A 55,087-nucleotide genomic window follows, 5' to 3' on the forward strand; every position below is an offset into this window, starting at 1 on the left:
CACGTCCAGGGCGTTCCTCAGCGGCGTGCCGCTGACCACCGCGCCGACCGCCGCCACGGCCACGCCCACGCCGACCGGCCGCGTCACGGCCTCGAACCCGTGGGTACGCGGCGAGGCCCAGGTGTCGAGCACCGTCAAGCGCGGCTCCTACCTGGTCGACGTCAAGTGCGACGGCACCAACGACACCGGCAAGGCCACCCTGCAGGTCGCCAGAGCGACCGCGGACACCTCGGACACCTCGGACGACGACACCAAGCCCACCAAGGCGCCCCGAGCGGGCGGTGGCGGCACCTTCGGCAAGGACCTCGACGAGGGCTCGGGGATGCCGGTCGGCGGCGTGCTGGCCGGCGCGGCCGTGCTGGCGGCTGCCGGGCTGCTGATCAAACGCCGCATCAGGGGTTAGCCGATGGCCCGCCCTGGACGTGTGGTCCTCGCGGGAGCCGTCACCGGCCTGCTGCTGGTCGCGTTCGGCAAGTCGTACCAGACCGGCACCAAGACCACCGCCTCCGTCGTGCCCCAGAGCATCGACATCCCGTCGATCGAGGTCGAGGCGCCGCTGATGAAGCTCGGCCTGAGCAAGGACGGCGAGGTCGAGCTGCCGCCGTACGAGAAGCCCAAGATGGCCGGCTGGTACACCGGCAGCGCGGTGCCCGGCGACAAGGGCGCCTCGGTCATCATCGGCCATGTCGACACCAAGACGGCCCCGGCGGTGTTCTACAAGCTCAAGCAGGTACGCAAGGGCGAGATCGTCAAGGTCGAGCGGAGTGACGGCAAGGTCGTCCAGTACAAGGTCGACTCGATCGAGCAGGTGTCGAAGGATCACTTCCCGGCCGATCGCGTCTACGGCGGAGACGGCCTCAAGCTGGTGACCTGTGGCGGCAAGTTCGACTACGCCAAGGGCGAATACCTCGACAACATCATCGTCTACGCTTCTCGAGCGTGAGCGAAGAGACCAACCCGCCCGCCTCGGGGGCGCGGGTGCCCTGGCCGGAGGTGCACCCGGCCGCCCGCGCGGCCGTCGAGGAGTTCCTCGGCGCCTCCGTGATCGAGGCCGTGACGCAGCAGGGCGGGTTCTCGCCCGCGGCGGCGGTCCGGCTCCGCGCCGCGAACGGCCGGCGCGCCTTCGTCAAAGCCGTCGGCCCGGAGCCGAACCCCGACAGCGTCCGCCTCTACCAGGCCGAGGCCAAGATCGCCGCCGCCCTGCCCGAGTCCGTGCCCGCGCCGCGGCTGCTGACCGACTTCGAGATCGAGGGCTGGGTGGTGCTGGTCTTCGAGGACGTCGAGGGCCGCCACCCCGAGCTGCCCTGGCGCCGCGCCGAGCTCGACCGGGTGATGGAGGCCGTACGGCGCATGTCCGCCGCGCTCACGCCCACGCCGATCGAGGCGCCGCCGATCGCGGAGGTGTTCGGGCAGGCCTTCCGCGGCTGGCGCGAACTGCTCGACGAGGACACCACCGGCCTCGACCCGTGGGCGCTGCGCCACGTCGGCGCGCTGGCCGAGCTGGAGTCCGGCTGGGCCGAGGCCGCCGCCGGTGACACGCTGCTCCACGCCGACCTGCGGGCCGACAACCTGCTGCTCACCGAAGACCGCGTCTACGTCGTCGACTGGCCGTGGGCCTGCGTCGGCGCGAGCTGGTTCGACTCCCTGGGCATGCTGCCCTCGGTCGCCATGCAGGGCGGCCCGCCGCCGCAGGAGCTGTTCCCCGACCCCGATCCCGCCGCCACCGCGGTGATCGCCGCTTTCACGGGTTACCTGGTACGGCAGGGCCGCCGGCCGCCGCCACCAGGGCTGCCCACGGTCAGAGCGTTCCAGCGGGCGCAGGGCGTCGTGGCGCTCGACTGGCTGAAACAGCGCACCGGCTGGGTGTGACCCGCCAGGCAGGTAGGCTAAACAGTCGTGTTGGTCCTGGCCTTTGATACCGCGACGCCCGCCGTCACGGCCGCCCTCCATGACGGGCAGCGAGTGCTCGCCGAGTCGACGACGATCGACGCCCGGCGACACGGCGAGCTGCTCGTCCCCACCATCGAAACCGTGCTGCGCGAGGCGGGCACCGCCCTGTCCGAGGTAACCGCCGTCGTCGCGGGCAGCGGCCCCGGCCCCTACACGGGGCTGCGCGTCGGGCTGATGACCGCGCAGGGCCTCGCCACCACGTTGGGCGTCCCCGCGTACGGCATCTGCACCCTCGACGCCGTCGCCTACGGCAGCGGGTTCACCGAGCCGTTCCTGGTCGCCACCGACGCGCGGCGCAAGGAGGTGTTCTGGGCCCGCTACTCCGACGCGCGCACCAGGCTCGACGGCCCGTTCGTCGACCGGCCCGCCGACGTGCCGGTGGACGGCCTGCCCGTGGCCGGTGCCGGAGCCGGGCTCTACCCCGACCTCCTGGGGCGATCCGATGCTCCGCCATACCCCTATGCCGGGTTCATGGCCGCCCTGGCGGCCGAGCGCATCGCGGCGGGGGTGGCGCTCGGCCCGCCGCGCCCGATCTATCTGCGGCGGCCCGACGCGGTGGTGCCCGGCGCGCCCAAGAGGGTGACGGCATGAAGCCCCGGCAGATGGACGTGAAGCTCCGGCAGATGACCGAGGCCGACCTGCCGGCGGTCATGGGGATCGAGCGCAACACGTTTCCGATGGACGCGTGGAGCGAGGGCATGCTCCGCGGCGAGCTGGCCGACCAGCCGCGGACCAGGCACTACGTGGTGGCCGTCGTCGGCGAGGAGATCGTCGGCTACGCCGGCCTGGCCGCCGCGGCCGACCAGGCCGACGTTCAGACCATCGCGGTCGACTACCCGCATCAGGGCACCGGGATCGGTGGCGCGCTGCTGACGGAGCTGCTGGCCGAGGCCGGCCGGCGCGAGGCGCGGGAGGTCTTCCTCGAGGTGCGCGCCGACAACCCGCAGGCGCGGGGGGTCTACGAGCACTTCGAGTTCGAGGTGATCGGCCGGCGCCGCCGCTACTACGACGACGGCACCGACGCGATCATGATGAGAAGGAAGCTGGATGGCTGACGCACCCCTGGTCCTGGGCATCGAGACGTCCTGCGACGAGACCGGCATCGGCATCGTCAGGGGCCACACGCTGCTGGCCAACACGATCGCCTCCAGCATGGAAGAGCACGCCAGGTTCGGCGGCGTGGTGCCCGAGGTCGCCTCGCGGGCCCACCTGGAGGCGATGACGCCGACGGTGGAGGCCGCGCTGGCGCAGGCCGGGCTGAAGTTCTCCGACATCGACGCGATAGCCGTCACGGCGGGTCCGGGCCTGGCCGGAGCGCTGCTCGTCGGGGTCGCCGCGGCCAAGTCCTACTCGCTCGGCCTCGGCGTGCCCCTCTACGGCGTCAACCACCTGGCCGCCCACGTCGCCGTCGACCAGCTCGAACACGGCCCGCTGCCCAAACCGTGCATCGCCATGCTGGTGTCGGGCGGCCACTCGTCGCTGCTGCTCGTGCCCGACGTCGCCCAGGACGTGATCTCGCTCGGCTCCACCGTCGACGACGCGGCCGGGGAGGCGTTCGACAAGGTGGCGCGGGTGCTCGGCCTGCCGTTCCCCGGCGGCCCGCACATCGACAAGGCGGCCACCTCCGGCTCGGGCACGGCCATCACCTTCCCGCGAGGCAAGATCGACGACGGCACGCTCGACTTCTCCTTCTCCGGGCTGAAGACCGCCGTGGCGCGCTGGGTGGAGGCCCGCGAGGCGGCCGGCGAGTCCATCCACGTGCCCGACGTGGCGGCCTCCTTCCAGGAGGCCGTGGTCGACGTGCTGACCCGCAAGGCGCTCCAGGCGTGCCGGAAGTACGAGGTGCGCGACCTGCTGATCGGCGGGGGTGTCGCGGCCAACTCCCGGCTGCGCGCGCTGGCCCAGGAGCGGTGTGACGCGGCGGGTGTGCGGCTGCGGGTGCCGCGGCCTGGGTTGTGCACGGACAATGGCGCCATGGTCGCGGCGTTGGGGTCCGACCTGGTCGCGGCGGGGATCACCCCGTCGAGGCTGGACATTCCGGCCGACTCGTCGATGCCGATCACGACCGTGCACGTATGAGGCGTTGCACCGGTCCTCGGTGCGTGTGATGGAGTGTGGCCGGTTTTTGGGTGTGGTGGCGTGCGGCCGGTCTTCGGTGCGTGTGATGGAGTGTGGCCGGTCTTCGGCGTGTGACGGGCGCGTCGGGGGGCCGTTCCCCCATGCGGGGGAGGTGGTTCCCTCCGGCGGGCGATGAGCCTGCCCTGACGCGGCTGCGATCTTCGGAACAGATCGGGCAAGCCATGCCCGTAGGCCCGAAGGACCGCGGATGACCATCCTCACCGAAGTACCGCCGACCACCGGGCGGCTACGCGCCGCCTGGACGGCCGCCCACGCCCCTGTGCCCGGAGTGCCGCGCTGGGCGCGGATCGCCGCCTACGCCATCCCGTTCACCGTGCTGCCGGCCAGCGTCTGGCGGATCGCGGCGGTCACCTTGCACCTGCCGATCGGTCACGGCGAGCAGGGCGCCGGGGACATCCCGCCATGGCTGCCGATGGAGCTGTACGTGGTGCTGCTGTCGATCTTCTCCGAGCTGGTGGCCTTTACCGCCGTCGGGCTGATCGCCGCATGGGGAGAGGTGTTCCCGCGCTGGATTCCGGGCCTGCGCGGGAAGCGGGTTCCGGTGCTGGTCGCCATCGTCCCCGCCGGGCTCGGCGCGGTCGCCCTCACCTGGCTGTGGACACTGGCGGCGGTCGCCACCTCTGCCCGACGCGACATTTACGGGCGGCCGCTGGCCGCGGACTTCCCCCTGGAGTTCCACGACTGGCAGGGCCTGCTGGCCGTCGCCGCCTACGCGCCGCTGCTGCTGTGGGGCCCGCTGCTGGCAGCGCTCACCGTCGCGTACTGGCGGCGCCGCCGCGCCCGGCCAACCGCGCCTGTGGCAGCTCACAGGCCGTCGCGGTGGGAAAGGTAGACGGCCGCTGAGAACGTCACCACGGGCCTGCTGGTCGTGCTGGAGACGTTGTCGCCGCTGGAACGGGCGGCGTTCGTGCTGCGGGAGGCGGTAGCGGGGTGTATGGGCTGGTCAACCCGGACAAGCTTGCGCATTTGTCCTGAGGTTCTGGCGCGACGGGGTGTCGGCCTGCCCCGGCGACGGCTGAGAATGCGCGTCGTAACGGCGGGAACCACGTGAGCGTTCACGACCGGCCAGGAAGGTCGCGCGCCCAGGTCGGCGCGTGCGGGTGACCTTGGCTTTGCCGTACAGGAAGGTCGGTCTTTTCTTGTGCGGCGGGTCTTGTGCGGCGCAGGTCAGTCCTTCCGCGTGGGGCGGAGGAGGGCTTCGGCGAGGGCGAGCATGGTCTCCTCCAAGGCGCCCAGGCGCTTGGTGAGGTCGCTGGTGGCGGGCTCGACGATGTCGGTGACCGTCTGGGTGAGCTCGGAGCGGTCGGGGCGCGCCGCGACCAGCTCCGTGAGCGCGGACGCGGCGGCGGTCAGGCGCTCGCCCTGGTCGGTGGTCTGGGAGTCGAGGAGTTCGCTCACCCGCTCGCCGATGCTGAGCGTCGCGGGTAGCTGGCCGATGCGCTGGTTGACGGCCTCGATGCGGTCGTCGACGGCTTCGAGGTGCTCGTTGGCCTGTTCGGCGCGTACGGCGAGGCCGGTCAGGTTGGTCTCCACGCTGTTGAGCTGGGTGCCGAGGCCGTTGATCGAGGTGTCGACGCCGGTCAGCCGGGTGTTCAGGCCGGTTACGGAGAGGTCGACGTCGGTGAGCCTCTCGCCCAGGCCCGTCACGGTGGCGTTGACGCTGGTGAGCTGGTTGTCCAGGCCGTCGAAGCGGGTCGTCAGGCGCTCCTCCACCTCGCCCAGGCGTTCGTCGAGTGACTCCAGGCCGTTGTCGAGCTGGTTGAAGCGGCCCTCGTTGCGGGTGGCGGACTCGGTGAGGTGCCGGTCGGCGACGGCCAGGCGTTCGTCGAGCCGGATGAAGTGGCCGTCTACGCGGCCGTCGAGCGCGTCGAACCGGTCGTCGTGGCGGGACAGGTGGCTGTTCACCGTGGTCAGGTGACTGTTCACGGAGTTCAGGTGCTGGTCGAAGCCGCCGAGTCGGCCGTCGAGCCCGCTGTGGGTGTCGAGCAGCTTGCCGTCGATGCCGTCGAGGCGGGTGTCTATGCCGGCCAGGTGTCCGTCGGCGGTCTCGATGCGGCCGTCGATGCCGAGGAGTTTGCCGTCGAGCTGGCCGATCCGACCGTCGACGCCGTCGAGGCGACCGGCCAGGCGCTGCTCGGTCTCGTCGAGGCGGCCGGACAAGCCCTGCTCGGACTCGCCCAGACGGGCGGTGAGACCTTGCTCGGTCCTGTCGAGACGCGCGGTCAGGGCCTGCTCGGTCTTGTCGAGGCGGCCGGTGAGCCGCTGGTCCAGGTCGGCCAGCTGCTGTTCGGTCTCGTCGAAGCGTCCGGTGAGGCGTTGTTCGGTGCCGTCCACCTGGGCGCCGAGCCGGTCCGTCGCCGCGGTGAGCTTGCCGCCAAGTTGGTTGGCGGCGGCGGTGAACTTGCTGTCGAGCTGGTCGGTGGCGGCGGTGAGCTGCGCGGCGGTGGCGGTGATCTTGCCATCGAGCTGTGCGGCGGTGGCGGCGAGCTTGCCGTCGAAGCCGTCGGGCAGCTCCAGCACCGCGCCTTCGATGCGGTCGGTACGGGCGGTCAGCTCGGCGAGTGACTTGTCGATGCGGGTGAAACGGTTGGCGGCGGCCTCCATGCCCGTGGTGAGCTGGCCCAGCCTCGTGCCCAGCTCACCCATCCGCTTGTTGATGCCGTCGGTGCAGTCGAGGACCGACTGCAGCTTCTTGAGCACCTCGTCCACGTTGTCGCCGACGCTGCCGACCTCGGCCCAGAGCCCCGGCAACTCCGACACCGGCGCCACCCGCTGATGAACCGACTCCACATGCGCGTCAACGCTGCCCACCTGCTCGCCAACGGCGTCAACGTGGTCGCGTACCGCCTCCACATGCTGGGCGAGACCCTCGGCCCACATCGGCGGTTTGGCGGCGATTTCGTCAAGCCGCCCGCTCACCGTCTCGAGCGTGCCGCTCAGCCCTCCAAGCTCCCGTTCGCGAACCTCGCGGAGCAGCCACTCCATACCTTCGAGGCGCTGGCGGATCTCGTCGAGGACGGCGCCCTGGGTGCGCTGCTCGTACACGTGATCCTGGGAAGCACGCGCGAGCAGGTCCCGCATCCTTTCGGAGATGGCGGAATCGCCGCCTGCCTGTAGAAGGGTGGTGTGGTTGGAGTGGTCCACCGAAAGGCTCCTTCGCTCGCCGACGGTCTGCCGCGCAGCGGTGGGATAGGTCCGGTTTGCAGATGGAAGAAAGAGAGCGCGGCTAACCGCCAAAGGGGGAGGACTCCCGCGTGCCCACCTTAGCCTTTCGATCAAGGTAAGTCAGGGGCGAAGGGAAAGATAGGTATTGGCCCGGGAACGCCCGGATTTGTCATTTACGCAGGTGGAGCCGCATGGCAAATCAGGACAGAAGGCTTATCCATGATGCGGGTAAGGATGATTACCACTGATTTATCGCCAGAAAGTCGAAGGTCGTTTCTGAGTCGCTCGATGTCGACTGCCGAGGCCCGCTTCTTGATAACGACATTTCCGATTTGCCGCTCGCGAAGGGTGGCGCGGAGGCGCTTCAGCGAGAACGGCAGCACTTCTTCCACCGAGTAACGCGCGGCCCACGGGGTGTCGAACGCCTCATCGCTCGTGATGTAGGCGATCATCGGGTCGGGGAGGCGGCCATTGACCATCTCGGCGACCTCCCCGACGAGGTGTGCACGGATCGCGGCCCCGTCGGGCTCATACACATAGCGCCCGACGGGGCCGATCGGCGCCTCGGTCCCGCGGGCGACGAGCGTTTCCCCACCGGGCAGCAACGTCGCCCGCCGCACCGCACCACCGGGCGCTGCCATCGGTGGCTCCGCGCCGCCGGGCAGCGTCACCCGTCGCACCGCACCGCCCGGCCGCTCAACAGCGTCGATTGTGCCTGCGGCGTCGATCGTGTCCCCCGCGCCCAGCAAGCCTGTGGCGCCGGTCGTGGTCGTGGGGTCAGTGACGTCTGCGGTGCTGGTCGTAGTGGTGGCGTTGGTGGAGCCTGTCCAGAGGGCTGCTTCTTTTACCTCGCCCTTGTACGACACCCACTCGGCTTCGGCGCCGGCCGGGATGAACTCGTACGGGATGCCCGGAGCCACCTTCAGGCAGGCCCGCGGGGCCCTGGCGACCAGGTCGAGCACGACCGGCCACGGCGGTGAGTAAGCCATGGGGTCGAACGTCCTGCCCCGGCTCGTACGACGCGCGGGATCGGCGAACAGCCAGTCGTAGTCCTCCGGCGAGACCGTCGCGGCGTCGCCCACCCGGACGGTGACTCGATCCCCAAGCCCGAGCGCCTCGGCGTTCGCCCGGGCGACTGCGACGGTCAGCGGATCGAGGTCCAAGGCGTCCACGACGCATCCGGCGCGCGCCAGCGCGATGAAGTCGCCGCCGATGCCGCAGCAGACGTCCACCACCCGCGGTCCCCCGGCCGCGCCCCGCCCTCCACCGGTCATGACCCGTGTTTCCGCGACCGCGCCAGGCACGCCACTGGTCGCAACTCGCGTTTCAGCGGCCACCACTTGCGTTCCTGGGATCACACCCTGCGCTCCATCGCCCGCAACCCGCGTTTCCCCGGCAGCGCCATGCGTTGCATCGGCCGCGACCCGCGTTTCCCTGGCCAGGCTCTGCGCTCCACCGGATGCGGCCTGCGTTTCGTCTGCGGTTGCGATCAGGCGGCGGGCGCGGTGGGTGCCGACCTCGGCGCGGGTGGCCTGCTCCAGGCCGTGCGGAGTGAAGTACATGCTGGCCGCGTCGGCGCCGAACTTGGCTCTGGCGCGGTCGCGTAGCGCAGCCTGGGTGAGCGCGGCCGAAGTGAGCGCCGCGTCGTACGTCTTGCGCAGTCTCGTCGCTGCGACTACCGGGTCGGCTCCTACCAGCTCGACGGCCTCAGCGAGAGCGCGCTGCCCGCGCGGGGTTAGCAACTCGGTGAAGGCGTCGAGATCCACGTAACACCACGCTAGCGCCTCCCCGTCACACTCCAGGCCCCGGCCCGTCCGCGATCCCGTAGACGCGAAGGCGGTGGTGGAGGGACGGGGCGGCCTCACGCGTCTGTCCGTCCGGGTATGGCGGGTGGCCTCACGCGTCCGCTCGTCTGCGGATGGCGCGAATCATCGTGTCCGCCGGGCAGATATGGCGTGTCCGTTGTGCGTGTGCGGCGCGAAGTCGGCTGTCCGCTGTGCGCGTAAAGCGCGTGCTCACACATCCGCCGTACCCCACGGGTGCGTGTCACCCCATTTACTCCCAACCTTGGGCAAGCTCTTGGGCCTGATCGCTCTGAGCAGACGCGTTCGTGTTGACTGTCAAGCCCCTCTTGCATATGTTTCCTGTTGGCACTCTCCCCTTGAGAGTGCCAACGTGCGACGAGGCAGGTCTGACACCCGCGACGGCAGGCCCCGCTGGTCGCCTCTTCTAGATCATTCAAATCTGAAGGGGAGGTCCGATCGTGACGACCGCCACCAAGGTTCCCGTTAAGCCGCTCGGCGACCGCATTGTGGTTCAGCCGCTTGAGGCAGAGCAGACGACCGCTTCCGGCCTGGTCATCCCTGACACCGCCAAGGAGAAGCCGCAAGAGGGCAAGGTCCTCGCGGTGGGCCCGGGCAACTGGGATGAGGACGGCGACAAGCGTATTCCGCTTGACGTCGCCGAGGGCGACATCGTCCTCTACAGCAAGTACGGCGGCACCGAGGTCAAGTACGGCGGCGAGGAGTACCTCGTGCTCTCCGCCCGCGACGTTCTCGCGATCATCGAGAAGTAAGCCGGATGCGTCGGGCCCCGGGCGCGCGCTTCTCGTTTGAGCGCGTGCGGCCGGGGCTTTCGACGCTAGGAGAGGACTTTCAGCATGGCGAAGATCCTAGCGTTCGACGAGGACGCACGCCGCGCGCTTGAGCGCGGCGTGAACGCCCTCGCGGACGCCGTGAAGGTTACCCTCGGCCCCCGTGGCCGCAACGTCGTCATCGACAAGAAGTTCGGTGCTCCGACGATCACGAACGACGGCGTGACCATCGCTCGTGAGATCGAGCTGGAGGAGCGCTACGAGAACCTCGGCGCCCAGCTCGCCAAGGAAGTCGCCACCAAGACCAACGACGTCGCTGGTGACGGCACCACCACCGCGACCGTCCTGGCCCAGGCGATGGTCCGCGAGGGTCTGCGCAACGTGGCGGCCGGCGCCTCGCCGCTGTCGCTCAAGCGCGGCATCGACAAGGCCGCCAAGGCTGTCAGCGACAAGCTGCTCGCCAGCGCGCGCCCGGTCGAGGACAAGAAGGAGATCGCGAACGTCGCGACCATCTCCGCTCAGGACGCCAAGATCGGCGACCTGATCGCCGAGGCGTTCGACAAGGTCGGCAAGGACGGTGTTCTCACCGTCGAAGAGTCCAACGCCATGGGCATGGAGCTCGAGTTCACCGAGGGCCTCCAGTTCGACAAGGGCTACCTGTCGGCGTACATGGTGACCGACCCCGAGCGCATGGAGTCCGTCCTCGAGGACGCCTACATTCTGCTCACCCAGGGCAAGATCAGCTCGATCTCGGACTTCCTGCCGCTGCTCGAGCAGATCGCCCAGACCAAGAAGCCGCTGCTCGTGGTCGCCGAGGACGTCGAGGGCGAAGCCCTGGCCGTTCTGGTCACCAACAAGATCCGTGGCACGTTCACCTCCGTGGCCGTCAAGGCTCCGGGCTTCGGCGACCGCCGCAAGGCGATGCTGCAGGACATCGCCATCCTCACGGGTGGCCAGGTCGTGAGCGAGGAAGTCGGTCTCAAGCTCGAGAACGTCGGCCTTGAGGTGCTCGGTACCGCTCGCCGCATCGTCGTCACCAAGGACGCCACGACCATCGTCGACGGCGCCGGCGACGCGAAGGCGATCGAGGACCGGGTCAAGGAGATCAAGCTCGCCATCGAGCAGTCCGACTCCGACTGGGACCGCGAGAAGCTGCAGGAGCGCCTCGCCAAGCTGGCCGGCGGCGTGTGCGTGCTGCGCGTCGGCGCTGCCACCGAGGTGGAGCTCAAGGAGAAGAAGCACCGTCTCGAGGACGCGATCTCCGCTACGCGGGCCGCGATCGAGGAGGGCATCGTCTCCGGCGGTGGCTCCGCGCTGATCCACGTCTCCAAGGACCTCGACGACCTCGGTCTGACGGGCGACGAGGCGACGGGTGTCAACATCGTCCGCCGCTCGCTGGTCGAGCCGACGCGCTGGATCGCCGAGAACGCCGGTCTCGAGGGCTACGTGGTCACCCACAAGGTCTCGGAGCTGCCCGCGGGCCACGGCCTCAACGCCGCCACGGGCGAGTACGGCGACCTGCTCAGCCAGGGCGTCATCGACCCGGTCAAGGTCACCCGCTCGGCCGTGCAGAACGCCGCGTCCATCGCCGGCATGCTCCTCACCACCGAGGCGCTCGTCGTCGACAAGCCGGAAGAGGATTCGTCCGCTTCCGGCCAGGGTCACGGTCACGGCCACGGTCACTGATCCGTTTCTCCCTTACACGGTCTGCGCCTGTTTTCTGGGTGCGGGCCGTGTTTTGGTTTTTTGGGTTTTTACGGCCGGCATGGGCCGGCCCCAACCGCCGTCCGGGGCCGGGCTCTGTCCAGGGGCACGCTCCTCCGGTGGAGGTGGCTGAGCGCCGTGACGCGCGCATGGTGGGCCGCGGCCACCCCCTTCTTGCCCGATTACCGCACCTGGCGTGGCCGCTGGCTCCTCGGGCGCTGAGGCCCCGCGCGTGGGGTACTCCGGGCCACTCTCACACGGGGTCGCCGACGTTGGCCTAACCCCCAACGCCGGGTATGGCATATGACATACGCTCAATCCCGGCAGGCTGCTGGAGACGTGGGCGAACGATGATGAAGTGGGAAAAGTCCTTTATTCGGGTAAACCTGATGTGTGCCTTAAACGTCTAGCTGCCTGGCAATTTCTGTACATTTGGGGTTATGGGATGAAATATTCTTCCGCAATAAAGGCTTAGTGTCGTCGTTTGATTACTGCCCGTTATCGTCTCGTCAATGTGACCAATCCGTAGCCGTTCGCGATGACGACAGGCCCGATCAGTGCGGGCATCATGCCTATCGTGAGCGAGGGAAGCGTCGCCGACGCCAAAATTGGGGTAAGGCTCGCGTCGAGACTTCCGGCACGGACGGATGACTCCGACCTAAGGGAACTGACGAGCCTCGCCGTGCAGGGAGATCGCACTGCGATCGAATCCCTGCTGGGCGAGTTGCGTCCGATGGTGGTGCGCTATTGTCGCGCCAGGCTGGGCAGGGTTTCAGGGCAATATCACATTGCCGATGACGTAGCCCAGGAGGTGTGCATCGCGGTCCTGTCCGCGCTGCCGCGATACCGAGACATGGGGCGGCCTTTCGCCTCCTTCGTCTTCGGTATCGCCTCGCACAAGGTGGCCGATGCGTTGCGGAGTTCGGTCCGCTCGGCCGTACCGACTCAGGATCTACCGGATGGGCCCGACGATGGACCGGGGCCCGAGGAGACGGTAGTCCGTTACATCGAGGTGGAGTACGCCCGCAGGCTGCTCGCCAAGCTGCCCGACAACCAGCGCGAGTTGCTGCTGTTGCGGGTGGTGTCGGGGTTGTCGGCGGAGGAGACCGGTAATGTACTCGGTATGTCACCAGGTGCGGTCCGCGTCGCCCAGCATCGAGCGCTGGCGAGGCTGCGGCAGATGGCCGAACTGGAGTCGGCTTGACGCCGGAGGAGCAGACTGACGCGCTCCTCGACGTGCTAGCCCGCGGCGAGCTGCCTGATTCGCGCGATCCGGCCGCACGGCTGCTCGCCGTGCTGCTGGACGACGTGGATCAGCGGCGCTCCTCGGTGTCGATGACACCGTCGACATAGCCTCTGGCGTACTCCCAGGTCACGTAGTCGGCCGGGTCGGGAAGAAAGGCTGGCTCGTGCATCTGGGGCTGGCCCTTGTCGATCATCTGGCGCAGATTGCCGCGCAGCAGCTCCCAGTCGAAGAAGTGCTGCTCGCCGCATTCCGGGCAGTCGAGCACGAGTCCCAGCACTCCTTGCTGCTCTAACAAGGAGCGAAAGACCTCGACGTCGGCCAGGTCGGTAATGGCCTCGTCGCGCTCACTCGCGGTCAGCGGTTCGGCGTCGTCGAGCTCGCCCATCGCTGAGGAAGGGTCGTTCGGGTCGTCCGCGAACGGGTCGCGGGGGACGTCTTCCAGCACCTTCCCACCATATGACCGATGCGGCCGGCGCGGTGGCTATTAGCTCAGCCAGCCACGCCGCGCGGCCTCCACACCTGCGTGAAAGCGCGATTGCGCGCCGAGCTGAACCATGGCGTCGGCGAACCTGGCCCGTACCGTGCGCACCGAGACGCCGAGCTGGCGGGCGATGGAGTCGTCGCACATGCCCTGCGCCGCGAGCCGCAGCACCTGCACCACGCCCTCGCCCCGGCGACCCCAGGGCAGGGGTACGGCCCGGCCCCACAGCTCCTCGAAGAGCGATCGGAGCATGCCGACGACGATCGGCGTTCGTACCAAGTAGAAGTTGTAAGCGTGGTCCGGCAGGTTGCCGCCCCATAAAGCAGGCAGGCCGGCGGCGTCGGAACCGGCGGTCATGAACCAGCTCGGCACCCGGTCCAGCGTGCGGACCGTTCCGCCGGTCGCCAGCAGCCTGGTCAGCTGGTCGCGTACGCCGGGCAGGGTCAGCGTGGAGACCGGGATGATGGCCCGTACGTTCAGGAGTTTCCGCTGCTGTGCATCGATCCAAGGGTCGGCAAATTTTCGTACAAAGTCTGCCATGGTGCGCTCGTCGGGGATCGCGGTGAGCAGCCGCATCGGCGGGGACTGGGACTGCACCGCCATGCCCACCACGCTCTCGTAGAGCACGTCGGCCCCGCTCACCATCTCGACCCGGAACGCGCCGTTCTGGTAGTCGTGCCCCACGTCGTAGTCGCGGATCAGCCCCCGGATCGAGCCCAGCGCTGAGTCGATGCGCCTGCTCTCCTCGGCCAGCCGGTCGAGGCGCTCGGCGATCAGCCGGCCGAGTGCGGCGGCGGGGTGCCTGGCCAGGTACTCGCCTGACTGCTCGTCGATCACGCCAAGCCTGACCAGGTCGTCGAGCTGCCTGCTCACCTTGTCCACGGGACCGTCCATGGCCTCGGCCAGTTCGGTACGCGTGGTCCTGTGCAGGCGCAGCACCGCCGTGTACAGCGCGGTCTGAGCCGGGTCGAGGCCCAGCGTCTCGAGGGGGTCGGACACCTTAAGTGGATCAGACACGGTGTGGGACTCGGTGCGCATATAAGGGGCTCCGTAGGGAGGACACGGGCGTGTCGTGAGAATAACTCGGCGATACGTCCTTGTCCGCTCCTTGCGTTGGACTCCCTGGTCACATGTGCAACTTCGTGCAATTGCACGTTTTCACATTGCGGTGTGCCGATGAGTAACGCAGGCTTAACCCAGCGTCGGCATCCACTTGAGTTGGCAGCGCTGGGCCATCAGGACGCGGAGGGGGGTTCGGTGGCGCTTTACGCGCTTCCGCCCGGATGTCGGTGGCCGGAGGATGGGGCGGATCACCGACCGCCCCATCCCTCGGCACTTTTGGATGCCGGGGGTACGACGGGCCGTGGGGGCCATCGTGCTCCCGGCCTCAAGACGTTTTGCACGTAGGCCCTAGACTTGCCTGCATCAGCATCGGCAGGAGGGGCCGCAGCATGTCCAAGTTCACCGAGACAGGTCTGACCTTCGACGACGTGTTGCTCGTCCCGAGCTACTCAGATCTGCAACCCGGTGACGCGGATACCGGGTCACGTCTCTCCCGCGGGATCAGTCTGTCGATCCCGCTGGTCTCCGCCGCGATGGACACCGTCACCGAGGCCCGCATGGCCGTCGCGATGGCCCGCCAGGGCGGCATCGGCATCCTGCACCGCAACCTGGCGGCAGAAGAGCAGGCCCAGCAGGTGGACCTGGTCAAACGGTCCGAGGCCGGGATGGTCACCAACCCGGTGACCTGCACTCCCGACCACACCCTGGCCGACGTGGAGCGGCTGTGCGCGACGTACCGGATCTCCGGGGTGCCCGTCACGGACGTCTCCGGCGTACTCGTCGGCATCGTGACCAACCGCGACATGCGCTTCGAGACCGACCAGTCGCGCCCCGTGCGCGAGGTCATGACCCAGATGCCGCTGGTCACCGCCCCGGTGGGGGTGTCGCGGGACGACGCGTTCGCGCTGCTCCGGCGTAACAAGATCGAGAAGCTGCCTCTGGTCGATCCCGACGGCAAGCTGCGCGGCCTGATCACGGTCAAGGACTTCACCAAGAGCGAGCAGTACCCACTGGCCACCAAGGACGCCGACGGCCGCCTGGTCGTCGGTGCCGCGGTGGGCGTCGGCGGCGACGCGGAGCTGCGGGCCAAGGCGCTGATCGAGGCGGGCGTCGACGTGATCGTGGTCGACGTCGCGCACGGCCACTCCAAGGGCCTCGCCGAGATGATCGCCAAGGTCAAGGCCAACAGCAAAGTCGACGTCATCGGCGGCAACATCGCGACGAGGGCGGGCGCCCAGATGCTCGTCGACGCGGGCGTCGACGCGGTCAAGGTCGGTGTGGGCCCCGGCTCCATCTGCACCACCCGCGTCGTGGCCGGGGTGGGCGCGCCGCAGGTCACCGCCATCTACCAGGCGTCGCTGGCGTGCGGGCCGGCTGGTGTGCCGGTCATCGGCGACGGCGGTCTGCAGTACTCCGGCGACATCGTCAAGGCCATCGCCGCCGGCGCCGACACGGTCATGCTCGGCTCGCTGCTCGCCGGCTGCGAGGAGTCGCCCGGTGAGCTGATCTTCATCAACGGCAAGCAGTTCAAGTCGTACCGCGGCATGGGCTCGCTCGGCGCGGTCCGCAACCGCGAGCGGGGCGGCATGTCCTTCAGCAAGGACCGCTACGCCCAGGCCGACATCGGCGGCGACGACAAGTACATCCCTGAAGGCATCGAAGGCCAGGTCCCCTTCCGGGGCCCGGTCGCGGCCGTGGCCCACCAGCTGATCGGCGGACTGCGCCAGGGCATGTGGTACGCGGGCTGCCGCACGATCAGCCAGATGCACACCGACTGTGAGCTCATGCCGATCACGGCGGCGGGTCTCACGGAGAGCCATCCCCACGACATTCAGATGACCGTGGAAGCCCCGAACTATCACAGAAGGTAAGAAATGACTCAGCAGGTGGAGATCGGCCGGGGCAAGACCGGTCGCCGGGCCTACGCGCTCGACGAGATCGGCCTCGTACCCTCCCGGCGCACGCGTGACCCGGAGGAGGTCTCGATCGCCTGGCAGATCGACGCCTACCGGTTCGAACTGCCCGTGGTCGTCGCTCCCATGGACAGCGTGGTCTCGCCCGCCACCGCGATCGAGATCGGCCGGCTCGGCGGTCTGGCGCCGCTCGACCTCGAAGGCCTCTGGACCCGCTACGACGACCCGTCGCCGCTGCTGGAGGAGTGCGCCTCGCTCGACTCCGAGGCCGCGACCAAGCGGCTGCAGGAGATCTACGCGGCGCCGATCAAGGAAGAGCTGATCGGGCGGCGGATCTCGGAGATCCGTGAGTCCGGCGTGACCACGGCCGTACGCCTGTCGCCGCAGCGTACGGTGCAGTATCACAAGGCCGTCATCGACGCGGGCGTCGACATCTTCGTCATCCGCGGCACCACGGTCTCGGCCGAGCACGTCTCGGGCCGCGCCGAGCCGCTGAACCTCAAGCAGTTCATCTACGAGCTCGACGTGCCGGTCATCGTGGGCGGCTGCGCCACCTACACGGCCGCCCTGCACCTCATGCGTACCGGCGCGGCGGGCGTCCTGGTGGGCTTCGGCGGCGGCGCCTCCCACACCACCCGCAACGTGCTGGGCGTGGCCGTGCCGATGGCCACGGCGATCTCCGACGTCGCGGCCGCCCGCCGCGACTACATGGACGAGTCTGGCGGACGCTACGTGCACGTGATCGCCGACGGCGGCATGGGCACCTCGGGCGACATCGCCAAGGCCATCGCCTGCGGGGCCGACGCGGTCATGGTCGGCTCCCCGCTCGCCCGCGCCACGGAGGCGCCCGGCCACGGCTTCCACTGGGGCTCGGAGGCGCACCACCCTGACCTGCCTCGCGGGCGGCGGATGGCTTTCGGCACGGTGGGCAGCTTGGAGCAGATCCTGCACGGGCCGTCCAGCGTGGCTGATGGGTCGATGAATCTGATGGGGGCGTTGAAGCGGGTGATGGCTTCGACGGGCTACTCGGACATCAAGGAGTTCCAGCGCGTCGAGGTGGTCGTCGCTCCTACACAGCGCTGACCGATTTGGCGCCCACCTGTTGATGGCCTTTTGCTGCCCGCCCCGGGCGGGGTGGGCGCTTTGCCGTCGTTGCCCGGAGGAAGCGCGGATCAAGGGGCGGCCGGTGGCCTGGCTTGGTGGGTCGAGGTCGAGCGGCCTCCCATTGGCGTGCCGCTCGACCCTGCTCAGTCCGACTCGTATTCGAGGGCGGGGTTGCGCTCGGGGGTTACCTGCAGACGGACCACACCGACGCGCACGGACGCGACTTTGTAGACGATCCAGTTGGCGCCGACCTGATCTGCCGCCAGCGGCTTGAGTTCGTAGCTGCCTTCACCGACGGAGACGAGGCTGAACTCGGCGGTCAAACCTCGCTTCCGCACCTCGGCCAGCACGTCATCGACGCTCCGGCCGCTCACCTTGGCCCCGGCCAGTTGCTCTCCGGCACGAGTGGCCGACTGCCATTCGTTCTCATAGGACTCGCCTGGCTTGGCCGGTCGTCCCAGATCGAAGCGTATTGCGCCCTTGAGCGCTACTGGGACGGTGACCGCCATGAAGCAGCCGCTGTCGGCCAAATCGCAGTCTGCTGGTTCCCTGCGGATGTGGAAGGGCCCAGCCCCTTGCATCATCACGATCTTGCCCACTGAAGCCGGCGAGACCGGGATCACCTTGATCTCGACATTGAGGCCAAGGGCCCGGAAAGCCTCGGAGAATCTCCGCTGATCCGCGTAGGGGTCCTTGATCCGGGCGACATACGTGTCCGCCTCTTCTCGGATCTCCACCGCGGAGTTGGCGTAGGAGATCGAAGTGCCGTCGCCGTATCCCAGCAGGCTCGGTCCGAGGACGGCGCCGAGGGCGAGGACGACGGAGGCGGCGAGTCCGAGCAGCGTGGGACGAGCCCGGTACCGGTCGCGCAGGCGTCGCGGGGGCCCCGCCGTCGTCGGCTGCCGCTCCTGGGCGATGATGTCCGTGAACAACGCCTGTGCGCGGGCGCCGCCGGCAAGTCCGACCGGTTCATCCGTCCCGATCCGGGCTAGCGGCCTCAGCAGCTCGTTGATCTCATCAATGGCCTTCATTGCGCTCTCCCAGCAGGAACAATGGCGGTGGCGGGCGTGGATCGGACATCGGCTTCGTCGAGCGCGAGGGAAAAGCGCTTGCGGGCCCGGTACAGCCGGATGCGTACGGCATTGCGGGAAAGCCCCAGCATCGTGGCGATCTCTTTGCGGTCCAGGCCCTCCCACGCGACCAGCGAGAGGAGCTCGCGGTCGTCGTCGGAGAGCGTTCCGAACACCTGGGCGATCGCGTTCAGCTCGACGTTGTGGTCAGCGGGGTCGCCATAGAGGTCGGCCATCTCCGCGTCGAGTTCCCGGTGACGTGCCTGGTGTCGAAGCGCGCTGCGGCGGTGGTCGGCCAGCACGTTGCGCGCGACTCCGTACACCCAGAGCCTCGCCTCCGCGCCTGGAGGTAATTCGTCCATCTTGCGCCAGACAACGGTGAAGGTCTCGGCGACCACGTCGGCCGCGTCCTGCGGGGAGTCGCAGCGGCGTCCGGCGTAGGCGATGATCTCGTCGTAGGTCGCCCTATAGACGGCTTCGAACCTGTCGGTGTCATCTGGCACGGGCGATTCCCATCGTGACGTCCTCCACTCGATGCGGGATGCGAACGCCCTCTTCATTGGTCGACGAGGCCTCACCATTTCGTCCCAAACCAAAAAATCTTGAGTGGCTCCTCGGACCACGTGTATCTTCGTGGTCAACCCGCCCCGGGGTCGACCGAGTCCATGGTCGGCGGACCCGGTGTCGATTCCACCGGGTTTCTCTCTTTGCGCACCCCGGCTGCGTGCTGGTGCGCCCGGGCGACCGTCTAATCCGCGGCATATTCCAGGTGATCCACCCGGCCGCGCCACGGGATCCCTTCGGCGCTCTCTTGCCCCAAGCAGCAACGCCCACTGCGACTCGGTCATGTCCCCACACCTCAGTGCGCGATCAGAAAGGCGACCAGACGAAGATGAAGCGCTACATCCTCACCGGCACCCCCGGTGCCGGCAAGACCACGATCCTGCGCCGACTGGCGACCCTTGGATACGCGACGGTCGAGGAGGCCGCCACGGCGGTCATCGCGGACGAGCAGGCGTGCGGCGACGCTGAGCCGTGGACCCGGCCGTCCTTCATCGACAAGATCGTGGCCTTGCAACGACGGCGACAAATGCAGTCGATCATCGCCGCGCCACTCGTGCAGTTCTTCGACCGCTCGCCTATTTGCACCCACGCTCTCAGCACCTATGCCGGACACCCGATCCCCGAGACCCTGTCCACCGAGATCGAAAGGATCACCCGAGAGCAGATCTACGACCGGCGCGTGTTCTTCGTCCGCAATCTCGGCTTCTGCGAACGGACCGAGGCCCGCCGGATCAGTTTCGAAGACTCGCTGGAGTTCGAACGCGTCCACGAGCAGACCTACCGCTCGTTCGGCTACCAGCTCATCGACATCCCCGCCGGACCACTACCCGAGCGAGTGGCCACGATCCGGACCGTGATCTCCCAGCACGCGGACTTCTGAAGCACGCCCTCTGGTTGCATACGGGTGGGCCACGGCAGGGACGTCGGTAAGTGTTCACCGATCGACGGCCAAGCGGCAGGGGAGCGGCGTCTCCCGCAGGCGGGTCTTACCATCCGCCGCGCCGCCACTGGCCGGGCGCCGGCGTCGGCTTCGCCGCTCTGTCCCGGCTGGCCGGGCTCGACTGAGCAGTGTCAGCCCTCGAGGAGGGCGTCCAGGCAGCGGCGGGCCTGGGCACGTAGGGCGTTGGCGAGCTCGGGCGGTCCGCTGGTCAGGGTGAAGTCGGCGTCGACCGACGTGATCATCCAGACCAGCGCCCATAGAGTCTCGGCCCCGACGTGCAGCAGGCAGCTGTGGTCGTCCACCGCCTCGACGACGCCCATCCCCGGCCACACCCGGTCGGCGATCGCCTCGGCCGGCTCGTGCAGGGTGACGACCGCCTGGTAGGGCCAGGCTCGCGAGGACAGCCGGTGTGCCAGGTATGTGACGGCGTCACCGTACGGTGGTTGCCTGGGTGTGAAGCGCGGGCCGGTGGGTGTGCGCGGGATGAGGCGGTCCGCCCGGAAGGTGCGCCAGTCGCGGCGATCGGTGTCCCAGGCGACGAGGTACCAGCGCCGTTCGAAGTTGACGAGACTGTGCGGCTCGACGGACCGTACGGTGTCGCCGCCGCGGTGACTGGTGTAGGCGAAACGCAGGCGTTCGCGGCGGCGGCAGGCGTCAGCGATCGCCATGAGGGTGTCCGGGCTGACCACGGGCCCGGCCGCGCCGACCCGGACCGTCGTCGTGTGCAGGGCGTTCACCCGATAGCGCAGCCGAGGCGGCAGCATGTGCTCGAGTTTGGTGAGCGCCCGCAGCGCGGTCTCCTCGATGTCGGCGACCGAGCCGCCCGCCGCCGTCCGCAGGCCGACTGCCACGGCCACCGCCTCGTCGTCGTCGAGCAGCAGCGGCGGCAGTGACGCTCCGATGCCGAGCCGGTACCCGGCGGCGCCCTGGACGGCGTCCACCGGATAACCCAGCTCGCGCAGCCGCTCCACGTCCCTGCGGACCGTACGGGCGCTGACGCCCAGCCGCTCGGCGAGCTCCCCGCCGGACCAGTCGAGATGGGTCTGCAACAGGGACAGCAGTTTGAGCAGCCGCGCGGAGGTCTCCAGCATGTTCACAAGTCTGCCGCAGCTTAGGACCGAACCTGTCCTAAGTGTTCCTATGGTCAGAGACATGACCCACGACATCAACCCCTTCCGCATCGACATTCCGCAGTCCCAGCTCGACGACCTCAAGGCGCGGTTGGCCGGCACCCGCTGGCCGGACGAGCTGCCGGGCGTCGGCTGGAGCCGCGGCGTGCCGGTGACGTACCTGAAGGAGCTCGCCGAATATTGGCGAACCGGCTACGACTGGCGGGCGCATGAGGCGGCGCTCAACGCCTATCCGCAGTTCCTCGCCACCCTCGACGGGCAGAATGTGCACTTCCTCCACGTACGCTCGCCCGAGCCGGATGCGACGCCGCTCATCCTGCTGCACGGCTGGCCGGGCGGCGTGGTGGACTTCCTCGACGTCATCGGCCCTCTGTCGGACCCACGCGCCCACGGTGGCGACGCGGCCGACGCGTTCCACCTGGTGATTCCGTCGCTGCCGGGGTTCGGGTTCTCCACACCGCTGGCCGGGCCGGGCATGAACTCCTCCAGGATGGCCGGGCTCCTCGTCCGGCTGATGGCCCGGCTCGGGTACGAGCGCTACGGCGTGCAGGGCTACGACACCGGCTCGTGGGTCGGCCCCGCGATGGGCAAGCAGGACCCGGACCATGTCATCGGCGTCCACCTCAATGCCATGATCACGTTCCCGATCGGGGCGGAGGGCGAGATGGGCGGGCTGTCGGAGATCGAGCAGCGGCGCTGGCAGCGCATGCAGGGCTTCAACGACGGTTACCTGCAGTGCAACTCCAAGCGGCCGCAGACGGTGACGTACGGGCTGCACGACTCGCCGGTCGGCCAACTCGCCTGGATCGTGGAGAAGTTCAAGGAACTCACCGAGCCGGAGGAAGGGCTGCCCGAGGACAGCATCGATCGCGACCACATCCTGACCGACGTCTCGATTTACTGGCTGACCGGCACGGCCGGGTCGGCGGCACAGTGCTATTACGAAGAGATCAGCGCCACCGAGCCGGACTGGGGTGACGGCGCGGACGTTTGGGCGCCGGAGCGTGGCACGGTGCCGACCGGGGTGCTGGTCTCCGCCCACGACGTGACCGTTCGTCCCTGGGCAGAGCGCGACCACAATGTCGTGCACTGGACCGAGCTGGGCAAGGGCGGCCATTTCCTCGCGATGGAGGCGCCGGACCTGCTGGTCGGCGACGTACGAGCGTTCTTCGCGAAGGTGCGCTGAGATACGCCCGCGTACCGGTGCGGCTCGGCGTGTTAAGTGCGCGGGCGCTCAACGTAGCGCGCCGCGCGCGATGGCGTGGGCGACACCTTGGACGACATCCTTGCTGATGCTCTCGGGCGGTGCGGTCACCAGGGTGAACAGCGCACCCCCATAGAGCGCGAGCAGGGCGGGAACCCTCTCGCGGGGGATGGGCAGGCCGAGCTCGGCGTGGTGACCGGCGGTGAACCGCGTCGAGCCGTCCTGCAGACCCGCAAGAGCCGAGGCCAGTGCCGGTCGTCGTGCCGCCTCCAGTTGGAGTTCGAAGATCGCCAGATAGCGGGTACGCAAGGTCGTCGCCGCCACGAGCAGCGATTCGGTCAGCAGATCAACGACCAGTTCGGTGACGCTCGCGGGAGGGGCCGCGGCGGTCTTGTGCTGCTGAGCTGCCTGGTCCATGTCGGCATGGTGCAGCTCGACGATGCGCTCCGCGGCGGCCACCAGTAGCGCCTCTCGGCTGCGGAAGTAGTTGGAGGCGGTGCCCGACGGGAGCTCGGCAGCCTTCTCGACCGCGCGGTGGGTCAATCCGTGGACACCGGCCGCTGCCAGGAGATCTATGGCGGCGTCTGTCAAGGCCCGGCGACGGCCTGGGTTGGTCGGTGGCACTCGGTCATGATATGCCAATATTCGTACTAGGACGATCGTAGTGGTGAGGTGGAGGAGCGGTATGAGGGTCGTGGTGGTAGGTGCCGGCTTGGGAGGAGTGTCGGCAGCGGTAGGACTGCATCGGGCGGGTCATGAGGTGACGCTGTACGAACGCGGCACCGAGCTTCGGGAGGCGGGCACCGCCGTTGTGATCACACCCAATGGCGTCCAGGCACTGGATGAGCTGGGGCTGGGTGAGTACGTTCGCAGCCAGCCCATGCTCGCCGTCAGCGGCGGATTGCGGGACTGGCGCGGACGGCCGCTGCTGGTCGCCGACGTGGCCCAGGCGCTGCAGGCGATCGGGACGACGGCGGCCGTGAGCCGAGCGCGACTGCACCAGGCGCTGCGTGCCCCGTTGCCCGCCGAGCTGGTGCATACCGCGACGCCTGTTCAGCGCCTGGAGCCGGACCCGACCGGGGTGACGGTGATCAGCGACGGACAGCCCATCACCAGGGCCGATGCCGTGATCGTGGCCGACGGCATCGGGAGCAGGCTGCGCGGCCAACTGTTCCCGGACCACCCCGGGCTGCGGCAGGTCGGCCGGTTGGACTTACGCGGCATGCTGCCCCATCCCCTCGGCCTGGACGTGACCGGTCTCCTGGCCGGCATCCTGATCGATCGACGCACCGGGTCGATGTTCGGTCTGTTCCCGGTCGGCGAGAGTGATCTGTACTGGTTCACCGACGCCGCGCTAAACGGAGCGCCACCTGGCGCGGATGAGGCACGCCGGGAGTTGCTGGCCCTGATGGCCGACTGGCACCCGGCGGTCCCGGCGCTGATCGAGGCCACCCCGCCCGCCGACATCTACGTCGATCCGATCGCGCGCCTGGCCGAGCCGCTGTCTTCGTTCGCGATCGGCAGGATCGCACTTCTCGGTGACGCCGCACACGCCATGACCCCCGATCTCGGCCAGGGCGCCAGCCAGGCCTTCGAGGACGCGGCCGCGGTGACCCGGCACCTGGCCGACGCCGAGCCGGCCGACGTCGCAGAGCGGCTCCGTCGCTACGACGCGGAGCGCCGGCCCCGTACCAGCCGCATGATGCGTGCGTCGTCCCGGCAATCGCGGCTGACGTCGCAGACCGGCGCCACCGCGTGGCTACGCGACACCCTGCTGCGCGCGGTGCCACGCCGGCTCGCCACTCGTCAGCTCGCCGCCATGTGGCGCATATAGCAGCATGTCGGCGCTCGCTGTGCGCACCTGTGGGTGGTTTCATTGGGCCGAACTGAAGGTGATCGGTCAGTAATGTTCCGTAACATCCGGGTGCCTGACAGGCGCGCCTGGTTCTCGCCCCGAGTGAGGCATACCGCATAACGCTGGTTCAGTCGCTCGCCCCGGCGGATCGCGTGGTGGCTGCCGGGCGGGAGTCGCCGTACTCCCGCCCGGCGAGGATCAGCTACCGGGCGGCGGGTACGCCTCAGGGTTCGTCTTGGGGTCGGGCAACTTGTCCCAGGACGGGTCGTCGATGACCTTGCAGGGCTTGGCCGGACCGGTGACGATGTAGCCGCTGAACTCCCACAGGGCTCTGGGCTTCTCCGGGCCCGAGGTCTGGTCGTCGTTCTCGGTGAACTCCATGACGGCTGTCTGCCCCTGCTTGATGTGCTGCGGACTGTTCCGCACTTGGCCGCCGCCCAGCTTGAACGCCTTGCCGTTCGGCGAGTTCTCGATCGCTTCCCTGATCTTCTTCTGGACCTCGGGTCGCCGGTGGCGGCCGGGGCGGATCGACCGGATCAGGGCAGCCATCGCACTGGGGATGCCTGGCGGATGTGGATGAGCACGTCGAAGGCGTCGGCCAGGGATGCCACAGCCATATGCTCGGCGGCGTCGCGGGACGGATCGTAGACCCCGCTGATGACGCGTACCTTCGCCGGTCCGTCCCATCGGCGGCGCATGTCGTCGGGGCGGAGGTCCAGCCAGCGGGCGGGCAGTTTCACCTCGCCGAGCCTGGCGTCGATCAGGTCCCTGGCCGGCTCCGGGACGACGGCGACACCGAGATCTCCATGATGGAAGCCGATCGCCACAGAGACGTACTGCATACCATGGCGTTCGCGCAGCAGGCTGCCGACGCTGGGCTGGGGACCGCGTTCGGGAGCCAGGCCCAAGGTTGCCGGCGCTGCTGATGTGTGAGCGATGCCGTCCCAGAAGGCCACCCGCCGGCCGGTCCGGCGCTGATAGTCGCTTATCGTGTCGGCCCACACCTCTGCATCGCCCGTGTAGCTGCCTTGCCCGGCGACGCTGCGTTCGTGGAAGTCGACGATAAGACGCATCCGGTCCATGATGGCGTCGTCGATGTCTGGCAATGATCGGATCAGTGCGAGCGCGTCACGGGCGTGGTCGGCGAACGGGCGCCCCGGGTGCAGTCCCCGCACGCGCTGCACGTGCTCATCGGTCTGATGAGCAGTTCGGATGGGTTCCAGGTGGGACGCCAGGTCCACCAGCCGTTCCGGGGCCAGCCGATGGACATGTTCGAGGATGGCGTCGTAGTCCGCGGGCTGCGCCTGCGCGGGCTTCACGCCGAAGATCCGGAGAGGATCGTCCGAATGGTCCTGGTTGAAGGCGCGGATCCAGTGAAGCGTCGCGACCATCTCGACGGTGCGCCAGGGACGCCAGGCGTCGCCGAGGGCAGATTCCGCCGTGCCCTCGCCGACGGTCACGTACCTGTCGAGCCTCGCGGCGACGGCGGCGTTGTCCTGCAGGGCCAGTGCCCGGAATCCGTACCGCTCGACCAGCCGCCGGAACAGCCGGTCTCGCACAGTGAAGGTTTCGCGGGAGAATCGCGTGGACTCCCCGAGACCAACGATCTCCGTCTCGACGGCGATCTTCTCGGCCAGCTCATCGAGCGTGGCGTCCGGCAGCGGGCCGCTGTCGGCAGGCTGCGGTCCGATCGGCTCCCTTGGCACGGCCGGGGCGGCGATGTCGGTCATGCCAGAGCTCCTTCCCGGACCGGCTGCAGCGCGCTGGACCAGGTGACGACCTCGTCCAGCAGGGTAGTGAGGGTCTTGCCCTGGTGGGGGCCGGGGGTGAAGGTGCCCGGTTCGGCCGGGGCCGGGATGGTGAAGTCATGGAACAGGGACAGGGCGACCTGCGTGCGTACGGTGGCGACCTTCAGCTCAGCCAGGATCAACCGTAGGTGCTCGACGGCGCGGGTTCCGCCGTGCAGTCCGTAGCTGACGAAACCGGCCGCCTTGTTGTTCCACTCGGCGTACACGAAGTCCAGGGCGTTCTTCAGGGCTCCGGGGACCGAGTGGTTGTACTCGGGGGTGACGAACACGAATCCGTCGAAGCGACCGATCGTTTTGGCCCAGCGGGCGGTGTGCTCGTTGCCGTACTGGCCGAACAGTGCCGGCTGCTCCTCGTCAAGCAGCGGCAGGCCGACGTCGACCAGGTCAAGGAGCTCGAAGTCGACAGCGGGGTGTTCCTGGGTGGCCACGTCGGCCACCCACTCGGCGACTGCGCGGCCGCGTCGGCCCGGGCGCGTGCTGCCGACGATGATCGCGATTTTGGTCATGAGAGTTTCTCCTCAAGAAGATTATTACACCGATCGATGTAGACATTACTCCGATCGGTGTAGACAGTGCAACGGCCGGTGCAACCAGGTAGCCTCGGCAGGCATGACGGACAAGAAAAAGCCCAGTGGGCAGCCCGACAAACGGCGGGCGATCGTCCACGGTGCGCTGCAGCTCTTCGCCCGAGACGGCTACACCCGGGCGAGCCTGGACGCGATCGCGGCGGAGGCAGGTGTCTCTAATCGCACCATCTACAACCACTTCACCGACAAGGCCGAGCTGTTCCAGACCGTGATTCAGGACAGCACTCGGCGAGTGGCCGACACGATGATCGACATCATCGACCGCCACCTGGCAAAGGTCGTCGACCTGGAGAACGACCTGGTCGAGTTGGGGCTCGCGTGGCTCCGGTTGCTGACCTCCGACCTCGCCCCGCACTTTGCCTTGATCCGCCAGATCAACGCCGAGATTGAGTACATTCCCCCGACTGCACTCAAGGTCTGGCAGGAGACCGGGCCCGGTCGCGTCCGTCAGGAACTGGCCGACCGGCTACGCCAGATCGCCGGCGGCGGCCAGCTCACCTTGGCCGATCCGCTTCGCGCGGCGGGACACCTCATGCTGCTCATCTCCGCCGACAACCTCACCGACCGCACGGCCCTCCATGACGAGACCGAGCTCGCCGCCATGGTGTCCGCGGGCGTGCGTGCCTTCCTCTACGGCTACAAGAGGTGACCCGCCGGTATGCGGCCGAGGACGGCCAGCTTGGATCACTGAGTGCGGCTGCCATACCGAAGATCGCTAGGCGGGCAGGTTCCATGAGGGGCCGTCGGGTCTATGCGGACAGGGAACACACGACCTCCGAGTGCGCCTGGACAGCCGACGAGAAGGTGGTTACTTGATCTTCCACAGCCGGGCAGTGTTGTCCCAGCTGCCGGTGGCGAGGGTTTTGCCGTCCGGGCTGAACGCCACCGAAGTGACGTTGTTGTTGTGGCCGGTGAGGGTGGCGGTGGTGTGGCCGGTGGCCACGTCCCACAGTCGGGCGGTGTAGTCGTCGTTGCCGGTGGCGAGGGTTCTGCCGTTCGGGCTGAACGCCACCGAAGAGACATCGTCGTCGCTGCCGGTGGCGAGGGTGATGTGGGGGCTGGAGTCGGCGTCCAGGAGCAGCACTGCCGCGGAGACGCCGGCGAGGGCGGCTGCCCCGAGACCACCGAAGAGAACGGTGCGGCGCCGGACCCGGCCCCCGGCGGGCGGGGACGTCATCGCCGGCGCAGGGGCGGTCTGCTCTGGTCGCGGCGCCACCGGCTGTGCACGCAGAGGCGATGTCCGGTCTGCCGCAGGCGTGTCCGGGGTGTCGATCACTGCTACTAGAGGGCGCCGGGTCCCCTGATGTGGCTCGTCAGGGAACTGGCGCAGCCGTTCGGCGACGGATGCGGCGTCCTGGGGTCGGTCGTGGGGTTGTTTGGCCAACAGGTCCAGCACCAGCGAGTTGAGATGGTCGGGGATCTCCGGGCGGGACGATTTCGGTGGCGCCGGGTGCCGGTCGAGGTGCTGGTACAGGATCGCGCCGACGTTGGAGCCGGTCTCGACCCAGGTGGTCCCGGTGAGCAGTTCGTACAGGACGCAGCCGAAGGCGTACAGGTCGGTGCGGTGGTCGATCTGCCCGCCTTGGATCTGCTCGGGCGCCATGTACAGCGGGGTCCCCGCCGAAGAGCCGGTGGTGGTGATCTTCGTGGCATCGGCGAGGCGGGCGATCCCGAAGTCGCAGATCTTCACCCGGCCCTCCTCCAGCAGGAACAGGTTGGCCGGTTTGATGTCACGGTGCACCACACCACGGCGGTGGGCGGCGGCGAGCGCATCGGTGACCTGCGCGGCCAACTCCGTCACCTGCTCGATCGGCAGGCCCTTGGGACTGGAGCTGAGCAGGTGGCGCAGGTCGCGGCCGACCATCAGCTCCATCACCAGAAACAGCCAGAGCTCGTTCTCATGCCGGTGTTCGTCGATGTCGAAGACCGTGGTGATGCCTGGATGATTCAACGTCGCGGCGACCTCGGCCTCCCGCCGAAATCGGGCCACCCCGGTCGGTTCCGCCGCGATCGTCAACGGAAGGATCTTGACCGCGACCGGATGCCGGAGCCGCAGATCGATCCCCCGCCACACCTCACCCATCCCGCCTCGGCCCAGCGGCTCCTCCAGCCGGTACCGGCCGGCCAGCTCCACCTTCCGCTGCACCATCGCCTCCAGCCCTGCCGGCACCCAAGGAAAGATCACACCACCGCTACATTCCATCAGGTATGCGCGGTTGAGGTCTCCAGGTTTCGTCTTCCGTGAGCTGAATGTGCGCTTCGCCGCAGCGAAGAGGTCCCGGTGATCAGCACTGGACGAGGATCCCCGGACCGCCTTTGGTGTGGGTAGAGGTGTGCCTGTGCGGGCGGGAGCGCGATGGCTGTGACGAGCGCATCCCACGCCTTGACTGAGCGTCGAAAGGTGCGAAAGGGGCGAAAGTCTGAAACCAAGATCCAGGCTGTGTTAAGGTCACGAACCTGCATCGAAGGGGGCCTCGATGAAGGGGTGTAAGCGTCATTGATCGATGGGCGAAGAGCCGCGAAGGGCTGCGAGATCCTCGCCCATGGCCGGGCTCAGACGGGTGATCCGACGGGATGGCTCCGGCGATGAGGTGAGATCACCGTCACCGCGTCTGGCCGTGTGACGGCTGCCGTCGAGTGTCCTCTATGGACGATGCCCAGGCCAATCAGGTTGGGGCATCGACTCCCAGACGCAGAACGGACCTGCTCCGGGGCGGTGTGACGGCAGGTGTAACGGCAATGGCCGCGAACAGTGCCGATCTCCATCGGCGTTCGGCTGCCGAACCGAAGCCCGCATCACCAGCCGAGACAGGCCTGAATCCCTGGAGCGTGAACATTTACCGAAGAGGATCACGAATCTTGCCCATCTTCCGCACCAGAACGAGTCGTCGTGCTGTGGCCGCGCTGTCCGCCGCCTCGGTGCTGTTATGCGCCGCGACACCGCCCGCCCAGGCCACCGATACCGGCGAAGTGGCCGCCTTCCTGCAGGAGGCCATGAACGAACTGCGCTTCGAGCAGGTCCTCGACCTGGCGCCGCCGACATCCCCGCAGGCTCGGACGCTTGCTGATGTGGTCGACAAGGACGCGAAGACGGCTGCCGACTACGCTCGGCTGTTCGCCGCCGCCGACCCGAAGCCCATCGTCCAGCAGCCGCAACTCGACGTGACCGTACTGGAACTCGACCGGCGGGGCCGGCCGGTGTCGTCCGGCACGGTCCTGATGAGTCCGCAATATCCGCGCGGGATCGCCGTGCCGGTGGACCAGAACTTCCACACCGACCAGGTGCGATATCGGCAGTGGGACGACGCGGGATGGTACGCCAACCAGGGCAAGGGCACCATCGACATCGTGCCGGGCCGGGAGAACGCGCCCATCGACTTCATGCTCCCCTATCCGGCCTCCGTCCTGAAGCTGATGGTCACCTTCGGGGTGCTGCGCCTGGTGGACAAGGGCGAGATCAAGCTTGACGACACCTACGCCTACCAGCCCACAACGCTCAGTTCGCTGTGCGGCGGGCCGACGAGCAACACCATCGGCGCCTATATGGACGCCTCGATCACCTCCTCCTCCAACGCCGCGTCCTGTGCGTTGGTGAAGCTGCTACACGACCGCGGTGCGGTGGACGAGCTCAATCAGACCTTCCAGGACCTGGGCCTGGAGACCATGCAGTTGAAGAACACCAACCCGGCCAACGGCGGACGCTGGTCCAACCCGGTCACGATGAGCTCGCTGGACACGGCCAAGCTGCTCGCGCTGGTCAATGGCGTACATGGCACAGCGTGGACCGCCCCCAACGGCTCGCCCGTCACCGGCGAAGTGCTGAGCTCCGCGTCCCGCCAGGTGTTCAAGAAGCTGCTCGACGAGCAGGGCTTCAACGACATGCTCTCCACCGCCAACCGGTGCGGCAGCACCTACCCGGCTGCGGGCATCCCGCAGCGGGTGGCCTCGCGGTGGGTGGCCGCCGACGGCACGGTGACGGTCGAGGGTAACAAGTTCGGCCAGGACGTCCGGCCCTGCAACCAGCAGGCGCAGGTCACGTTCGGGCACAAGACCGGATGGGTCGGCAACTCGGGAGCTGACGCGGGGATCGTCAGGTCCCTGCCGGGCAAGGCGGGCCGCCACTACGTCGTCGTAGCCTTCACCAACCTCGGCACCCAGTACGTCGACGCCAACCGGCCGGCCACCGAGCCCGGTATCTACCCTGTTGCCTTTACCGAGAAGCTGGCCCAGCTGGGTTCGGCGATCGACCGGTACGAGGCCGCCTGGTATGCCCGGCGCAACGTGAACTGATCATCCGCATGGCGGGCTGTGCAAACGCGAATCGTCGCCCCATGCGGCTTCGATCCGGTTGTTGACCCTCGCGACGGCGCCGGACTGCCGGCGCCGTCGCGACCGCCCTGCTCCGCTGGGATCTGATGGCCTGTCCACCGGGCGCCCATACGACCTAACTACCCTCAGGAGTGGGGACGTGCTGGTCGATGAGGATGCGCGCGGCGGCGATGGATTGGGCGGCGGGGCCGGAGGGGCCGAGTGTGGCCGCGTTGGCGTAGAGGCCGGAGATGATGAGCATCAGCATGTCGGCCAGGGCTTTGGGATCGGTGGCGCGGGCCGAGGTGGCCAGGGCGCACAGCAGCTCGCGTAGCCGGTCGAGGTGGGCGACGGCCTCCCGGCGGCCGGGGTGGCCGGGGTCGCGGAACTCCGCCGAGGTGTTGTAGAAGGTGCACCCGTGGGCGTCGGAGCCCTGGGTGCTCTCCTGGGCCTGCTCCACGATGGCCAGGAGAGCGCGGGCGGGGTCGCCCTCGTGCCGGGCGATCGCGCTGCCGATCTGTGCCCAGGCATGGTCATGCAGCTCACCCACCCAGGCCTTCACCAGCTCGTCCTTGCTGGTGAACTCGCGGTAGAGCGCGCTCTTGCCGAGCCCCGTCTCCTCGACGACCTGCTGCATGCCCACGGCTCGCGCGCCCTGCTCGCGGAACAGGCGGGCGGCCGTCTGGAGGATGCGCCGGCGGGTGCCGGGAACCGGTGTGCGCGTCACCGTCGGGTCCCTTCGCGAGGAGTTCAGGAATCTTCGTTGACAGCGTAGCGCGCTACCCCCAAGATGGGACCGATCGGTCCGGACTGATTGGTCCGTTATGAAATGGGGCGTGTTCTTATATGACCGAGACTGCGGCCGGCATCCGGAGCGGGAATGCCGGTCTGCTGCTCGCGGTGATGTCCGCCGTACAGTTCCTGGACGCGAGGGCACGCTGGGCTGGTCACCGCTACAGACGGCGCTGTCCTTCCTGCTCGGCGGCCTGCTCACCGGCACCACCGCCAGATACTGGGCGGCGGCGGTGACCAGGTTCGGCGCCTGGCCGGTCGCCACCGCCGGGCTGTTCCTGCTCGCCGCCGGCTACGCGGTCTGGGCCGTGCTGATCGGCCGAGCCGAACCGCTGGCGGTCCTGCTCATCCAGCAAGTGCTGGGCGGAGTCGGGTTCCCCGCCGCCTACTCGGCGCTCAACATCGCCGCCGTGGCGGGCGCGGGACAAGAGGAGCAGGGCCTGGCGTCGGGCCTGTTCAACGCCAGCGCCCAACTCGGTACCAGCCTGATCACCGCCGTCACCGCCACCATGCTCGTCGCCCATGGCGGCGCGATGGTGGGCGGCTATCGGGCCGGCCTCTGGACAGTCGTCGCCGTGTCCCTGGCCATCACACTGCTGTCGGCCCTGGGCACGAGAACTCCACCACCATGAAGGGAAATACCATGCGCATTTACACTGCCGCCGCTACTTCCGAAGGCCGCGACGGCCGGGCGGTCTCCTCGGACGGCCGGTTGGACGTCCGGCTCGCCCTGCAGAAAGAGCTGGGCGGCGACGGCGCCGGCACCAACCCCGAGCAGCTCTTCGCCGCCGGGTACGCCGCCTGCTTCGCCACGTCCATGAAACTCGTGGCCGGCGGTCAGGGCCTCGACGTGTCCGACGCCTCGGTCACCGCGGAGGTCGGCCTGTCACCCAACGGCAAGGGCGGTTACGAGCTGGACGCCGTCCTGCGCGTGAAACTGCCCAGCACCCTCACCGCGGAGCAGGCACGAACTCTCGTGGACACCACCCACCAGGTGTGCCCCTACTCCAACGCCACCCGCGGCAACATGCCCGTCGAACTGCTCCTCGACTGACGAGTACGACGCCCACCCCAACACGCATGCTCGGGGTGGGCGTCTTCGGTGCTTCAGCTTGCGCAGACGGTTACCAGACCTGCAGCTTGGCGCCGAATTCCAGGTCCACGTCCCAGACGCGGGAGAACACGATCACCGATCCGCCGTCATGGCCTCCGCAGTACACCTTCTTGCTAACGGCCGAGGTGATGCCCTGGGCCGCGACCTCGTCGAACCAGTTGGTGTACGAGTAGACCGGGCCCCCGCTGTCACCGTGCGCGACGGCGCAGCCGCCTACGACGCTTTTGGCGCGGACCATGTGCTTGACGTACTGGCCGTTGGTGTAGGTGCCGCTCCAGCCGGTTTCGGTCACCTTGATGAGGCAGTTCTCGCCCAGGGTGGCCCCGGAGTTGCAGACGAAGTTGCCGACGTACGCCTTCCACAGCGCCACCACCTTGTTGCTGGTGGAGGCGGTGTTGCTGCCGTCGAAGACGTTGGCGGTCGCGTCGCCGAGCACGATCGCGGCGTCACGTTTGGCGATGCGCCAGGACAGCTCGCCCATGTAGTTCGCCGGGTTGCCGACGCCGCCGCCGTCGTAGAACTGGTCCCAGACATTGCCGCAGTGCGCGGCGGTGAGGAACCCGGGCGTGCCGTACTTGTCGCGGACCGCGAAGCCCGAACTGCAGCCCGCCCCCGACTGCTGGTTCCAGGTCCGGCCGCCCGCGTAGTAGCTGGGCACGTCGTCCTGCCTGCTGTAGGCAGGACTGAATTGTTCTCCCCTTTCCAGTGTGATGGGCGCGGTCGTGCCGCTGGGCCGCTGCAGTTGCTGTGGGTCGGTGTCCTCCCCGGCGACCGAGAGCCGGATGCCGCTGCCGTCCGGCTGCGGCGCCGCGCCGCTCGCCTGGCCGGCCTCGGCCCACTTCTCGGCCTCCTGCAGGAGCTGCGCGTTGGTGTAGGCGGCCGGCAGTACGGCTACCGGAGCCGTCTGCCGTCCCTGGTCGATCGTGGTCTGTACGGCCGGTGGCACCGTGCCCCGCCAGTACAGGCGTACCTCGTGGTTCTCCGGAGCGACGACGATTCCCCCGAACCCTTCGGCGCTCTCGGCCGACTCGGTGATGCGGTCGGCCACCCCGTTCAGCCGAGTCTGCTCCGAGAACAGCGCCTTCCAGTCGGCGAACCCGCCGGGCACCGCCCCGCGCGGGCCGGTCTCGTCCCTGATCGGCGTCTTGCCGCCCGGGTCGTCGGTGGCCTGCGCCGTGTGGCCAGGGTCGTCGATGGCGGTGTGCGCTGTGGCGGCCCCCGTGCCCAGAAAGGGCAGCAGCGCACAGGCGGTCCCCAGGACTGTCAGGCGTAAGCGGACGTTTTTGTGCATGAGTTATAACCCCCGTGTTTGGCAATTGCGGGAGTTATCACAGCATGTGAAGAGCGTCGCCTTCCGCGGCCAATTACGCGCACGGTCTGTGCCCCTGGACCTTGCGCCTACGTGGTCAGCCAGCGACGCCAGCCGCCGTGGAGTGCGGTGAACGCGATCGGCTGTTGATCGAGCGCGAGGATGTTGGTGGTGGTGGTGTGCGCCGGTGGCTGCTCTGGAAGGCGCGGCGCACCGAGCAGGTTGGGTTGCCGCCTGGCCGGGGCGGCCTCGCGCGGTTGCGGGCCGTTGGTCGATGCGAGAGAGCGTAGTGGGATATTCCATGTGTTTCTCGTCAACCTGGGGTGGGGCTCAGGGAGTGTCAGGGGTGGCTTTCACCGACGAGAGGAGACCGGGTGGACGCGGATTTCGTGGACTTCGTCCGGCACCGGGGAGACCACCATCTGAGAACGGCGGTCCTGCTCACCGGGGATTGGCACACGGCTGAGGATCTGGTGCAGTCCTGCCTCGGCAAGTTGTACCGCGTGTGGCATCGGCTGGACACCCGCAGTGAGCCCGACGCGTACCTGCGCCGCATCCTGGTCAACACCTATCGATCATGGTGGCGGGCCCGGTGGCGCCGTGAGATCCCGCGCGCCGAGCTGCCCGATCTGCCCAGTTCCGCGGACTTGGCTGAGGCCCGGGCGGTGGCGGAAGACGTTCGGAAGGCGCTGGCGAAGCTGCCGGTCAGGCAGCGGACCGCGTTAGTGCTGCGGTTCTTCGCGGACCTGCCCGAAACGGAGGTCGCCGATCTGATGGGCTGCTCGGCGGGGACGGTCAAAACCCATACGCATCGCGGTCTGCAAGCGATGCGGCGGCTGATCTCGTCCGACACGGTGGTCAACCGAAACGAGGCGGAGGGGAGTGGGATCCGGTGAGACGCCAACACGAGGAGCCGTTCATGAACGAGAAAGAACTCCGCGCCCTGCTCGTCAAAGCCACCGAGGATCGGCCCGCGGGCATCGACCTCATGCCGACGTTGCCGAAGCGCAGGCCGGCTCGGGTTCTGGTCCCGATTGCCACGCTGGCCGCCGCGGCCTTGCTGGGGATGTTCGTGCTGGTACTGCCGCCAAGCCAGTCTTCGGCGCAGGCCCAGGTGGCCGCCGCCGTCGAGAACACCGGCCAGGAGAGCTACCGTCTGCACTGCGTCAGCGGCGCCAAGACCTTCGACGGCGCCTTCGACCCCGTTCAGCGGGTGGGCGTCATCACGAGGCTCGGGGACGGGGCCGAGACCCGGTTCGTCGGCGACCTGATGTACAACCGGGAGCCGGGCGAGGCGAAGTGGATGGTCTCGCCGCGCGTCGACGAGGAGTTGAAGAGCGCGCCGGCGGTCGTGGGCCTGGTCAAGCTCGCTCCGCTGGATCCTCAGGCGGCTCTGCAGCGGCTCCGTTCGGCCACTGACATCAGTGAGAGCGGCTCCGCCTCCGGCCAGGGCTGGACGGGCCGGCGGTTCACGTTCTCGCTGGGGGACCCGGGCCGCGCCACCAAGGACCTCACCGGGTCAGTGGACGTGGACGAGCAGGGACGGGTCCGGCGTCTGGAGTTCGTCTTCGGCGACACCGGTCACCGCAACGTCATGGACTTCATCGACTTCGGTACCCCGGTGAAGGTCACGGCCCCGCCCGCCGACCAAGTGGAGCCGCTGCCGACCGACCAGCAGATCGACAAGTCGAAGCCGACCGTCGAGCACTCCTGACCAACCATCCAGCACCCTCAACCGTGTGCCTGGGCCGGAGCGAATGTGGCTCCAGCCCAGGCACACGGCGTCCATGGCGATCAGAGCGATGTGGAGTCGCGCAGGACCAGCTGCCACTCGGTGGGCCTGGTCTCATCGTCCGTTCCTTCGCCGAGGACCAGCTGTGCGCAGCGGGCTCCCTGGGCGCGCAGGTCTTGGGCGATGGTCGTCAGTCCGGCGGCGGCGGCCGCGTCGGTGTCGTCCCAACCGGTGACGGCAAGATCGCCGGGGACGGTCAGACCGGCACGGGCAGCCGCTCGCATCAGACCCAGGGCGAGTTCGTCGCTCATGGCCACGACCGCGTCCGGGGCGTCCGGGCCGGAAAGGAACGTGGTGGCCAAGGACTCGGCCTCACGTGCGCTGTTGCGTGCGCACACCGCTACGCGCACGTGCGACCATCGGCCACCGGCCGCCTCCCAGGCGTCACGGAATCCGCGCAGGCGCTGCCGGGTCACCGGGAAGGTGGCCTTGGCCGGATCCAGCTCGTTCCGGATCCCGGGCGTCCGGGCACGATCGAGCGGGAAGCTGAGCACCATCGGCCGCCGGGCGTGGGCGAAGGCCGCCGCGGCGACAGCGCGGGCCGCGGCCCGGTCGTCGATGGCCACGAAGGGCATGTCCTGCTGGCGTGGTCCGCCGTGGACGACGGCGGGAAGGCCGCTGGCAGCCACCGCGGGCAGCACGGGATCGTCATCACTGGTCGTCCAGACGACGAAACCGTCCACCGCGGCTTCGGCGACCCGGTCGGCGTCGGAGGGGGATCCGGTGATGGGCACGATCGTGAGCCCCAGGCCGTGACGGGCGCAGACCTCGGCGACGCCGGCCAGGAAACGGGTGGCCTGGGGATCCTCGAAGGCGTAGGTCAGGGGCTCACCGAGAACCACCCCCAGGCTGCCGGTCCGTCCCCGGCGCAGTGAGCGGGCGCCTGGGTGAGGGCCGGGGTATCCCAGCCGCGTGGCGGCCTGGCGGACTTTGGCCCGGGTCTGTTCGGAAACGCGATCGGGCTGGGCGTAGGTGTAGGAGACGGTCATCACGGAGACCTTCGCCGCGCGGGCCACCTCCGCCATGGTCGGCCGGGGCCGGGATGGATCTTTGGCCATGCTCCACCTTATCTTGTGTATCGTTACACAGTCTGTGTATCGTTACACAAATGGGCGTTGATCATGGCGGTAAGCGGGCGTGGGTGCCATACGCGGGATTCACGGTCTTCGGCCTCTTCTGGGGTGTGTGGGGAGCGTCCGTTCCCGCGATTCGCCACCAAGCCGGACTCACCGCTGGACAGTTGGGAACGGCGCTGCTGTTCATCGCCGCCGGGGCTCTGCCCGCGATGCTGGTCGCCGGTCGAGCCGTGGACCGGTGGGGACAGCGCGTCATGACGATCACCCTCGTGTTGCTCGGCATCGCCGGCGTTGCCGTCGCCATCACCGCCCGTGACCTGCCGACCTTGTCCGTGGGATTGACGGTGCTCGGCGCGTCGTCAGGCGCCGCGGATGTGGCGATCAACGCGGCGGCGGGCGCCGCGGAACGGGCCACCGGCCGTCCGGTCATCATCCGGGCACACGGCTTCTTCTCCCTCGCGGTGGTCGTGGCCAGCCTCGCCACCGGATTGCTGAACGCCGGCGGCATCCCCGCGGTCGTGCCGTTCGTGCTGGTCGCGCTCGCCGCCGCAGTGAGCGCCGCCATCGCCACCGGCGATCAGGTGGGGCCCGATTCCCGCCGCAGTGTTCAGGTGGGGCCCGATTCCCGCCGCAGTGTTCAGGTGGGGCCCGATTCCCGCCGCAGTGTTCAGGTGGGGCCCGATTCCCGCCGCAGCGATCGGGCGGGGCCCGATTCCCGCCGCCGTGATCACGCCGGGGCCCCCGAGGCGCGCAGCGGATCGGCGCTACGTGCCCATCTCTCGCTTCTGATTGTCGCGGGAGGGCTGGGCGCGCTTGCCTTCGCCGTGGAGAACGCCCACCAGAGCTGGAGCGCCGTCTACCTCGCCGATGCGTTGCATGCCGAAGGCGCGGTGGTCGGCGCCGGGCCTGCGGTCTTCGCCGGTTTCGTGGCACTCACCCGCTTCGCGATCGGCACGCGGAACACCCATCGTGCCTGGATCGTCCTCGCGGCCGGCGCGATGATCGCCGCGGCGGGGACCCTCCTGCTCGCCCTTGCCGCGTCTGTCGCCCTGGCGCTGCTCGGGCTCGCCCTGGCCGCCGCCGGCACCGCCGTGCTCTTCCCCACTGTGCTCGGCCTGGCCACCGCCGGCGTCACCGCCGCCGCTCGTGGTACCGCCACATCGGTTGTGTCCACGGTGGCCTACCTCGGCTATCTCGCTGGGCCGGTCTACGTCGGATATTGGGCGCAGAAAGCCGGACTGCCGGGCGCCATGATGGCCGTGGCCGCACTCGCCGCGGGTCTGGCTCTGCTGGCATGGCCTGCTCTTAGAGCCGTCGCCCCCTCTCCCGAGCGGCTCAGTACTGCCGAAGTCGCCTACAGGGGCACGGTAAGCAGCGAGGGCGGTGGTGGGCAGGGCGTGGGCTGAGCGCCGCATCACATTAACGACCGGTCGGTCTTATTTCTGCTAGGGTCATGTCCATGGAAGACGGAAGGAAGGTCCGCGGGCAGCGCAGCCGGGAGGCGATCCTGACGCACGCCGTGTCCCTGGCCTCGGTTGACGGGCTCGGCGGGCTGAGCCTCGGGCGGCTGGCCGAGGCGGCGGGCGTCAGTAAGTCAGGATTCTTCGCTCACTGGCGTGACAAGGAGCAACTCCAGCTCGACACCATCGACTGGGCCCGCCGCCAGTGGGTCGAACACGTGGTCACCCCCGCCTTTCAGTACCCTGCGGGCCTGCGACGGCTGTACGCCCTGCACCAGAGCCGTCTGCGGTTCTACGCCGACGGGGTGCTGCCCGGTGGGTGCTTCTTCTTCGTCGCCCAGGTCGAGTTCGACGACCGGCCGGGGCCCGTCCAGGCCCAGGTGGCCAAGGCCATGGCCGACTGGCTCGCCGTGCTCCGTACACAGGCTGAAAAGGCGATCGAGCTGGGCGAGCTGACCGGTGTCGACCCCGCGCAGCTCGCGTACGAGATCGAGGCGCTCGGTGAGGCGACCGTCACCCATGCCCGGCTGCTGGACCGCGACACCGCTTTCACCTACGCCCGCCGCGCGGTTCTGCAACGGCTGCGCGCGCACGCCACCGACCCCTCGCTGCTTCCGGAGGACTGACTGTTGACCATCCCGCAAGGCGGCTGCCACCTGCCCGTCCAGGTGCACTTCGACGACCTCGACGCCATGGGCCTGCTGCACAACTCCCGCTACGCCCTGCTGGTCGAACGCGCCATCTCCGTCTACTGGGCCGAGCTGGGCTGGAACTTCGACCCGGCGGTGTCGGCGTTCCAGGACGTGTTCATGGCCGTACGGGAATTCAAGATCACTTATCACGCGCCGATCGCGGGCGCGTGCGAGCCTGTCGTGCACTTCTGGATGGAGCGGCTGGGCCGTACGAGCGGTGTGTACGGCTTCCGCGTGCTGTCGCCCGACGGGTCCGTGGTACACGCCGAGGGGCATCGCGTGAACGTCAACCTCGATCCGGCGACCTTCCGCCCGACCCCGTTCAGCCCCGAGACCCGCCAGGCGGCGGAGCTCCTGCTCAGAGAGGCGGTGGCCAGTTGAGGTCCCGTTGGATCGCCGGTCCGGAGCCGCGTGGCGATGATCCGGTGCTGGTCAGCCGTACCGACTTCCGGGTGAACCACCGGATCGACCTGCCGCGCGCGGCCTTCGCCGGATGGCGGCTGGCCCGGCTGTGGCCGGAGTTGGACGGGGCGATCGGGCTGTGGCTGTGGACCGACGCGCGGGACCGCCGATGCGGGTCGGTGTCGGTCTGGCGTGATGAGGCGTCCTTGCGGGGGTTCGTACGGCTGGCCGAACACGTGCGCATCATGCGCGCCTACCGAGGTCGCGGCGTACTGACCTCGACCTCGATCCGCACCTCCGCCCAAGACCTGTGGACGGCGAGCTTCTCCCCGGCTGGGACCCCGGATTCCTGACTCGGTCACCGACTTCTGCACCCGCACACGGTGATCACTGGGCGTGGATAGGCTCCGTGGAATGGATCGAGTCTGCCTGGTCACCGGGGCAAATCGGGGCATTGGGCTGGAGGTCGCCCGCCGGCTCGCGCGGGCGGGCGACACCGTCGTCCTGACCGCCAGGGATCTGGCGAAGGCGGAGAAGGCGGCCCGCGGGCTGCGGGGGACCGTGGTGCCGCGGCAACTGGATGTCGGTGATCCGGAGTCGGTGCGCCGGTTGGTCGAGGGGCTGGCGTACGACAGGCTGGATGTGCTGGTCAACAATGCCGCCATCCACTACGACACCTGGCAGCGGGCCGAGAACGCCGATCTCGACGTCGTGCGGGAGGCGCTGGAAGTGAACCTGCTGGGGGCTTGGCGGGTGACGTTGGCATCACTGCCGTTGTTGCGGGCCGGTGGCCATGGCCGGGTGGTGAACGTCTCCAGCGAGGCCGGGTCGCTGGCCGTCATGGGCGGCGGCACTCCGGCGTACACCGTGTCGAAGACCGCGCTCAACGCGCTGACCAAGATGCTGGCCGCGGAGCTGCGCGCTGATCGGATCCTGGTGAACGCCGTCTGCCCCGGGTGGGTGGCCACCGACATGGGCGGCCCCGGCGGGCGGCCGGTCGGCGAGGGGGCGCGCAGCGTGCTGTGGGCGGTGGATCTGCCGGATGGCGGGCCGACCGGCGGGTTCTTCCGCGACGGCAAGCCTCTGGCCTGGTGATCCGCCGGGGTCAGCCGGTGGCTCGGCGGCGGTGGGCCTTCTGCCTGCAGGCGCCGCCGCAGAAGCGGGGTGGGCGGCCGGTGCGGGAGGTGGGGATGGCGGTGCCGCACTCCTCGCAGCGAGCTGCGGGATCCTCGCGGGTTTCGTTACGGTAGCCGGGTTTCGTGACATGTTTCGTTACGGTAGGCAGCGGTGAATGTCCGGTGCGGAGGCCGTCCAGGACGAGGGTAGTGGCCCTGCCGGGGGTAGCGCTGTGGGCCTCCATCGCGACGCATCCCGCCATGAGCGCCATGACATCTGATATCTGGGCATCCGGTCGTACGGCTCCCGCTTGGTGGGCCCGGTCGAGCAGGGCGGCGAGGGCGATGCCGTAGCGTCGCCGTGCCTCCGGCGCCACCTCGGCCTTGGGGGTGGAGACGAAGGACTCGCAGAGCGCCTTGTTGAATCCGGCCTGCTCGACGGTCGAGGAGAAGGCGGTGAAGAACGCCTCTCCGGTCGCCGCTTCGGGTGTGGCCAGCAGAGCGGTGAGCTCGTCGGCCAGGCGTTCGATCCGGTCGTGGACCACCGCCTCGAACAGGGCCTCCTTGCTGGGGAAATGCCGGTAGACGGTGCCCGCGCCGACGCCCGCGCGCCTGGCGATCACGTCGAGCGGCACGGACAGGCCCTCCGCCGCGAACGCTTCCTGGGCGGCTTCCAGCACGCGGGCGCGGTTGTGCCGGGCGTCCGCGCGTGCGGCGATCGTCATGCGGCCTCCCCATGTGCCTGGTCCGAATTGACAAGCGGAACGCTCGTTCCGTAGCGTCTAAGCGGGTTGAGCGTTCCGATTCTAGCAAACTTGGGAGTTCGCATGACCGTACCCACACACCCGGCCGCTCGCGAGGTCGTCGAGCAGTTCCTGCGGGCCTCCGTGGAGGGCGGGCTGGCCGACCTGTACGCCCCCGACGTCGTGATCGAGATACCGTTCGCCCCGGCCGGGATCCCGCGGCGCTCGCAGGGGCGGGAGGAGCTGCGGGCCAGGTTCGAGGCCGCCGCCGGGGTGCTGCGCTGGGAGCGCACGGACAACGCGCTGATCCACGAGACCGCTGACCCCGAGGTGGTCATCGTGGAGTTCGACCTCCACGGCTCGCTCGTCGCCTCGGGGCGGCCCATCGTCCAGTCCTACATCATGGTCGTCCGGGTGCGGGACGGCTTGATCGTCCACTCCCGGGACTACGGGAACCCCCTGAGCTCGGAGGACTACCGCGAGGAGTTGCTGGGCGCGATCAACTCCTAGCGCGCGTACGTCATGAGGACCGTGCCGTTGCCGAACGTGCGCGTCGCGGTCAGGTTGAAGAGGGTCGGGCGGAACGCGCCGTCGAAGACGGCGATGCCCGACCCCGCCACCACCGGATAGATCTTGATGATCAGCTCGTCGATCTCCGGCAGCAGCGTGCCCGCCAGCTTGCCGCCGCCGCACAGCCAGACGCCGAGGCCACCCTCCTCTTCCTTCAGGCGGCGGACCAGCGCGAGGGGGTCACTGGAGACGAGCTCCACCGCCGGGTCGGCGATCTCCGGGATCGTGGTGGAGATGACGTACTGCCGCAGGTGCGCATAGGGGCTGGTCATGCCGACGTCGAGGCCCGGCTGGTAGGTGCCCCGGCCCATGAGCACGGTGTCGAAGCGCTTGTTGGGGGCGTCGAGGCCGGTCTGCTTCCGGATGTGGGTGGGGACGGTTTCGGGGACCTCCTCGTTCCAGTACGCGGCCAGGTCGTCGGACAGGGGATAGAAGTCGAACTCGCCCTTCGGGCCGGCGATGTAGCCGTCGATGGAGATCGCCACGTAGTAGGTGAGCTTTCGCAAATCCACTCCAGTTGTAGTACTTAGCTCGAAGTGATGTCACCATAGTACTATGCCTAGAGTGGTGTCAAGGCTGCGATTATCAGACGCATGAGGCTCGCGAAAGAGACGGACAGGGGCGCGGTCGAGGAGCTCGTACAGGCGGCTTACGAGCCGTGGGTGGCCGTCATCGGCGCGCGGCCCCGCCCCATGGAGGCCGACTACGCCGCGCTCATCGCCGAGGGCCGGGTGCACGTGACGGGCGACGACCTCGACGGGCTCATCGTGCTGATCCCCGAGGAGGGGGTGCTCTACATCGACAACGTCGCGGTACGCCCCGGCCTGCACGGCAAGGGCATCGGCCGGAGCCTGCTGGCCTTCGCCGAGCAGGAGGCGCGGCGGCTCGGCCTGCCCGCCGTGCGCCTCTACACCAACGTCAAAATGGCCAGCAACATCGCCTTGTACGAGTCGCTCGGCTACGTCGTGACCGGCCGCAAGGAGCGCGACGGCCGGTCGGTCGTGGCCATGCGCAAACAGCTCCCTTGACGGCGGCTCAGCCCGTGAGGACGCCCAGCAGGTGGGTCACCTCGCGGGCCACCGCGTCGCGGCCCGCCCGCAGGTACTTGCGTGAGTCGACCACCTTCGCGTCCCCGGCCAGGTAGTCGCGTACCGCGCCGGTGAAGGCCTTGTTCAGGTGCGTCGCGATGTTGATCTTCTTCATGCCGTGCCGTACGGCCTCGCGAAGGATGTCGTCGGGCACCCCCGACGAGCCGTGCAGCACCAGCGGGACCGGTACGGCGGCGCGTAGCTCGGCGATGAGCGCCAGGTCGAGCACGGCGTCCTTGGTGGTCATCGCGTGCGAGGTGCCCACGGCGACGGCCAGCGCGTCGACGCCGGTGCGCGCCACGTACTCCACCGCCTCGTGCGGCTTGGTCCGCGCGCCGGGCGCGTGCACGCCGTCCTTGCCGCCCACCTCGCCCAGTTCGGCCTCCACCCACACGCCGCGCTCGTGGCACCAGGCGGCCACGTCGGCGGTGGCGGCCACGTTCTCCTCGTCGGGCAGCGCCGACGCGTCGAACATCACCGAGCCGACCCCCAGCTCCACCGCCTCCTCGACCAGCGCGCGGCCGGTGGCGTGGTCGAGATGCACCGCCACCGGCACCGCGGCGCCCCTGGCGACCGCCAGGCAGGCGAGCGCGATGGGTTCCAGAGCGCCGTGGTAGCGGACGCAGTTCTCGCTGATCTGCAGGACGACCGGCAGGCCCAGGGCCTCGGCGCCCGCGACGATGGCGGTGGCGTGCTCCAACTGGATCACGTTGAACGCGCCCACCCCCGCGGGTGATTCGCGGATGATGTCGCCGACTCGGGCGAGGGGCATGACGACTCCTTGGACGATTCCTGGAACGATTCCTCAGACGATGACGATGCGTGGATGGATGTCGGCGTAGACGTCGCGGTCGAAGTCGCCCGCCACGGGCGCCGCGACCGCCGCGGCGCCCAGCGCCGCCGCCCTGCTGAGCCGCTCGGGCCACGGGGACCGCTCCACGAGCCCCAGCGCCAGCCCCGCGACCAGCGAGTCACCGGCGCCGGTCGGGTTGCCTTCCACCTTGTACGGCATGCGCGCCCGGAAGATCCCCTCGGGCGTGACGGCCAGCAGCCCTTCGGCGCCCATCGACACGACCACCGACTCGGCCCCGCGACCGCGCAACGCCTGCGCGCCCTCCTCGGGACCGCCTTCCGGCACGGCCCGCGCGAGCTCCTCGGCGTTCGGCTTGACGATCGAGGGGCGGCCGCCGGGCGCGTGCCGCAGGGGTTCGCCGTCGGCGTCCACGATGGCGGGCACGCCGTGCTCGGCGGCGATGGCGGCCAGCGTCGCGTACGCGTCGAGCGGCACGCCTCTGGGCAGGCTGCCGGAGATGACGACCGCCTCAGCCGTGGTCATCAGGTCGGTGAAACGGCCGATCATGCGCCCGAACTCGGCCTCCGTGACCTCGGGCCCCGGCTCGTTGAACAGCGCCGTTCGCGGGGACGCTGTTCGCGGGGAATCCGCGACGACCGGCTCGGTCCGGCCAGAGTCCGCGACGACCAGCGTGGTGCGCGAGTCGGCCGCGATCCCCACGAAGGCGTGCGGCAGTCCGGCCTTCTGGAGGTCGGCCTCGATGGCCTGGCCGGTCGGGCCGCCCGCGAGGCCGGTGACCAGCACGTCCTGGCCGAGCGCGGCCAGGACGCGGGCCACGTTGACGCCCTTGCCGCCGGCCCGCCGGTGTACGGCGGCGACCCGGTTGACCCCGTCCCAGTCGACGCCGGGCACCTGGTAGGTGACGTCGAGGGCGGCGTTGAGCGTCACGGTGAGGATCATCAGGGCTCCACGATCCAGGCCCCGCGCTTCATCACGCCCACGACCTCCAACTCGTCGGACAGGACCACCAGATCGGCCGCCTTGCCCACGGCGATCGAGCCGGTGGTGTCGGCGACGCCCAGCACGCGGGCGGGCGTCAGGGAGGTGAGCTGGACCGCCTCGGGCAGCGTCAGGCCCACCTCCTGGACGGTGCGGCGGAAGGCCACGTCCATGGTGAGCGTGCTGCCCGCGATCGAGCCGCCCTCGGCCAACCGGGCGACCCCGTCGGTGACGATCACGTCCATGGAGCCCAGCACGTACGTACCGTCGCCCATGCCGGCGGCGGACATCGCGTCCGTGATCAGCGCGGTCCTCGCGGGCCCGGCCACCTCGTAGGCCAGCCGCAGCATGGCCGGGTGCACGTGCACGCCGTCGTTGATGAGCTCGATCGTGATCCGCTCGTCCTCCAGCAGCGCGGCGACGGGGCCCGGGGTGCGGTGGCCGAGCGGCGGCAGCGCGTTGTAGAGATGGGTGGCCACGGTCGCGCCGGCCTCGATGCCCGCCAGCGTCTGCTCATAGGTGGCATCGCTGTGGCCGAGCGCGGCGATCACGCCCTCGGCGGCGGCCGCGCGGATCGTGTCGAGGGCGCCGGGCAGCTCCGGGGCGATGGTCAGCATCCGTACGTGCCCGCGTCCGGCGGCGAGCAGCCCGGCGAACTCCTGCGGCGACGGCTCGCGCAGCAGCCCCGGATCATGGGCGCCACAGCGGGCCCGGGAGATGTACGGGCCTTCGAAGTGGATGCCGGCCAGCAGGCCGTCGTCGCAGAGCTCGGCCAGCGACGACGTGGCGCGGGCCAGGTCGTCCAGCGCGCCGGTCACCAGGCTGGCCACCATCGTCGTGGTGCCGTGGCGCTCGTGCAGCGCCACCGCCTCACGCGCGCCGTCATGTTCGCCGGTCGGGAACGAGCCGCCCGCTCCGCCATGGTTGTGCAGGTCGACGAAGCCGGGCACCACGTGCCGCCCGCCCAGGCCGTGGCCCGCGCGGGGCGCGGCTCCGTGCCCGACGTGCGTGATGCGGCCGTCTTCGATGGTCAACCACCCGTCGTGAACTCCCTCGGGAGTCACGATGCGGGCATCGGCAAGAGTAAGGCTCATGAAGAAAGGATCACAGATCGGGTGAGGTGCAAGGGCTCATCCGGGTCGAGGCCCCTGGCGAACGCCCTGGCGACCGCGACCCGCTGCGCCCTGATCAGCTCGGCCATCGGGTCGAGACCGGTCTCGAAGAACGTGCCGCCGGTGGCCACGACCTGCTCGCGCAGGCCCTCGGGGGCGGTGCCGAGCATCCAGGTGACGCGGCAGGGGCCGGCGATGCTGATCGGGCCGTGCCGGTATTCCATCGCCGGGTACGCCTCGGTCCACGACCGTGACGCCTCGCGCATCTTCAGCGCGGCCTCCTGGGCCAGGCCCACCGACCAGCCGGTGCCGAGGAAGCTGAACTGCTCGGCGCCGATGAGCTCGTCGGGGAGCGAGGCCGACACGGCCTGCTCGGCGTCGTCGATCGCCTGGGTGAGGTCCTCGCCGAGGCTGGCGCGGAGCATGGCGAGCTGGGTGGTGGCGAACCGGGTCTGCACGACCGACTGCTCGTCCGCGTAGTCGAGCACGATGACGTCGTCGGCGGCCGTCATGACCGGCGTGTTGGGGTCGGCGGTGATGGCCGTGGTCCTGGCGCCGGTCCTGCGCAGGAGCTCGAGCACCTCCGTCGTGGTGCCGGAGCGCGTCAGGGCCAGCACGCGGTCGTAGGTGCGGCCGGTCGGGGCCTCGGAGGCGGCGAACGCGTCGGTCTCGCCCTGTCCCGCCTGCTCCCGCAGCGTGGCGTAGGCCATGGCGATGAACCACGACGTCCCGCAGCCGACCACGGCGACCCGCTCTCCGGGGCGGGGCAGCGCGTCGGCGGGCACGTTGTCGACGGCGCGGCGCCAGCACTCGGGCTGGGAGCCGATCTCGGCCTCGGTGTGGGTGGTCACCACTTGCCTCCCCAGGATTGATTGTTTCTGCTTTTTTTATATCAGAACAGAGCATAAATGTGCACTGGTAGCCTGACCTGCCAGGTTGTGCCACGCTTGCTCCCGACGGATCTCAAAGGGGAGGCCTTCGTGTCCCGCTACGATCGTTGGAACGCGATTCTCGAGCTGCTCGCGCAGGAAGGACGGCTCTCTGTCGAGGAGGCCGCCCAGTCGCTCGACGTCTCCACCGCTACGATCCGCCGTGATTTCGACCAGCTCGCCCAGCAGCAGATGCTCATGCGCACGCGGGGCGGCGCGGTCGCCCAGAGCGTCAGCTACGACCTCCCGCTGCGCTACAAGACGGCGCGGCACGCCGACGAGAAGCACCGCATCGCCTCCGCCGCGGCCGGGCTGGTCTCGCCGGGCGCCGTGATCGGGCTCAACGGCGGCACCACGACCTCCGAGCTGGCCCGCACACTGGCGACCAGCCCGGCGCTGGAGTCGGGCTTCACCATCGTCACGAACGCCCTGAACATCGCCTCCGAGCTCACCGTCCGGCAGCACGTCAAGATCGTGGTCACGGGCGGGGTGGCCCGGCCGCAGTCCTATGAGCTCATCGGCCCGCTGGCCTCGGGCGTGCTCGAGCAGGTGACACTGGACGTGGCCTTCCTCGGCGTGGACGCGCTCGACGTGGAGCTGGGCGCCTCGGCCCACCACGAGGGGGAGGCGAGCGTCAACTACCTGCTCATCAGCCGCGCCTCGCAGGTCGTGGTGGTGGCGGACTCCTCGAAGGTCGGCAAGCGGGCGTTCTCCCGCATCTGTCCCACCAACCAGATCGACACGCTCGTCACCGACGCCCAGCTCTCCGACAGCCTCGCCAACCAGTTGACGGACGCGGGCGTGAAGGTCATCCGCGCCTGATCGGGTACCGCCTCGGTCTAAGCCCTCGCCGTGGTCGGCGGGTGGCGGGTAACCCATGCGTGCCGTACAAGAAGAGAGAGCGGTTTGTCGCACGACGGGCTGCGGCGGGTAAGAGGAGGGTCATGGCGGGAAGGGGAATCGCCCGGCTTGGGCCTGGAGAGCGGACCGCGGCGCTGGACCGGATGGCGGAGCGGGAGCTCGACGTGGTCGTGGTCGGCGGCGGGGTGGTCGGCGCGGGGGTCGCGCTCGACGCCGTCACCCGAGGGCTCGACGTGGGCCTGGTGGAGGCGCGCGACTTCGCCTCCGGTACGTCGTCGCGATCCTCCAAGCTGATCCACGGCGGCCTGCGGTACCTGGAGCAGCTCAACTTCGAGCTGGTCAGAGAGGCGCTCCAGGAGCGGGCGCTGCTGTTGCAGCGGCTCGCGCCGCATCTGGTGCGGCCCGTGCCGTTCCTGTTTCCGATGACCCACTTCGGGTGGGAGCGGCCGTATGTGGGGGCGGGGGTGGCCCTGTACGACGCGCTGGGGTTCGTCTCGGGGCTGGCGCGCGGGGTGCCGGGGCATCGGCACCTGTCCAGGAGCCGGGCGCTGCGGCTGGCGCCGGCGTTGAAGCGGGCCGCGTTCACCGGCGCGGTGCAGTACTGGGACGCGCAGGTCGATGACGCGCGCTACGTGATGACGATGCTGCGGACGGCCGCCACCTACGGCGCGCATGTGGCGCCGCGGGCGCAGGTCGTGGGGTTCCTGCGTGAGGGGGAACGGGTCACCGGGGTACGGGTGCGCGACCTGGAGACCGGCACCGAGCTGGAGGTACGCGCCCGGCAGGTGGTCAACGCGACCGGAGTGTGGACCGACGACATCCAGGAGCTGGTCGGCGGCCGGGGCCAGATCCATGTACGGGCGTCGAAGGGGATCCACCTGCTGGTGCCGCGCGACCGCATCCACTCGCTCACCGGGATCATCCTTCGCACCGAAAAATCAGTACTTTTCGTGATTCCGTGGGGGCGGCACTGGATCATCGGCACCACCGACACCGAGTGGAGGCTGGACAAGGCGCATCCCGTGGCGTCGAGGGTCGACATCGACTACGTGCTCGACCACGTGAACGCCGTGCTGTCCGTGCCGCTGACGCGTGACGACGTCGAGGGGGTCTACGCGGGGCTGCGGCCGCTGCTGTCGGGGGAGTCGGAGGAGACGTCGAAGCTGTCGCGCGAGCACGTGGTGGCGCATCCGGTCCCCGGCCTGGTGATGATCGCCGGCGGGAAATATACGACTTATCGGGTTATGGCGAAGGATGCCGTCGATGCCGTCGCCCACGGGCTCGACCAGCGCGTGCCGAAGTCGTGCACGGACCGCATCCCGCTCGTGGGCGCCGAGGGCTACCAGGCCCGCTGGAACGCCCGGCACCGGCTCGCGGACACCTCGGGCCTGCACGTGGCCCGCATCGAGCACCTGCTCCAGCGGTACGGCTCGCTCGTCGACGAGGTCCTGGAGCTGATCGACGGCGACAGGTCGCTGGCCCGGCCGCTCGGCGGGGCCGACGACTACCTGCGCGCGGAGATCGTCTACGCGGCCACCCATGAGGGCGCCCGGCATCTCAACGACGTGCTGAGCAGGCGTACGCACATCTCGATCGAGACCTTCCACCGCGGCCTGGGCAGCGCCCGCGAGGCCGCCGAACTGCTCGCCGAGCCACTCGGCTGGGACGGCGAGCAGGTCAAGCGCGAGGTCGAGTACTTCACCAAGCGGGTCGAGGCCGAACGCCTGTCCCAGGAACAGGACACCGACCAGGAGGCCGACGCGATCCGGCTCGGCGCCCCCGAGATCGTGCCGGTCGCGACGCCTGAGCAGTGAGGCGGGAGATTTACGGGGCGCCGGCTTGTGCGGCCGGCGCCCCTTCCGCGGGAGGACTGGCTCAGTGGAGCGGGATGTAGGCCTGCTCGGCCAGCGTGGTCGTGTCGTTGACCTGGACGCCGTCCGTGGAGACGGTCCAGATCGAGTCGCCGATCACCATCGCGCGCTGGATGCTCGGCTGGTACGTGGCGTCCTTCTGCCGCTGGACCGGATGCTTGATCATGCCGAGCTTCGTCACCGCGGTGTCGTCGATCTTCAGGACCACGGCGCCGATCTCCTCGTGCTTCTCCGAGTAGGTGTTCAGCGGGATCACCGACAGGCCGGTCTTGGGCCAGTACAGGAACGCGTGCGGGTCCCACTCGGCCTCGGAGCCCGAGTCTTTCTGGAACAGCTGCGACAGCCGCCGCGGGTTCGCCGGGTCGCTGACGTCGAAGAGTGAGATCTGCGTGCCGAGCGTCCGGCCCTTGTCACTCGCCTCCTGCCCGATGCCGATCAGCCGGCCGTCGTTGCCGGGGTGCAGGTACGCGGAGTAGCCGGTGATCTTCAGCTCGCCGGTCACCTTGGGAGCGGCCGGGTCGCGCAGGTCAAGCGTGTAGAGCGGGTCCACCTGCTTGAACGTGACGCAGTAGCCGACCGGGCCGATGAACCTGACCGAGTAGATGCGCTCGCCCTCGCCCAGGCCGCCTACTTCGCCCACCTTGTCCAGGGTGTCGGCCTTGAGCACGTAGACGCTGCTGGCGCTGGTCTTCTGGTCCTCGGAGCTGAGCGTGGTGGCGACGCGCAGGTTGCCGTCGTACTCCGACAGCGAGTACTGGTTCAGCAGCCGTCCCGGCACCTTGCCGGAGGCGATGTAGGAGGGCGGGCCCGGCTTGCCGATGTCGAACCGGTGTACCTCGGTCTGCTCGGGCGGGGCGGTCGGGGTGGGCTCAGGGCTCTCGGGGCTGAGCGTGACCTTGGCCGAGGGGCTGGGCTCGGCCGGGTCGGGCTCGGTGGCGGGGGCCTGGGGCGTGTCCTCCACGGCGGCCATCGGGCCCGGCCACCACCAGCGCGGGTTGCTGGTCACGTAGAGGCTCTGGCCGGTGCCGTAGACCGTGTCGCCGTCGGCCGCGAGGCTGATCGGGTCGGTGCCCGCTTCCGTGAGCCCCTGGGCCAGGTCGATGGTGTGCACGGTCAGCAGCGAGGTGCCGGTGTAGTCGGCCGGATGGCTGACGCGCGCGCAGTCGACCGCCTTCTTGGTGACGGTCCCGGCCGCGTCGGTGATCTCGATCTTGGGCAGCCAGGTGTCGAGCGGCGCCTTGCGGACCGTCGCCTCGTTCGCCTGCTTCATCTCGGCCTCGGAGGCGTTCTCCTTCGGCTGCGGGAACATGATGTCGGGCTGGCTGCGGGTGACGAGCCTGACGGTCGAGCCGACCATCCTGGCGTCCACGTACGTGCCCTGCGGCTTGATCGTGCCGAGCAGCTTGGGCTTGTCACCGGCCAGGTCCACGAGCAGGTATCTGGTCTGGCCGACGGGCGCGAACGTCTTGTACATGATGTCGCCCCCTCTGTAGAGCACCAGCGCGCGGTCGCCCGAGACGAGCAGGTCGGCGGGGGCGTAGGCGGGCTCGTCGGCCTTGGTGAGCTTGAGTGACCCGGTGACCTTCCTGGTGGCCGTGTCGATGATCCGCAGCGTGCCGCCCGCGACCGTGATGATCCGGTTGCCGTCGGTCTTGACCAGGTCGGGCTCGTCCACTCCCGCCTCGTGGGTGTTGGTCGTGGAGTGCTCCGGGGCGGTGTCGGCGGTCGTCGCCGACTTCTCGCGGGTCATGTACATGGGCATCGCCCCGCCGAAGCCCCACTGGCTGACGTTGCCCGCCGCGTGCTCACGGAGTCCGGCGAGCATGTCGTCGCAACCGTTGTAGGAGACCAGGCGCACGGCCGGCAGGCGCTGCTTCGTGGGCGCCGTGCCCCCCGGAGCAGAGGTGCAGGCGGAGATGGCCGTAGCGAGGGCCGCGCCGGCCACGACGGTACGGATCAGCGTCTTCATGACCTCATTGACGGATCTCCGGGCCGGGTGGTTCAGGATCATCCACCGGGATTGACCGTGAAGACAGGACTGAAGTCAAGGTTCTCGGGGATGTCGAGCAACTTGCGCACCAGTTTGCCCTTGAAGTCCGCCACCTGGATCTCGTCCCTGGTGGCGTTGTCCTGTTCCCAGCAGTAGACGTGGGTCTCGTCGTACCAGCCGAGGACCTTGTCGCAGTCGGAGGTGAACCGGCGGATCCGATCGCCGCTCCGCGCGTCCCAGACGCAGTGGTCGCCGTCGCCGCCCTTCGGGCAGTTCGTGACGAAGACTTTGCCGGAGGGGGAGAAGATGTCCTGCGTGCCCGAGGCCAGCGTGCCGATGTTCGCCAGGGTACGGGTGGCCTTGCCCGTGGTGTCGAAGAAGCGCAGCCCCTGCCCGACGGACATGTTGACCACGCCCTCCTCGTCGCCGTCCCAGCCGTAGGCGGTCTTACGGACCGAGGTGTCGGCCACGGTGACCACCTTGGCGTCCTCCGCGGCCACGTCCACGATGACGAAGCCGAGGTAGAGCCAGTCCTTGCCGGTCTCCTTCTCGATGTTGAGCAGGATCTTCGAGCCGTCTTTCGACCAGGCGCGGATGCTGCTGATCAGCGGCTTGCGCACGGTCTTGATCGAGGTCTTGTGGCCCGACCGCCGGTCGCTGATGATCACTGAGTCGTAGTTGTCGGAGGTGTAGTTACGGCCGCGGCCGGCCAGGGAGAGGCCGTCGGGCGAGACCAGCGACTCCCAGTTGCGGGAGTACTTCGTGAACGTGCCGTGCAGGGAATTTCTGGCGTAGTCGATCCAGTCGTCGGCCTTCTTGTTGTAGATCTCGTACGAGGTCAGCGTGCTCGGGTCGGCCGAGTTCTCGTACACCGAGATGGTGCCGCCCGGCAACTGTCTCTTCGTGCCCGTCCGTGGCACGCCCGTCGGTGCGCTGCTGGGCCTCTTGGCGGATGCCGTGGCCGAGACGCGGTTGGCGCGCGAGGCGGAGGCCGGGGGCTTGGTCTGGCTGATGATCACGCCGACACCGGCGAGTACGAGCAGCGCGACGGTCACGGTCACGCCGATGACGATGGGGGCTCGGCTCTTCTTCGGGGGGTAGCGGGGGTCGTAGGAGTTCGGGGGCGTCGAGCGGTGGTCGGTCGTGGGCGGGTGTCCGCCCATGGAGGGTGGTCCGTGGTGACCAGCCATCGAGGGCGGCCCGCCGGGCATGGGCGGCTGGCCGTGGTGACCAGGCGCCGAAGGCGGTCCACCGGGGATCGAGGATGGTCCGCCGGGCATTGAGGGCTGGCTGTGATGGCCGCCCATGGAAGGTGGCCCCATGGTGGGCTGGCCCATTTGACCGGTCACGGGGGGCCGGCCGTGCTGCGGGCGCCAGGGCTCCGCCGGGGCGGCCGCCGCCGCGGCCTGGGCGAGCATGCCGGAGTTGGGCACGGGGTGCTGCAGCAGGCGCATGATCACCTGCTCGGCCGTCGGCCGCTGCGCCGGGTCCTTGGCCAGGCACGCGGCCACCACGTCGAGCAGCGGACCCTGCAGCACGCTCAGGTCCGGCTGGTGGTTCAGCACCCGGTTGATCACCGCGGGCATCGTGTCGCTGCCGAACGGCGACCGGCCCGAGGCGGCGAACACCATCGTGCTCCCCCACGAGAACAGGTCGGCGGCCGGCCCGACGGTGTGGCCCATCACCTGCTCGGGCGGCATGTACGAAGGCGTGCCCACCGGCATGCTGCTGATCGTCGAGGTGGCGTTGAGCGCCCTGGCGATGCCGAAGTCGATGACCCGTGCCCCGTCGGCCCCGATGATCACGTTGGCCGGTTTGAAGTCGCGGTGCACGATCCCGGCCTGGTGGATCGCGGCCAGCGCGGTCGCCGTGCCGATGGCCAGGCGATGCAGGGACGTGCCGGTGCGCGGGCCCTCCTCCTGGACGACCCGCTGGAGGGAGGGGCCCTCGATGAACTCGCTGACGATGTACGGGCGGTCGTGCTCGACGCCGGTGCCGAGCACCGCGGCGGTACAGAACGGCGCGACCTGCTGGGCGACCTGGACCTCGCGCAGGAACCGGCCCACGCTCACCTCGTCGCCGGACAGATCGGGGCGCAGCCACTTGACGGCCACGTGCGTGCCCGCTGGATCTCTGGCCAGGTAGACGACACCCTGGCCGCCTTCGCCCAGCCGGCCTAGGAGGGGCAGACCTCCCAGCCTCTCGGGGTCTCCCGGTCTGAGTGGCGCGAAGGTTGGCATGAAGGGATTCTGTCCCCATGCCACGGATTGGCAAAAACTACCCGCCAGTAGCGATCCGGAATACCCTGCTTCCTATGCACGTGACGTCCAGCGGCAAGACCACCGAGATCACCGCACCGTTCACCGGCGAACCACTCGCTCAGCTACCGGTTTCCGGGGCGGATGACGTACGTGCGGCATATGAGAAGGCCAGGTCGGCGCAGGCGGAGTGGGCCGCGCGGCCGATCGCGGAGCGGGCGCGGCCGTTCCTGCTCCTGCACGACGCGATCCTGGACCGCAGGGACGAGATCCTCGACATCGTCCAGAACGAGACCGGCAAGGCCCGCAAGCACGCCTTCGAGGAGGTGCTGGACGTGGCGGGCTGCAGCCTCTACTTCGCCCGGCGCGCTCCCCGCCTCCTGGCTCCGCGCCGGCGCGCGGGCATCTTCCCCGTGGCCACCCAGGTGACGGAGCTGCGCCAGCCCAAGGGCGTGGTCGCGCTGATCACGCCATGGAACTACCCGCTCTCCCTGGGCGTCACCGACGCCGTGCCCGCGCTGCTGGCGGGCAACGCCATCGTGCACAAGCCCGACACCCAGACCGCCCTGTCGACGCTGTGGACCATCGATCTGCTGGCCGAGCTGGGGCTGCCGCGCGAGGTCTGGCAGGTCGTGCTCGGCGAGCCCGCCGAGGTCGGCGACGCGCTGCTCGACGGCGCCGACTACGTGGCCTTCACCGGCTCGACCCGGGGCGGCAGGAAGATCGCCGAGGAGGCCGCCAAGCGGCTCATCGGCTGCTCGCTGGAGCTCGGCGGCAAGAACCCGATGATGGTGCTCGACGACGCCGACCTGGACCTCGCCGTCCAGGGCGCGATCCGCGCCTGCTTCACCAACGCGGGCCAGCTCTGCCTGTCGATCGAGCGCCTGTACGTGCACACCGCCGTGTTCGACGCCTTCGCGGCGCGCTTCGCCGAGCAGACGGCCGGACTGAAGCTGGGCACGGGCCACGACTGGTCGGTCCAGATGGGCTCGCTCACCTCACAGCGCCAACTGGACGCGGTCAGCGCGCACGTGGACGACGCCGTCGCCCACGGCGCCACCGTGCTGACCGGCGGCAAGGCCAGGCCGGACCTCGGCCCGCTGTTCTACGAGCCGACCGTGCTCACCGGGATCACCGAGGACATGCGGCTCTGCCGCAACGAGACGTTCGGGCCGGTGGTCGGCCTCTACCGGTTCTCCTCGGACGACGAGGCGGTCGCGCTGGCCAACGACACCATCTACGGGCTCAACGCCTCCGTCTGGACCTCCGACCTGGCGCGCGGCCGCGCGCTCGCCACA

General features: G+C 69.2%; 55 protein-coding genes (2 of these 55 only partly in view). 31 read left to right on the forward strand and 24 right to left on the reverse strand.

Annotation, left to right across the window (positions count from 1 at the left end; translation table 11 throughout):
* The 7 genes from KLK06_RS00335 to KLK06_RS00365 form a co-directional block, all read left to right on the forward strand.
* On the forward strand, positions 1-403 hold the 3' portion of the coding sequence (locus tag KLK06_RS00335) for a hypothetical protein (protein ID WP_214633218.1). It extends 299 nt beyond the left edge of the window; 403 of the gene's 702 nt are visible here — the last part of the coding sequence; its start codon lies beyond the left edge, outside the window; it ends in the stop codon at positions 401-403.
* A gap of 3 nt (positions 404-406) precedes the next feature.
* Positions 407-943: a class F sortase gene (locus KLK06_RS00340; RefSeq protein ID WP_214633219.1), complete on the forward strand. Its 537-nt coding sequence runs from the start codon at positions 407-409 to the stop codon at positions 941-943.
* Positions 940-1,869 carry a phosphotransferase family protein gene (locus tag KLK06_RS00345; protein ID WP_214633220.1) on the forward strand — a complete coding sequence of 310 codons (930 nt, stop codon included), beginning with the start codon at positions 940-942 and terminating at the stop codon, positions 1,867-1,869. The genes KLK06_RS00340 and KLK06_RS00345 overlap by 4 nt, the downstream gene beginning before the upstream one ends.
* A gap of 27 nt (positions 1,870-1,896) precedes the next feature.
* A complete protein-coding gene (gene tsaB / locus KLK06_RS00350) occupies positions 1,897-2,541 on the forward strand; it encodes a tRNA (adenosine(37)-N6)-threonylcarbamoyltransferase complex dimerization subunit type 1 TsaB (protein WP_214633221.1) in 645 nt (214 codons plus the stop codon).
* Positions 2,538-3,005, forward strand: coding sequence for a ribosomal protein S18-alanine N-acetyltransferase (rimI, locus tag KLK06_RS00355; protein WP_250904709.1), 468 nt, complete (start codon positions 2,538-2,540; stop codon positions 3,003-3,005). The genes tsaB and rimI overlap by 4 nt, the downstream gene beginning before the upstream one ends.
* Positions 2,998-4,029, forward strand: coding sequence for a tRNA (adenosine(37)-N6)-threonylcarbamoyltransferase complex transferase subunit TsaD (gene tsaD, locus KLK06_RS00360; protein ID WP_214633222.1), 1,032 nt, complete (start codon positions 2,998-3,000; stop codon positions 4,027-4,029). The genes rimI and tsaD overlap by 8 nt, the downstream gene beginning before the upstream one ends.
* A 247-nt stretch (positions 4,030-4,276) precedes the next feature.
* Entirely contained in the window at positions 4,277-4,921 is a 645-nt protein-coding gene (locus tag KLK06_RS00365) for a hypothetical protein (protein WP_214633223.1), read from the forward strand.
* On the opposite strand, the gene KLK06_RS00370 is transcribed toward KLK06_RS00365, so the two are convergent.
* The 3 genes from KLK06_RS00370 to KLK06_RS00380 all read right to left on the reverse strand — a co-directional run bounded on the left by KLK06_RS00370 (position 4,894) and on the right by KLK06_RS00380 (position 9,020).
* Positions 4,894-5,055: a hypothetical protein gene (locus KLK06_RS00370; protein ID WP_214633224.1), complete on the reverse strand. Its 162-nt coding sequence runs from the start codon at positions 5,053-5,055 to the stop codon at positions 4,894-4,896. The genes KLK06_RS00365 and KLK06_RS00370 overlap by 28 nt on opposite strands.
* Before the next feature lie 201 nt (positions 5,056-5,256).
* A complete protein-coding gene (locus KLK06_RS00375) occupies positions 5,257-7,233 on the reverse strand; it encodes a hypothetical protein (RefSeq protein ID WP_214633225.1) in 1,977 nt (658 codons plus the stop codon).
* A gap of 194 nt (positions 7,234-7,427) precedes the next feature.
* The gene (locus tag KLK06_RS00380) at positions 7,428-9,020 is read right to left on the reverse strand and encodes a class I SAM-dependent methyltransferase (protein ID WP_308168042.1); all 1,593 of its coding nucleotides are present in this window, start codon (positions 9,018-9,020) and stop codon (positions 7,428-7,430) included.
* Positions 9,021-9,514: 494 nt separating this feature from the next.
* On the opposite strand from KLK06_RS00380, the gene groES reads away from it, so the two are divergent.
* From groES to KLK06_RS00400, 3 genes are all read left to right on the forward strand, one after another.
* Positions 9,515-9,829, forward strand: a complete 315-nt coding sequence (gene groES, locus KLK06_RS00390; RefSeq protein ID WP_214633886.1) for a co-chaperone GroES — start codon at positions 9,515-9,517, stop codon at positions 9,827-9,829.
* Between the two features lie 84 nt (positions 9,830-9,913).
* The gene (groL, locus tag KLK06_RS00395) at positions 9,914-11,533 is read left to right on the forward strand and encodes a chaperonin GroEL (protein WP_214633226.1); all 1,620 of its coding nucleotides are present in this window, start codon (positions 9,914-9,916) and stop codon (positions 11,531-11,533) included.
* A 586-nt stretch (positions 11,534-12,119) separates the two neighbouring features.
* Positions 12,120-12,755: a sigma-70 family RNA polymerase sigma factor gene (locus tag KLK06_RS00400; RefSeq protein WP_250904790.1), complete on the forward strand. Its 636-nt coding sequence runs from the start codon at positions 12,120-12,122 to the stop codon at positions 12,753-12,755.
* A gap of 109 nt (positions 12,756-12,864) precedes the next feature.
* Here the strand turns inward: KLK06_RS00400 and KLK06_RS00405 are convergent, their stop codons facing one another.
* Together KLK06_RS00405 and KLK06_RS00410 are read right to left on the reverse strand one after the other, a co-directional pair.
* Positions 12,865-13,242 carry a DUF5319 domain-containing protein gene (locus KLK06_RS00405; RefSeq protein WP_214633227.1) on the reverse strand — a complete coding sequence of 126 codons (378 nt, stop codon included), beginning with the start codon at positions 13,240-13,242 and terminating at the stop codon, positions 12,865-12,867.
* A 39-nt stretch (positions 13,243-13,281) separates the two neighbouring features.
* Positions 13,282-14,277: a helix-turn-helix domain-containing protein gene (locus KLK06_RS00410; RefSeq protein ID WP_308168043.1), complete on the reverse strand. Its 996-nt coding sequence runs from the start codon at positions 14,275-14,277 to the stop codon at positions 13,282-13,284.
* A gap of 452 nt (positions 14,278-14,729) precedes the next feature.
* Here KLK06_RS00410 and guaB point away from each other — a divergent pair, with 452 nt between their 5' ends.
* Positions 14,730-16,211: an IMP dehydrogenase gene (gene guaB, locus KLK06_RS00415; RefSeq protein WP_214633229.1), complete on the forward strand. Its 1,482-nt coding sequence runs from the start codon at positions 14,730-14,732 to the stop codon at positions 16,209-16,211.
* A gap of 3 nt (positions 16,212-16,214) precedes the next feature.
* Positions 16,215-17,336, forward strand: coding sequence for a GuaB3 family IMP dehydrogenase-related protein (locus tag KLK06_RS00420; RefSeq protein WP_214633230.1), 1,122 nt, complete (start codon positions 16,215-16,217; stop codon positions 17,334-17,336).
* A gap of 164 nt (positions 17,337-17,500) precedes the next feature.
* On the opposite strand, the gene KLK06_RS00425 is transcribed toward KLK06_RS00420, so the two are convergent.
* Entirely contained in the window at positions 17,501-18,388 is an 888-nt protein-coding gene (locus tag KLK06_RS00425) for a hypothetical protein (protein ID WP_214633231.1), read from the reverse strand.
* Positions 18,385-18,930, reverse strand: a complete 546-nt coding sequence (locus KLK06_RS00430; protein ID WP_308168044.1) for a sigma-70 family RNA polymerase sigma factor — start codon at positions 18,928-18,930, stop codon at positions 18,385-18,387. Before KLK06_RS00430 ends, KLK06_RS00425 begins: the two co-directional genes overlap by 4 nt.
* Positions 18,931-19,319: 389 nt before the next feature.
* On the opposite strand from KLK06_RS00430, the gene KLK06_RS00435 reads away from it, so the two are divergent.
* Positions 19,320-19,871 carry an AAA family ATPase gene (locus KLK06_RS00435; RefSeq protein WP_214633233.1) on the forward strand — a complete coding sequence of 184 codons (552 nt, stop codon included), beginning with the start codon at positions 19,320-19,322 and terminating at the stop codon, positions 19,869-19,871.
* A gap of 191 nt (positions 19,872-20,062) precedes the next feature.
* Here the strand turns inward: KLK06_RS00435 and KLK06_RS00440 are convergent, their stop codons facing one another.
* Entirely contained in the window at positions 20,063-21,022 is a 960-nt protein-coding gene (locus KLK06_RS00440; RefSeq protein WP_214633234.1) for a YafY family protein, read from the reverse strand.
* Between the two features lie 61 nt (positions 21,023-21,083).
* On the opposite strand from KLK06_RS00440, the gene KLK06_RS00445 reads away from it, so the two are divergent.
* Positions 21,084-22,247: an epoxide hydrolase family protein gene (locus KLK06_RS00445; protein ID WP_214633235.1), complete on the forward strand. Its 1,164-nt coding sequence runs from the start codon at positions 21,084-21,086 to the stop codon at positions 22,245-22,247.
* A 48-nt stretch (positions 22,248-22,295) separates the two neighbouring features.
* On the opposite strand, the gene KLK06_RS00450 is transcribed toward KLK06_RS00445, so the two are convergent.
* Positions 22,296-22,889 carry a TetR/AcrR family transcriptional regulator gene (locus tag KLK06_RS00450; RefSeq protein ID WP_214633236.1) on the reverse strand — a complete coding sequence of 198 codons (594 nt, stop codon included), beginning with the start codon at positions 22,887-22,889 and terminating at the stop codon, positions 22,296-22,298.
* A gap of 61 nt (positions 22,890-22,950) precedes the next feature.
* Between KLK06_RS00450 and KLK06_RS00455 the strand changes: the two genes are divergently transcribed.
* Positions 22,951-24,099 (forward strand): FAD-dependent monooxygenase, encoded by a 1,149-nt coding sequence (locus KLK06_RS00455; RefSeq protein ID WP_250904711.1) that lies wholly within the window; start codon positions 22,951-22,953, stop codon positions 24,097-24,099.
* 219 nt (positions 24,100-24,318) lie between these two features.
* Here the strand turns inward: KLK06_RS00455 and KLK06_RS00460 are convergent, their stop codons facing one another.
* From KLK06_RS00460 to KLK06_RS00470, 3 genes are read right to left on the reverse strand one after another with little or no spacing between them, the layout of a single operon-like run.
* Positions 24,319-24,669, reverse strand: a complete 351-nt coding sequence (locus tag KLK06_RS00460; protein WP_214633238.1) for a hypothetical protein — start codon at positions 24,667-24,669, stop codon at positions 24,319-24,321.
* Positions 24,657-25,850, reverse strand: coding sequence for an erythromycin esterase family protein (locus KLK06_RS00465; RefSeq protein WP_214633239.1), 1,194 nt, complete (start codon positions 25,848-25,850; stop codon positions 24,657-24,659). The genes KLK06_RS00460 and KLK06_RS00465 overlap by 13 nt, the downstream gene beginning before the upstream one ends.
* A complete protein-coding gene (locus KLK06_RS00470; protein ID WP_214633240.1) occupies positions 25,847-26,434 on the reverse strand; it encodes an NADPH-dependent FMN reductase in 588 nt (195 codons plus the stop codon). Before KLK06_RS00470 ends, KLK06_RS00465 begins: the two co-directional genes overlap by 4 nt.
* A 103-nt stretch (positions 26,435-26,537) precedes the next feature.
* Between KLK06_RS00470 and KLK06_RS00475 the strand changes: the two genes are divergently transcribed.
* Positions 26,538-27,164: a TetR/AcrR family transcriptional regulator gene (locus KLK06_RS00475; RefSeq protein ID WP_214633241.1), complete on the forward strand. Its 627-nt coding sequence runs from the start codon at positions 26,538-26,540 to the stop codon at positions 27,162-27,164.
* Between the two features lie 159 nt (positions 27,165-27,323).
* On the opposite strand, the gene KLK06_RS00480 is transcribed toward KLK06_RS00475, so the two are convergent.
* Positions 27,324-28,685 carry a WD40 repeat domain-containing serine/threonine protein kinase gene (locus KLK06_RS00480; RefSeq protein WP_214633242.1) on the reverse strand — a complete coding sequence of 454 codons (1,362 nt, stop codon included), beginning with the start codon at positions 28,683-28,685 and terminating at the stop codon, positions 27,324-27,326.
* A gap of 689 nt (positions 28,686-29,374) precedes the next feature.
* Between KLK06_RS00480 and KLK06_RS00485 the strand changes: the two genes are divergently transcribed.
* Positions 29,375-30,805, forward strand: a complete 1,431-nt coding sequence (locus tag KLK06_RS00485) for a serine hydrolase (RefSeq protein WP_214633243.1) — start codon at positions 29,375-29,377, stop codon at positions 30,803-30,805.
* A gap of 154 nt (positions 30,806-30,959) precedes the next feature.
* Here the strand turns inward: KLK06_RS00485 and KLK06_RS00490 are convergent, their stop codons facing one another.
* Positions 30,960-31,550: a TetR/AcrR family transcriptional regulator gene (locus tag KLK06_RS00490; protein ID WP_214633244.1), complete on the reverse strand. Its 591-nt coding sequence runs from the start codon at positions 31,548-31,550 to the stop codon at positions 30,960-30,962.
* 109 nt (positions 31,551-31,659) lie between these two features.
* Here KLK06_RS00490 and KLK06_RS00495 point away from each other — a divergent pair, with 109 nt between their 5' ends.
* Together KLK06_RS00495 and KLK06_RS00500 are read left to right on the forward strand one after the other, a co-directional pair.
* Positions 31,660-32,247 (forward strand): MFS transporter, encoded by a 588-nt coding sequence (locus KLK06_RS00495; protein ID WP_214633245.1) that lies wholly within the window; start codon positions 31,660-31,662, stop codon positions 32,245-32,247.
* 11 nt (positions 32,248-32,258) lie between these two features.
* On the forward strand, positions 32,259-32,669 hold the full coding sequence (locus tag KLK06_RS00500; protein WP_214633246.1) for an organic hydroperoxide resistance protein: 411 nt from the start codon (positions 32,259-32,261) through the stop codon (positions 32,667-32,669).
* 70 nt (positions 32,670-32,739) lie between these two features.
* Here the strand turns inward: KLK06_RS00500 and KLK06_RS00505 are convergent, their stop codons facing one another.
* Positions 32,740-34,020 (reverse strand): S1 family peptidase, encoded by a 1,281-nt coding sequence (locus KLK06_RS00505; protein ID WP_214633247.1) that lies wholly within the window; start codon positions 34,018-34,020, stop codon positions 32,740-32,742.
* Positions 34,021-34,412: 392 nt separating this feature from the next.
* Here KLK06_RS00505 and KLK06_RS00510 point away from each other — a divergent pair, with 392 nt between their 5' ends.
* The gene (locus KLK06_RS00510) at positions 34,413-34,934 is read left to right on the forward strand and encodes a SigE family RNA polymerase sigma factor (RefSeq protein WP_214633248.1); all 522 of its coding nucleotides are present in this window, start codon (positions 34,413-34,415) and stop codon (positions 34,932-34,934) included.
* A gap of 23 nt (positions 34,935-34,957) precedes the next feature.
* Positions 34,958-35,752 (forward strand): hypothetical protein, encoded by a 795-nt coding sequence (locus tag KLK06_RS00515; RefSeq protein ID WP_214633249.1) that lies wholly within the window; start codon positions 34,958-34,960, stop codon positions 35,750-35,752.
* An 80-nt stretch (positions 35,753-35,832) separates the two neighbouring features.
* Here KLK06_RS00515 and KLK06_RS00520 read toward each other — a convergent pair whose 3' ends face one another.
* Positions 35,833-36,888, reverse strand: coding sequence for a LacI family DNA-binding transcriptional regulator (locus tag KLK06_RS00520; protein WP_214633250.1), 1,056 nt, complete (start codon positions 36,886-36,888; stop codon positions 35,833-35,835).
* 50 nt (positions 36,889-36,938) lie between these two features.
* Here KLK06_RS00520 and KLK06_RS00525 point away from each other — a divergent pair, with 50 nt between their 5' ends.
* The 5 genes from KLK06_RS00525 (at position 36,939) to KLK06_RS00545 (ending at position 40,555) form a co-directional block, all read left to right on the forward strand.
* The gene (locus tag KLK06_RS00525) at positions 36,939-38,312 is read left to right on the forward strand and encodes an MFS transporter (RefSeq protein WP_250904713.1); all 1,374 of its coding nucleotides are present in this window, start codon (positions 36,939-36,941) and stop codon (positions 38,310-38,312) included.
* A gap of 53 nt (positions 38,313-38,365) precedes the next feature.
* Positions 38,366-38,992: a TetR/AcrR family transcriptional regulator gene (locus KLK06_RS00530; protein ID WP_214633251.1), complete on the forward strand. Its 627-nt coding sequence runs from the start codon at positions 38,366-38,368 to the stop codon at positions 38,990-38,992.
* A 3-nt stretch (positions 38,993-38,995) separates the two neighbouring features.
* Entirely contained in the window at positions 38,996-39,439 is a 444-nt protein-coding gene (locus KLK06_RS00535) for a thioesterase family protein (RefSeq protein WP_250904714.1), read from the forward strand.
* Positions 39,436-39,813, forward strand: a complete 378-nt coding sequence (locus KLK06_RS00540; RefSeq protein WP_214633252.1) for a hypothetical protein — start codon at positions 39,436-39,438, stop codon at positions 39,811-39,813. Before KLK06_RS00535 ends, KLK06_RS00540 begins: the two co-directional genes overlap by 4 nt.
* A gap of 61 nt (positions 39,814-39,874) precedes the next feature.
* Positions 39,875-40,555: an SDR family oxidoreductase gene (locus KLK06_RS00545; RefSeq protein ID WP_214633253.1), complete on the forward strand. Its 681-nt coding sequence runs from the start codon at positions 39,875-39,877 to the stop codon at positions 40,553-40,555.
* A 10-nt stretch (positions 40,556-40,565) separates the two neighbouring features.
* Here KLK06_RS00545 and KLK06_RS00550 read toward each other — a convergent pair whose 3' ends face one another.
* On the reverse strand, positions 40,566-41,300 hold the full coding sequence (locus tag KLK06_RS00550) for a TetR/AcrR family transcriptional regulator (protein WP_214633254.1): 735 nt from the start codon (positions 41,298-41,300) through the stop codon (positions 40,566-40,568).
* A gap of 102 nt (positions 41,301-41,402) precedes the next feature.
* Here KLK06_RS00550 and KLK06_RS00555 point away from each other — a divergent pair, with 102 nt between their 5' ends.
* Entirely contained in the window at positions 41,403-41,828 is a 426-nt protein-coding gene (locus KLK06_RS00555) for a nuclear transport factor 2 family protein (RefSeq protein WP_214633255.1), read from the forward strand.
* Here the strand turns inward: KLK06_RS00555 and KLK06_RS00560 are convergent.
* Positions 41,825-42,394: a dihydrofolate reductase family protein gene (locus KLK06_RS00560; RefSeq protein WP_214633890.1), complete on the reverse strand. Its 570-nt coding sequence runs from the start codon at positions 42,392-42,394 to the stop codon at positions 41,825-41,827. The genes KLK06_RS00555 and KLK06_RS00560 overlap by 4 nt on opposite strands.
* Positions 42,395-42,481: 87 nt before the next feature.
* On the opposite strand from KLK06_RS00560, the gene KLK06_RS00565 reads away from it, so the two are divergent.
* Entirely contained in the window at positions 42,482-42,916 is a 435-nt protein-coding gene (locus KLK06_RS00565) for an N-acetyltransferase (RefSeq protein ID WP_214633256.1), read from the forward strand.
* A 7-nt stretch (positions 42,917-42,923) separates the two neighbouring features.
* On the opposite strand, the gene KLK06_RS00570 is transcribed toward KLK06_RS00565, so the two are convergent.
* Genes KLK06_RS00570 through KLK06_RS00585 form a run of 4 tightly spaced genes read right to left on the reverse strand, consistent with a single transcriptional unit; the run spans position 42,924 to position 46,731 of the window.
* The gene (locus KLK06_RS00570; protein WP_214633257.1) at positions 42,924-43,748 is read right to left on the reverse strand and encodes a class II fructose-bisphosphate aldolase; all 825 of its coding nucleotides are present in this window, start codon (positions 43,746-43,748) and stop codon (positions 42,924-42,926) included.
* Positions 43,749-43,781: 33 nt separating this feature from the next.
* Positions 43,782-44,729, reverse strand: coding sequence for a 1-phosphofructokinase family hexose kinase (locus KLK06_RS00575; protein WP_214633258.1), 948 nt, complete (start codon positions 44,727-44,729; stop codon positions 43,782-43,784).
* On the reverse strand, positions 44,729-45,862 hold the full coding sequence (nagA, locus tag KLK06_RS00580) for an N-acetylglucosamine-6-phosphate deacetylase (protein ID WP_214633259.1): 1,134 nt from the start codon (positions 45,860-45,862) through the stop codon (positions 44,729-44,731). Before nagA ends, KLK06_RS00575 begins: the two co-directional genes overlap by 1 nt.
* Positions 45,859-46,731 carry an SIS domain-containing protein gene (locus KLK06_RS00585; protein ID WP_214633260.1) on the reverse strand — a complete coding sequence of 291 codons (873 nt, stop codon included), beginning with the start codon at positions 46,729-46,731 and terminating at the stop codon, positions 45,859-45,861. The genes nagA and KLK06_RS00585 overlap by 4 nt, the downstream gene beginning before the upstream one ends.
* Positions 46,732-46,860: 129 nt before the next feature.
* On the opposite strand from KLK06_RS00585, the gene KLK06_RS00590 reads away from it, so the two are divergent.
* Together KLK06_RS00590 and KLK06_RS00595 are read left to right on the forward strand one after the other, a co-directional pair.
* A complete protein-coding gene (locus KLK06_RS00590; protein WP_214633261.1) occupies positions 46,861-47,631 on the forward strand; it encodes a DeoR/GlpR family DNA-binding transcription regulator in 771 nt (256 codons plus the stop codon).
* A 122-nt stretch (positions 47,632-47,753) separates the two neighbouring features.
* Entirely contained in the window at positions 47,754-49,484 is a 1,731-nt protein-coding gene (locus KLK06_RS00595; RefSeq protein ID WP_214633262.1) for a glycerol-3-phosphate dehydrogenase/oxidase, read from the forward strand.
* Positions 49,485-49,545: 61 nt separating this feature from the next.
* Here the strand turns inward: KLK06_RS00595 and KLK06_RS00600 are convergent, their stop codons facing one another.
* Entirely contained in the window at positions 49,546-51,510 is a 1,965-nt protein-coding gene (locus KLK06_RS00600) for a beta-propeller domain-containing protein (protein WP_214633263.1), read from the reverse strand.
* Positions 51,511-51,548: 38 nt separating this feature from the next.
* Positions 51,549-53,771, reverse strand: coding sequence for a protein kinase (locus KLK06_RS00605; RefSeq protein WP_214633264.1), 2,223 nt, complete (start codon positions 53,769-53,771; stop codon positions 51,549-51,551).
* A gap of 74 nt (positions 53,772-53,845) precedes the next feature.
* On the opposite strand from KLK06_RS00605, the gene KLK06_RS00610 reads away from it, so the two are divergent.
* Positions 53,846-55,087, forward strand: the 5' portion of a protein-coding gene (locus tag KLK06_RS00610) for a succinic semialdehyde dehydrogenase (protein ID WP_214633265.1). Its footprint extends 264 nt past the window's final position; only the first 1,242 of its 1,506 coding nucleotides appear in the window; it begins with the start codon at positions 53,846-53,848; the stop codon falls past the right edge of the window.

It is taken from the genome of Nonomuraea sp. NEAU-A123, from assembly GCF_018603905.1.
Classification (GTDB): Bacteria; Actinomycetota; Actinomycetes; order Streptosporangiales; family Streptosporangiaceae; genus Nonomuraea.

Excerpts from the sequence above, each read along its gene's own strand:
- KLK06_RS00530 (WP_214633251.1), top strand. The coding sequence starts at position 38,366 with ATGGAAGACGGAAGGAAGGTCCGCGGGCAGCGCAGCCGGGAGGCGATC.
- KLK06_RS00500 (WP_214633246.1), top strand. The coding sequence starts at position 32,259 with ATGCGCATTTACACTGCCGCCGCTACTTCCGAAGGCCGCGACGGCCGG.
- KLK06_RS00440 (WP_214633234.1), bottom strand. The coding sequence starts at position 21,022 with ATGCTGGAGACCTCCGCGCGGCTGCTCAAACTGCTGTCCCTGTTGCAG.
- KLK06_RS00455 (WP_250904711.1), top strand. The coding sequence starts at position 22,951 with ATGAGGGTCGTGGTGGTAGGTGCCGGCTTGGGAGGAGTGTCGGCAGCG.
- KLK06_RS00365 (WP_214633223.1), top strand. The coding sequence starts at position 4,277 with ATGACCATCCTCACCGAAGTACCGCCGACCACCGGGCGGCTACGCGCC.
- KLK06_RS00465 (WP_214633239.1), bottom strand. The coding sequence starts at position 25,850 with ATGACCGACATCGCCGCCCCGGCCGTGCCAAGGGAGCCGATCGGACCG.
- KLK06_RS00400 (WP_250904790.1), top strand. The coding sequence starts at position 12,120 with ATGCCTATCGTGAGCGAGGGAAGCGTCGCCGACGCCAAAATTGGGGTA.
- KLK06_RS00340 (WP_214633219.1), top strand. The coding sequence starts at position 407 with ATGGCCCGCCCTGGACGTGTGGTCCTCGCGGGAGCCGTCACCGGCCTG.
- KLK06_RS00475 (WP_214633241.1), top strand. The coding sequence starts at position 26,538 with ATGACGGACAAGAAAAAGCCCAGTGGGCAGCCCGACAAACGGCGGGCG.
- KLK06_RS00370 (WP_214633224.1), bottom strand. The coding sequence starts at position 5,055 with ATGCGCAAGCTTGTCCGGGTTGACCAGCCCATACACCCCGCTACCGCC.
- KLK06_RS00505 (WP_214633247.1), bottom strand. The coding sequence starts at position 34,020 with ATGCACAAAAACGTCCGCTTACGCCTGACAGTCCTGGGGACCGCCTGT.
- KLK06_RS00570 (WP_214633257.1), bottom strand. The coding sequence starts at position 43,748 with ATGCCCCTCGCCCGAGTCGGCGACATCATCCGCGAATCACCCGCGGGG.
- KLK06_RS00600 (WP_214633263.1), bottom strand. The coding sequence starts at position 51,510 with ATGAAGACGCTGATCCGTACCGTCGTGGCCGGCGCGGCCCTCGCTACG.
- KLK06_RS00520 (WP_214633250.1), bottom strand. The coding sequence starts at position 36,888 with ATGGCCAAAGATCCATCCCGGCCCCGGCCGACCATGGCGGAGGTGGCC.
- KLK06_RS00425 (WP_214633231.1), bottom strand. The coding sequence starts at position 18,388 with ATGAAGGCCATTGATGAGATCAACGAGCTGCTGAGGCCGCTAGCCCGG.
- KLK06_RS00515 (WP_214633249.1), top strand. The coding sequence starts at position 34,958 with ATGAACGAGAAAGAACTCCGCGCCCTGCTCGTCAAAGCCACCGAGGAT.
- nagA (WP_214633259.1), bottom strand. The coding sequence starts at position 45,862 with ATGAGCCTTACTCTTGCCGATGCCCGCATCGTGACTCCCGAGGGAGTT.
- KLK06_RS00555 (WP_214633255.1), top strand. The coding sequence starts at position 41,403 with ATGACCGTACCCACACACCCGGCCGCTCGCGAGGTCGTCGAGCAGTTC.
- KLK06_RS00445 (WP_214633235.1), top strand. The coding sequence starts at position 21,084 with ATGACCCACGACATCAACCCCTTCCGCATCGACATTCCGCAGTCCCAG.
- groL (WP_214633226.1), top strand. The coding sequence starts at position 9,914 with ATGGCGAAGATCCTAGCGTTCGACGAGGACGCACGCCGCGCGCTTGAG.
- KLK06_RS00550 (WP_214633254.1), bottom strand. The coding sequence starts at position 41,300 with ATGACGATCGCCGCACGCGCGGACGCCCGGCACAACCGCGCCCGCGTG.
- KLK06_RS00460 (WP_214633238.1), bottom strand. The coding sequence starts at position 24,669 with ATGGCTGCCCTGATCCGGTCGATCCGCCCCGGCCGCCACCGGCGACCC.
- KLK06_RS00470 (WP_214633240.1), bottom strand. The coding sequence starts at position 26,434 with ATGACCAAAATCGCGATCATCGTCGGCAGCACGCGCCCGGGCCGACGC.
- tsaD (WP_214633222.1), top strand. The coding sequence starts at position 2,998 with ATGGCTGACGCACCCCTGGTCCTGGGCATCGAGACGTCCTGCGACGAG.
- guaB (WP_214633229.1), top strand. The coding sequence starts at position 14,730 with ATGTCCAAGTTCACCGAGACAGGTCTGACCTTCGACGACGTGTTGCTC.
- KLK06_RS00565 (WP_214633256.1), top strand. The coding sequence starts at position 42,482 with ATGAGGCTCGCGAAAGAGACGGACAGGGGCGCGGTCGAGGAGCTCGTA.
- KLK06_RS00605 (WP_214633264.1), bottom strand. The coding sequence starts at position 53,771 with ATGCCAACCTTCGCGCCACTCAGACCGGGAGACCCCGAGAGGCTGGGA.
- KLK06_RS00545 (WP_214633253.1), top strand. The coding sequence starts at position 39,875 with ATGGATCGAGTCTGCCTGGTCACCGGGGCAAATCGGGGCATTGGGCTG.
- KLK06_RS00575 (WP_214633258.1), bottom strand. The coding sequence starts at position 44,729 with ATGATCCTCACCGTGACGCTCAACGCCGCCCTCGACGTCACCTACCAG.
- KLK06_RS00595 (WP_214633262.1), top strand. The coding sequence starts at position 47,754 with ATGGCGGGAAGGGGAATCGCCCGGCTTGGGCCTGGAGAGCGGACCGCG.
- KLK06_RS00525 (WP_250904713.1), top strand. The coding sequence starts at position 36,939 with ATGGGCGTTGATCATGGCGGTAAGCGGGCGTGGGTGCCATACGCGGGA.
- KLK06_RS00435 (WP_214633233.1), top strand. The coding sequence starts at position 19,320 with ATGAAGCGCTACATCCTCACCGGCACCCCCGGTGCCGGCAAGACCACG.
- KLK06_RS00420 (WP_214633230.1), top strand. The coding sequence starts at position 16,215 with ATGACTCAGCAGGTGGAGATCGGCCGGGGCAAGACCGGTCGCCGGGCC.
- rimI (WP_250904709.1), top strand. The coding sequence starts at position 2,538 with ATGAAGCCCCGGCAGATGGACGTGAAGCTCCGGCAGATGACCGAGGCC.